The 56,471-nt window shown below is 38.3% G+C and carries 67 protein-coding genes and 1 tRNA gene (1 of these 68 running past the window's edge); 65 read left to right on the top strand and 3 right to left on the bottom strand.

The features are described from left to right. Positions 1–3,988: the 5' portion of a two-component regulator propeller domain-containing protein gene (locus tag GVN22_RS20285; protein WP_166552841.1), read on the bottom strand. The gene continues 170 nt to the left of window position 1, outside the view; 3,988 of the gene's 4,158 nt are visible here — the first part of the coding sequence; the start codon lies at positions 3,986–3,988; the stop codon falls past the left edge of the window. A gap of 332 nt (positions 3,989–4,320) precedes the next feature. On the opposite strand from GVN22_RS20285, the gene GVN22_RS20280 reads away from it, so the two are divergent. The 12 genes from GVN22_RS20280 to GVN22_RS20225 all read left to right on the top strand — a co-directional run bounded on the left by GVN22_RS20280 (position 4,321) and on the right by GVN22_RS20225 (position 20,617). Continuing rightward, positions 4,321–7,353 (top strand): SusC/RagA family TonB-linked outer membrane protein, encoded by a 3,033-nt coding sequence (locus GVN22_RS20280; protein ID WP_166552840.1) that lies wholly within the window; start codon positions 4,321–4,323, stop codon positions 7,351–7,353. A gap of 36 nt (positions 7,354–7,389) precedes the next feature. Further along, positions 7,390–9,084, top strand: a complete 1,695-nt coding sequence (locus GVN22_RS20275; RefSeq protein ID WP_166552839.1) for a RagB/SusD family nutrient uptake outer membrane protein — start codon at positions 7,390–7,392, stop codon at positions 9,082–9,084. Between the two features lie 158 nt (positions 9,085–9,242). Further along, on the top strand, positions 9,243–12,365 hold the full coding sequence (locus GVN22_RS20270) for a TonB-dependent receptor (protein ID WP_166552838.1): 3,123 nt from the start codon (positions 9,243–9,245) through the stop codon (positions 12,363–12,365). Positions 12,366–12,391: 26 nt separating this feature from the next. Further along, complete coding sequence (locus tag GVN22_RS20265; RefSeq protein ID WP_166552837.1) at positions 12,392–14,110, top strand: RagB/SusD family nutrient uptake outer membrane protein; 1,719 nt, start codon at positions 12,392–12,394, stop codon at positions 14,108–14,110. A gap of 399 nt (positions 14,111–14,509) precedes the next feature. Beyond that, positions 14,510–15,691: a glycoside hydrolase family 88 protein gene (locus tag GVN22_RS20260; RefSeq protein ID WP_166552836.1), complete on the top strand. Its 1,182-nt coding sequence runs from the start codon at positions 14,510–14,512 to the stop codon at positions 15,689–15,691. Positions 15,692–15,765: 74 nt separating this feature from the next. Next, complete coding sequence (locus GVN22_RS20255; protein WP_166552835.1) at positions 15,766–16,587, top strand: family 16 glycosylhydrolase; 822 nt, start codon at positions 15,766–15,768, stop codon at positions 16,585–16,587. 112 nt (positions 16,588–16,699) lie between these two features. Then, positions 16,700–17,440: a DUF6090 family protein gene (locus tag GVN22_RS20250; protein ID WP_166552834.1), complete on the top strand. Its 741-nt coding sequence runs from the start codon at positions 16,700–16,702 to the stop codon at positions 17,438–17,440. Positions 17,441–17,467: 27 nt separating this feature from the next. Next, entirely contained in the window at positions 17,468–18,337 is an 870-nt protein-coding gene (locus GVN22_RS20245) for a leucine-rich repeat domain-containing protein (RefSeq protein WP_166552833.1), read from the top strand. Between the two features lie 113 nt (positions 18,338–18,450). Beyond that, a complete protein-coding gene (locus GVN22_RS20240) occupies positions 18,451–18,828 on the top strand; it encodes a nuclear transport factor 2 family protein (RefSeq protein WP_166552832.1) in 378 nt (125 codons plus the stop codon). 254 nt (positions 18,829–19,082) lie between these two features. Then, complete coding sequence (locus GVN22_RS20235; protein WP_166552831.1) at positions 19,083–19,283, top strand: YqaE/Pmp3 family membrane protein; 201 nt, start codon at positions 19,083–19,085, stop codon at positions 19,281–19,283. 283 nt (positions 19,284–19,566) lie between these two features. Then, positions 19,567–19,923 (top strand): hypothetical protein, encoded by a 357-nt coding sequence (locus tag GVN22_RS20230; protein WP_166552830.1) that lies wholly within the window; start codon positions 19,567–19,569, stop codon positions 19,921–19,923. Positions 19,924–20,149: 226 nt separating this feature from the next. After that, positions 20,150–20,617, top strand: coding sequence for a macro domain-containing protein (locus GVN22_RS20225; protein ID WP_166552829.1), 468 nt, complete (start codon positions 20,150–20,152; stop codon positions 20,615–20,617). A gap of 193 nt (positions 20,618–20,810) precedes the next feature. Here the strand turns inward: GVN22_RS20225 and GVN22_RS20220 are convergent, their stop codons facing one another. Then, entirely contained in the window at positions 20,811–21,323 is a 513-nt protein-coding gene (locus GVN22_RS20220; protein ID WP_166552828.1) for a helix-turn-helix domain-containing protein, read from the bottom strand. Between the two features lie 162 nt (positions 21,324–21,485). Between GVN22_RS20220 and GVN22_RS20215 the strand changes: the two genes are divergently transcribed. The 52 genes from GVN22_RS20215 to GVN22_RS19960 all read left to right on the top strand — a co-directional run bounded on the left by GVN22_RS20215 (position 21,486) and on the right by GVN22_RS19960 (position 55,129). Further along, complete coding sequence (locus GVN22_RS20215; protein WP_166552827.1) at positions 21,486–21,752, top strand: hypothetical protein; 267 nt, start codon at positions 21,486–21,488, stop codon at positions 21,750–21,752. Between the two features lie 299 nt (positions 21,753–22,051). Then, positions 22,052–22,124 (top strand) — tRNA-Met (locus tag GVN22_RS20210). A gap of 154 nt (positions 22,125–22,278) precedes the next feature. Next, positions 22,279–22,443, top strand: a complete 165-nt coding sequence (locus GVN22_RS20205) for a hypothetical protein (protein WP_166552826.1) — start codon at positions 22,279–22,281, stop codon at positions 22,441–22,443. A gap of 552 nt (positions 22,444–22,995) precedes the next feature. Beyond that, on the top strand, positions 22,996–24,318 hold the full coding sequence (locus tag GVN22_RS20200) for a hypothetical protein (RefSeq protein WP_166552825.1): 1,323 nt from the start codon (positions 22,996–22,998) through the stop codon (positions 24,316–24,318). Continuing rightward, positions 24,306–24,581, top strand: coding sequence for a hypothetical protein (locus tag GVN22_RS20195; protein ID WP_166552824.1), 276 nt, complete (start codon positions 24,306–24,308; stop codon positions 24,579–24,581). Before GVN22_RS20200 ends, GVN22_RS20195 begins: the two co-directional genes overlap by 13 nt. A 33-nt stretch (positions 24,582–24,614) precedes the next feature. Next, positions 24,615–24,950, top strand: a complete 336-nt coding sequence (locus tag GVN22_RS20190; protein ID WP_166552823.1) for a hypothetical protein — start codon at positions 24,615–24,617, stop codon at positions 24,948–24,950. Continuing rightward, positions 24,922–25,164: a hypothetical protein gene (locus GVN22_RS20185; protein ID WP_166552822.1), complete on the top strand. Its 243-nt coding sequence runs from the start codon at positions 24,922–24,924 to the stop codon at positions 25,162–25,164. Before GVN22_RS20190 ends, GVN22_RS20185 begins: the two co-directional genes overlap by 29 nt. Further along, positions 25,143–25,523, top strand: a complete 381-nt coding sequence (locus tag GVN22_RS20180; RefSeq protein ID WP_166552821.1) for a hypothetical protein — start codon at positions 25,143–25,145, stop codon at positions 25,521–25,523. Before GVN22_RS20185 ends, GVN22_RS20180 begins: the two co-directional genes overlap by 22 nt. A gap of 130 nt (positions 25,524–25,653) precedes the next feature. Next, on the top strand, positions 25,654–25,962 hold the full coding sequence (locus tag GVN22_RS20175; protein WP_166552820.1) for a hypothetical protein: 309 nt from the start codon (positions 25,654–25,656) through the stop codon (positions 25,960–25,962). Positions 25,963–25,993: 31 nt separating this feature from the next. Then, entirely contained in the window at positions 25,994–26,179 is a 186-nt protein-coding gene (locus GVN22_RS20170) for a hypothetical protein (RefSeq protein ID WP_166552819.1), read from the top strand. A gap of 14 nt (positions 26,180–26,193) precedes the next feature. Then, on the top strand, positions 26,194–26,643 hold the full coding sequence (locus GVN22_RS20165; RefSeq protein WP_166552818.1) for a hypothetical protein: 450 nt from the start codon (positions 26,194–26,196) through the stop codon (positions 26,641–26,643). Between the two features lie 74 nt (positions 26,644–26,717). After that, positions 26,718–27,197, top strand: a complete 480-nt coding sequence (locus GVN22_RS20160) for a hypothetical protein (RefSeq protein ID WP_166552817.1) — start codon at positions 26,718–26,720, stop codon at positions 27,195–27,197. A 461-nt stretch (positions 27,198–27,658) separates the two neighbouring features. Next, positions 27,659–27,859, top strand: coding sequence for a hypothetical protein (locus GVN22_RS20155; RefSeq protein WP_166552816.1), 201 nt, complete (start codon positions 27,659–27,661; stop codon positions 27,857–27,859). A 25-nt stretch (positions 27,860–27,884) separates the two neighbouring features. After that, complete coding sequence (locus GVN22_RS20150) at positions 27,885–29,084, top strand: hypothetical protein (RefSeq protein WP_166552815.1); 1,200 nt, start codon at positions 27,885–27,887, stop codon at positions 29,082–29,084. A 474-nt stretch (positions 29,085–29,558) separates the two neighbouring features. Continuing rightward, positions 29,559–29,783, top strand: coding sequence for a hypothetical protein (locus GVN22_RS20145; protein ID WP_166552814.1), 225 nt, complete (start codon positions 29,559–29,561; stop codon positions 29,781–29,783). A gap of 2 nt (positions 29,784–29,785) precedes the next feature. Next, positions 29,786–30,580, top strand: a complete 795-nt coding sequence (locus GVN22_RS20140; RefSeq protein ID WP_166552813.1) for a hypothetical protein — start codon at positions 29,786–29,788, stop codon at positions 30,578–30,580. Continuing rightward, on the top strand, positions 30,558–31,034 hold the full coding sequence (locus GVN22_RS20135) for a hypothetical protein (protein ID WP_166552812.1): 477 nt from the start codon (positions 30,558–30,560) through the stop codon (positions 31,032–31,034). Before GVN22_RS20140 ends, GVN22_RS20135 begins: the two co-directional genes overlap by 23 nt. A 7-nt stretch (positions 31,035–31,041) precedes the next feature. Next, positions 31,042–31,785, top strand: a complete 744-nt coding sequence (locus GVN22_RS20130; RefSeq protein ID WP_166552811.1) for a hypothetical protein — start codon at positions 31,042–31,044, stop codon at positions 31,783–31,785. Between the two features lie 60 nt (positions 31,786–31,845). Then, a complete protein-coding gene (locus GVN22_RS20125) occupies positions 31,846–32,154 on the top strand; it encodes a hypothetical protein (RefSeq protein WP_166552810.1) in 309 nt (102 codons plus the stop codon). Positions 32,155–32,161: 7 nt separating this feature from the next. Then, positions 32,162–32,989 (top strand): hypothetical protein, encoded by an 828-nt coding sequence (locus GVN22_RS20120; RefSeq protein WP_166552809.1) that lies wholly within the window; start codon positions 32,162–32,164, stop codon positions 32,987–32,989. Beyond that, positions 32,986–33,450, top strand: coding sequence for a hypothetical protein (locus tag GVN22_RS20115; protein WP_166552808.1), 465 nt, complete (start codon positions 32,986–32,988; stop codon positions 33,448–33,450). The genes GVN22_RS20120 and GVN22_RS20115 overlap by 4 nt, the downstream gene beginning before the upstream one ends. Positions 33,451–33,452: 2 nt before the next feature. Then, the gene (locus tag GVN22_RS20110; protein WP_166552807.1) at positions 33,453–33,737 is read left to right on the top strand and encodes a hypothetical protein; all 285 of its coding nucleotides are present in this window, start codon (positions 33,453–33,455) and stop codon (positions 33,735–33,737) included. 150 nt (positions 33,738–33,887) lie between these two features. Then, positions 33,888–34,505, top strand: a complete 618-nt coding sequence (locus GVN22_RS20105) for a hypothetical protein (RefSeq protein ID WP_166552806.1) — start codon at positions 33,888–33,890, stop codon at positions 34,503–34,505. A gap of 95 nt (positions 34,506–34,600) precedes the next feature. Then, a complete protein-coding gene (locus GVN22_RS20100) occupies positions 34,601–34,783 on the top strand; it encodes a hypothetical protein (protein ID WP_095160463.1) in 183 nt (60 codons plus the stop codon). A gap of 1 nt (position 34,784) precedes the next feature. Continuing rightward, a complete protein-coding gene (locus GVN22_RS20095) occupies positions 34,785–35,579 on the top strand; it encodes a hypothetical protein (protein ID WP_166552805.1) in 795 nt (264 codons plus the stop codon). Further along, positions 35,554–36,027: a hypothetical protein gene (locus GVN22_RS20090; RefSeq protein ID WP_166552804.1), complete on the top strand. Its 474-nt coding sequence runs from the start codon at positions 35,554–35,556 to the stop codon at positions 36,025–36,027. Before GVN22_RS20095 ends, GVN22_RS20090 begins: the two co-directional genes overlap by 26 nt. Further along, on the top strand, positions 36,027–36,260 hold the full coding sequence (locus GVN22_RS20085) for a hypothetical protein (protein ID WP_166552803.1): 234 nt from the start codon (positions 36,027–36,029) through the stop codon (positions 36,258–36,260). Before GVN22_RS20090 ends, GVN22_RS20085 begins: the two co-directional genes overlap by 1 nt. Positions 36,261–36,275: 15 nt before the next feature. Continuing rightward, positions 36,276–37,004, top strand: coding sequence for a hypothetical protein (locus GVN22_RS20080; RefSeq protein WP_166552802.1), 729 nt, complete (start codon positions 36,276–36,278; stop codon positions 37,002–37,004). Positions 37,005–37,027: 23 nt separating this feature from the next. After that, entirely contained in the window at positions 37,028–37,528 is a 501-nt protein-coding gene (locus GVN22_RS20075) for a hypothetical protein (protein ID WP_166552801.1), read from the top strand. A 34-nt stretch (positions 37,529–37,562) separates the two neighbouring features. Then, positions 37,563–37,874 carry a hypothetical protein gene (locus GVN22_RS20070; protein ID WP_166552800.1) on the top strand — a complete coding sequence of 104 codons (312 nt, stop codon included), beginning with the start codon at positions 37,563–37,565 and terminating at the stop codon, positions 37,872–37,874. 1 nt (position 37,875) lies between these two features. Continuing rightward, positions 37,876–38,199: a hypothetical protein gene (locus tag GVN22_RS20065; RefSeq protein WP_166552799.1), complete on the top strand. Its 324-nt coding sequence runs from the start codon at positions 37,876–37,878 to the stop codon at positions 38,197–38,199. Next, a complete protein-coding gene (locus GVN22_RS20060; protein ID WP_166552798.1) occupies positions 38,199–38,501 on the top strand; it encodes a hypothetical protein in 303 nt (100 codons plus the stop codon). Before GVN22_RS20065 ends, GVN22_RS20060 begins: the two co-directional genes overlap by 1 nt. A gap of 2 nt (positions 38,502–38,503) precedes the next feature. After that, positions 38,504–38,653: a hypothetical protein gene (locus GVN22_RS20055; RefSeq protein WP_166552797.1), complete on the top strand. Its 150-nt coding sequence runs from the start codon at positions 38,504–38,506 to the stop codon at positions 38,651–38,653. 77 nt (positions 38,654–38,730) lie between these two features. Further along, positions 38,731–39,435, top strand: a complete 705-nt coding sequence (locus tag GVN22_RS20050; protein ID WP_166552796.1) for a transglycosylase SLT domain-containing protein — start codon at positions 38,731–38,733, stop codon at positions 39,433–39,435. Next, the gene (locus GVN22_RS20045) at positions 39,398–39,757 is read left to right on the top strand and encodes a hypothetical protein (RefSeq protein WP_166552795.1); all 360 of its coding nucleotides are present in this window, start codon (positions 39,398–39,400) and stop codon (positions 39,755–39,757) included. The genes GVN22_RS20050 and GVN22_RS20045 overlap by 38 nt, the downstream gene beginning before the upstream one ends. A 170-nt stretch (positions 39,758–39,927) precedes the next feature. After that, the gene (locus GVN22_RS20040; RefSeq protein WP_166552794.1) at positions 39,928–40,854 is read left to right on the top strand and encodes a transglycosylase SLT domain-containing protein; all 927 of its coding nucleotides are present in this window, start codon (positions 39,928–39,930) and stop codon (positions 40,852–40,854) included. Beyond that, entirely contained in the window at positions 40,854–41,327 is a 474-nt protein-coding gene (locus GVN22_RS20035) for a hypothetical protein (RefSeq protein WP_166552793.1), read from the top strand. Before GVN22_RS20040 ends, GVN22_RS20035 begins: the two co-directional genes overlap by 1 nt. A gap of 116 nt (positions 41,328–41,443) precedes the next feature. Further along, a complete protein-coding gene (locus GVN22_RS20030) occupies positions 41,444–42,037 on the top strand; it encodes a hypothetical protein (RefSeq protein ID WP_166552792.1) in 594 nt (197 codons plus the stop codon). After that, positions 42,027–42,836 (top strand): hypothetical protein, encoded by an 810-nt coding sequence (locus tag GVN22_RS20025; RefSeq protein ID WP_166552791.1) that lies wholly within the window; start codon positions 42,027–42,029, stop codon positions 42,834–42,836. Before GVN22_RS20030 ends, GVN22_RS20025 begins: the two co-directional genes overlap by 11 nt. A gap of 81 nt (positions 42,837–42,917) precedes the next feature. Beyond that, entirely contained in the window at positions 42,918–43,553 is a 636-nt protein-coding gene (locus GVN22_RS20020; protein ID WP_166552790.1) for a hypothetical protein, read from the top strand. Then, positions 43,546–44,142 carry a hypothetical protein gene (locus tag GVN22_RS20015; protein WP_166552789.1) on the top strand — a complete coding sequence of 199 codons (597 nt, stop codon included), beginning with the start codon at positions 43,546–43,548 and terminating at the stop codon, positions 44,140–44,142. The genes GVN22_RS20020 and GVN22_RS20015 overlap by 8 nt, the downstream gene beginning before the upstream one ends. Before the next feature lies 1 nt (position 44,143). After that, positions 44,144–45,724, top strand: coding sequence for a tail fiber protein (locus GVN22_RS20010; protein ID WP_166552788.1), 1,581 nt, complete (start codon positions 44,144–44,146; stop codon positions 45,722–45,724). Positions 45,725–45,755: 31 nt separating this feature from the next. Next, entirely contained in the window at positions 45,756–46,103 is a 348-nt protein-coding gene (locus GVN22_RS20005) for a hypothetical protein (protein ID WP_166552787.1), read from the top strand. Between the two features lie 46 nt (positions 46,104–46,149). Further along, positions 46,150–46,431 carry a hypothetical protein gene (locus tag GVN22_RS20000; protein WP_166552786.1) on the top strand — a complete coding sequence of 94 codons (282 nt, stop codon included), beginning with the start codon at positions 46,150–46,152 and terminating at the stop codon, positions 46,429–46,431. 49 nt (positions 46,432–46,480) lie between these two features. Next, positions 46,481–47,125: a hypothetical protein gene (locus GVN22_RS19995; RefSeq protein WP_166552785.1), complete on the top strand. Its 645-nt coding sequence runs from the start codon at positions 46,481–46,483 to the stop codon at positions 47,123–47,125. Then, positions 47,085–47,624, top strand: coding sequence for a hypothetical protein (locus GVN22_RS19990; RefSeq protein ID WP_166552784.1), 540 nt, complete (start codon positions 47,085–47,087; stop codon positions 47,622–47,624). Before GVN22_RS19995 ends, GVN22_RS19990 begins: the two co-directional genes overlap by 41 nt. Continuing rightward, the gene (locus GVN22_RS19985; protein ID WP_166552783.1) at positions 47,599–47,820 is read left to right on the top strand and encodes a hypothetical protein; all 222 of its coding nucleotides are present in this window, start codon (positions 47,599–47,601) and stop codon (positions 47,818–47,820) included. The genes GVN22_RS19990 and GVN22_RS19985 overlap by 26 nt, the downstream gene beginning before the upstream one ends. Next, on the top strand, positions 47,820–48,044 hold the full coding sequence (locus tag GVN22_RS19980; RefSeq protein WP_166552782.1) for a hypothetical protein: 225 nt from the start codon (positions 47,820–47,822) through the stop codon (positions 48,042–48,044). The genes GVN22_RS19985 and GVN22_RS19980 overlap by 1 nt, the downstream gene beginning before the upstream one ends. Beyond that, entirely contained in the window at positions 48,004–49,569 is a 1,566-nt protein-coding gene (locus GVN22_RS19975; RefSeq protein ID WP_166552781.1) for a hypothetical protein, read from the top strand. Before GVN22_RS19980 ends, GVN22_RS19975 begins: the two co-directional genes overlap by 41 nt. After that, positions 49,556–53,356: a strawberry notch-like NTP hydrolase domain-containing protein gene (locus GVN22_RS19970; RefSeq protein ID WP_166552780.1), complete on the top strand. Its 3,801-nt coding sequence runs from the start codon at positions 49,556–49,558 to the stop codon at positions 53,354–53,356. Before GVN22_RS19975 ends, GVN22_RS19970 begins: the two co-directional genes overlap by 14 nt. Further along, complete coding sequence (locus GVN22_RS19965) at positions 53,349–54,401, top strand: hypothetical protein (protein WP_166552779.1); 1,053 nt, start codon at positions 53,349–53,351, stop codon at positions 54,399–54,401. The genes GVN22_RS19970 and GVN22_RS19965 overlap by 8 nt, the downstream gene beginning before the upstream one ends. 26 nt (positions 54,402–54,427) lie before the next feature. Further along, a complete protein-coding gene (locus GVN22_RS19960; protein WP_166552778.1) occupies positions 54,428–55,129 on the top strand; it encodes a hypothetical protein in 702 nt (233 codons plus the stop codon). Positions 55,130–55,276: 147 nt separating this feature from the next. Here the strand turns inward: GVN22_RS19960 and GVN22_RS19955 are convergent, their stop codons facing one another. Next, entirely contained in the window at positions 55,277–55,705 is a 429-nt protein-coding gene (locus GVN22_RS19955; protein WP_166552777.1) for a hypothetical protein, read from the bottom strand. Between the two features lie 548 nt (positions 55,706–56,253). Here GVN22_RS19955 and GVN22_RS19950 point away from each other — a divergent pair. Further along, the coding region (locus tag GVN22_RS19950; protein ID WP_166552776.1) for a hypothetical protein at positions 56,254–56,471 on the top strand (218 nt) is incomplete at its 3' end.

Here is a 56,471-nt window from a genome sequence, read left to right as displayed (position 1 = left end):
TGTCTCTAATAAATTCTACCAATGATTGCCCTGTAATAGACTTGATTTGACGATAAATCGCCGACTGGCTCATTCCCATATCTCTCACAAGAGTTTGCACCGTAAAGTCTTGGTTAGTCAGATTCGCCTCCACAATAGTCATTGCTTTTTCAAGCAGTGCTTTTGTTTCGTCTGGTATATCTGGCAAACTTGGTTCTAGCAAAATCTGTTTCTGGTAATAGCTACGCAATTGTGAGCGGTTTTGAATAATAGAAGCTATCTTGGCATTCAGTACCAAGGGATTAAACGGCTTTGCCATATATTCATCTGCTCCCATTTCTAAACCTTCCACTTCATGCGTGACTGCTGCACGCGCCGTAAGCAAAAACACAGGAATATGAGAGGTTTTGGGATTTTGTTTGATTTTTTTACACAGCTCCAACCCATCGCTATTCGGCATCATGATGTCACTAATAATCAAATCGGGTTGCCATTCTAAGGCTTTCTCCCAACCATCTAGTCCATCTACTGCGGTATCGACCTCATAATTTACCTCACAAATCTGTTTTAAATATGCCCTCAAATCATCTTGATCTTCTACAATTAAAATTTTGGCGGAGAATTTTTCTGTAACAACTACGGCTGGTATCTCCACTGTTTCTGATGATTCGGCTAGTTCGGAGGTATCTTCTAGTGTTTTGACTTTAGCATTTTCAGGAAGATGTTTTTTGCCAAATGGAAGTTTTACTGTAAATATCGTTCCTTTCCCAATAGTACTTTCTACCTCTATACTTCCCTTATGGGCTTCAACCAACTGTTTAACCAGTGACAAACCAATACCAGTTCCTCTAATTTTGAGCGTTTCGGTATGTGACGCTTGATAATAAGGGTCAAAAATTTTATCCAATTCATCGGCTGACATTCCTACCCCAAAATCTTGAATAGAGATTTGGAGAAAGTTCTTGCTTGGTCTGCCTGCTTCAAACACTGCCTCCTCGGAAGAACTACCGACAATTTCTGTTTTCAATGATATTTTACCTCCCGATGGCGTGTATTTAAAAGCATTGGATAGCAAATTGGTCAAAATAATTTCCAATTTACTACTATCAAAAAACAGTTCTACGGTAGTTTGTGGCAAACTCATGGTATAATCTATTACAGACTCTTGAGCTTTGAGTTTGAAAATCAAAAACACCTCTTCTATCATCGGAATGATATTTCCGAAGGTTGCTAGTATTTTCATATTGCCCGTTTCGGCTTTTCGAAAATCGAGCAATTGATTAACCAAGTCCAGTAATTTTCTGGTTTGTTGTAAAATCAGCATGATTTTGTCCTTCTTCTCATGTTCGGAAGACGCCAGCTCTTCGATTGGCCCCAAAATCAAGGTGAGAGGCGTTCGCAGTTCATGCGAAACATTGGTGAAAAAACGAAGTTTGAGATCGGTCAAAGTCTTTTCTTGGTCAGCTTTGTACTTTTCCATCAAAACATCATTTTTCAATGCCTGCTTGGCTAGAGTAGCTTTTTGGTATTCTTTGAAAGCAAAAAATAAAACCAAAGCATATATCAAAAATGCCCACCAAGTTTTGTACCAAGGCGGTAGCACCCGAATTTTGATTTCGGCAGGTTTGGCCGACCACGCCCCTTCCCCATCACTTGCTTTGACCAAGAAGGTATATTCACCAGAATCTAAGTTTGAAAAGTTAGCAATGCGTTGGTTGTAGTTTGTATAAATCCAATCGTCATTTGAACCTACTAACTTATAGGCATACTGATTCTTTTTGGGGTTTTTGTAATTAATGCCGACAAACTCAATCGAAAAATAGTTTTCATTTGGCTCAATGGTTAACTCCTCCGTTTCGTCTAAAGGTTTGGACAGAATCAATCTTCCTTCGAAGGCTTCTCCAATACGAACCTCTTTGTTGTAGATTCTAAGTGTAGTCAGATGAATTTCGGGCTTTTGGTCGCTTGGTCTAATCTGTTCTGGTTTGAAATAGGTTACACCTTTTATTCCTCCAAAATAAAAATAACCCGATGGGTCCTTACACACTGCTCCTATTTTGAATGAATTACTTTGCAAACCATCCCCAACATCATAATGAATTATGCTTTTATGTTGAGTGTTGAGTCTTACCAGCCCATCGCCTCCCAGCCAAAGAAAACCCTGTTGGTCAAAAATTAAAGACTCAATATTTGAATAACCAATATTCCATCGTTCGACCTTACCTTGTGGAGATATTTTATTTAACCCCGCACCGATGGTGCCAACCCATAAATTACCGCTGTTATCTTTGACCAAAGGCCAAGCATAATTGCCACTCAAACTATTGGGGCTATTTTTTTCATATTGATAATTTTTAATTACCCTTATACCTGTGGCTGACACTTGAAGTTGTAACACGCCTTTATCTCTCGAACTCACCCAAAGTTGATCAGTTGTTGGTTCATATAGCAGATAGGTACATTGTCTTGCTGGAAAATTATTAGTTTCAAGCGAATATTGCTGTAGTAATTTCCCCTCTCGATCAAACCTCAACAGTCCTTTTTCAAAAGTTGCCATCCAGATTGTACCAAATCTATCTTCTTGAATTTTTTCGATACTGGTGCCAAATAATGAAAGGTTTGGATTTACGTCAGTAATCGCTTTTCGGGTATTTCCTTTAATTAGCAGAATACCATTATATCGAGTACCAACCCATAGCGTACCATCTTGTTGTTGATAAAAAGCCGAAACATCTACGCCTGAGCCATCGCCATTGATAGGGACATAGGCAAAGTTTTGAAAAGTGTGATTTTGAAGATGATATTTAGAAAACCCGTTTCGAGTACCAATCCACAAGTGCTGCTTGTCATTATCGGGCAAAAGACAATTGATATAATTACTTGGTAAAGTTGTGGCAGAGCCAAACTGGCGTTGAATTACATAAAAAGGTTTTCTTTTGAGGTCAACCTTATTGAGTCCTCCCGAAGAAGCAGCCAACCATAAATTATGATATTTGTCTTCTAAGATCTGATGTACTCTTCCTGAATTGATACTATATGAGTCGCCATCTGTAGGGAAAAACCGTTGCATAGAATTTCTCCATGTATTCAAATAACTAGGCTCAGTGCTTGCGGGAATATTTGACCAATAGTACAAACCATGATTTGTTCCAATCCATAGATGATGGAAAGAATCAACATACACACTTCCTATTTCTGAAAAACCATTAATTAGGACAGAAGTCTTTACACGATTGCTCTTGGATAATTTATCAACCAAAAACAACTCAAATTGAGTACCAATCCACAGATTATCGAAAGTATCTACCCAAAGTGCCGAAATCTTATGATTGGTAAAAAAGGTCGGAATGGGCATTGATTGATTAGCTCCCAAATGCCATAAGCCATGTGTAATTGTACCAAACCAAATAGAGCCATCCTTTTCACGAACCATTGAAGATACGCCGTATTGCGTAGTCCCATGCATAACGATTTGGCGAATGGAAACCAATAATTCATTTTTGAATTCTAGTACAAACAAGCCCATCGAACGCGTACCTACCCAAACTCTTCCATGAGAATCACTCGAGATAGATAAAACATTACTTACTCGAAGCTTTTCAAGTGCTTTTTCATCGACTCCGTTACCTACCCGTTCGGTAATATTGAGGAAGTTATCATGAAATTTATCAAAAAAACTCAAGCCTGCACTACCAGATGCCACCCAGAGACGTTTGCTGGCATCGAGGTGCATTGCCACTACTCTATTGCTTGGCAAACCATTGTGAGGATTTACAGGAAGGTCGTAGTTTTTGAGTGTATAGCCATCATATTTGGATACCCCATTGTTGGTGCCAATCCAAATATAACCCGTACTATCCGACACAATACAATTGGCATCACTATGTGGTAGTCCATCGTTAACGGTGATATGTTCGAAGCGGTATTTATCCGTATTCTCTTGTGATTTACTTGGAAATACCTCACAAAACAACAGTAACGTAAATAACAATTGTATAATTTTCTTCATGGTTTAAAGCAATCATTAAGGTCATAAGGATGATTAAAACCTTTGTTGGCATTTTTGCCAGCTAAGGCTCAATTCATATTGTCAAAAGAATGAAATAAGTAAATACTACTCCTTCACTTATATTACCACTCAAAAATACCAAAAACCTATTCAAATTATTGTAAAGGCTTAAAGTGCCCCTGTTTTTAAACGAATTTCACCCTACTTTAGACCATTTTTTCTCCCCATTTTTGCATTATTCAAATATATAATTGTAACAACAGAGAACCCTTGTCTGTTTAGCCAACCTATTTTATACCAAACCTTTTTCCGTTTTATCAAACCCTATAATTATGATCAAACTTTTACGAAAACCTCAATTCTTCAGGTTTCCACCCTCCTCATTTTGGTTGATGGTGCTCTTGAGTGGTTATCCTCTAAGCCATGCCATTCATGCCCAAAACACCACCGAAAATGCACAAACCTCTAATCCTACTCTACGTACCATTTTGGTAACCGACGACAACGACGAAGTGCTAGCGAATGTCAGCATTAAAAACGTTAGAACAGGAATGTTTGCGACCACTTCCAGTAATGGTATTGCCACGATTGATGCGCAACTTGGCGACAAAATTGGCATTTACTGTGTGGGCACTTTCTTAAAGGAGATTTCAATAAAAGATATTTCTGAAAGAGTAGTTTTGAGTAGTCAAAACCCAGCCGTGGCTCGCATTAAGCCTATCCGTGGACTTTTTAACCAGTCGTTACAAACAGAACTTACCGCTGGTTCGTCGCAGGCGATTTACAACAAAGATATTCAAAAAATGCCTGCTACGTCGATACTCAATACCTTGGTGGGTAGACTTGCTGGTACGAGTACGTTTCAGTTTTCAGGACAACCAGGAAGCGATGGCATTTCATTTGGACTTCGTGGGCAGGGTCCGTTGGTTATAATAGATGGTATTCCTAGACAACTTACCATTTTTGATTTGGAAGAAATCGAATCAATCACAGTACACAAGGATGCCTTATCAAATGCCATGCTTGGCGTACGTGGTAATGGCGGCGCTTTGGTAATCAATACTCGTAAAGGCTCGGCATCAAACGCAAAAATGTCGTTTACTGCACAAACAGCGATTCAACAACCCTTGAAATTCCCGAAAGGATTGGACGCCTACAATTATGCCAAATTGTATAACGAAGCTCGTGTAAACGACGGACTGACTCCTGTTTATACTGATGCAGCATTGCAGGCTTATGCAACCAATTCGGATCCATATAATTACCCAAATGTCAATTGGCGTGATGCTACGCTCGAGCCATCTTCACGTATGGATCGCTATACTTTTAGTGCTACTGGAGGAAATAATTTTTCGAAATACTTTATTTCGTTTGACCATATCAACCAAACGGGGCTTTTGAAAAAAAATACTACTACCCCGTACAATACCAATAACAATTTTAAATCATATACCATACGTTCGAACGTTGATTTACAGCTAAACTCCAAACTCTCGGGCGGTATCTATCTCTTGGGGCGTATTCTGAATGGTAATGATGCAGGTGCTGGGACAGGCAATATTTTGAACAGTATTCTCAACACGCCCAACAATGCTTACCCTGTTTATAATCCCAATGGTTCGTATGGCGGCAATCAGCAGTTTCAAAACAATATTTTGGCACAAACGATTGGCTCGGGTTATCAACAAAACTTCAAAAGAGATATGTTGGCTGACTTTTACTTGAAAAGAACGCTCGACGAAATCGCTTCAGGCATGTGGATAAAAGCCGTGGGCTCCTATTATGCTACACTTTCTGAAAACGTAGTTCGTAATAAAACTTTTGCCGTTTTCCAGAGAAATGTATCTGCTACAGGACAAGAAACTTATCAACAGTTTGGGGTAAATGGCGACCAAAGTAATTACAACTACATGGACTATCAAGGCCGTTCTGACTATTTGGAAGTGTCTTTGGGATATGACAAAAACAAAGGAAATCACGGCGTAAACGCCGTATTATTGGCTAATCGTCAAAACTCCGTTTCAGGCTCTGATTTACCTTATACGATTACAGGTTTAGCAGGACGCATGGGCTATAATTACAAGCAAAAATATATCCTCGACCTTGCTTTCGGTTTGAACGGCTCAAACAGATACCCAACAGGAGGCACAACCAAATATGGATTTTTCCCAGCGGTAGGCTTAGCGTGGAACATTTCGAAAGAAGATTTCCTTCAATCTCAAGCATGGATTTCTTATTTGAAATTATATGCTAGTTATGGTAAAAACGGTAACGACAACCCTGGTTATTTTAGCTATATCCAACGTTATTTTGACAATACTGGTGCTGTTTTCGGTACAGGTGCAGGTGGTAATACGGGGGTTACAGAAGAGCCTTTGGCGAATCCAAATATCACTTTCGAAAAATCTAATAAACTCAATATTGGGCTTACAGGAGGCTTGTTTGATAATTCATTAGGCTTTACGGTGGAGTATTACAATATGCAATATTATGACTTGTTGATCCAACGTGGTCGCAATTCTAGCATATTGGGAAATATTTATCCGAATGAAAATATTGGCAAGAATCAATATACTGGAATAGACTTACAGTTGAATTGGCAAAAAAGCACTTCGATAGGCGATTTTTATGCGACCGCAAATGCAGGCATTCAAAACTCGAAAGTGATTTATATCGATGAAGTGACTCAGCCATATTCTTGGATGTATCGCACTGGAGAAAGAGTTGGACAGCTTTTCGGATATATTTCAGACGGTTTTTATCAAACTACAGCCGAATTACAATCACGTGCTACAACTGTTGGTTATCAACCACAATTGGGTGACCTCAAATACAAAGATTTGAACAATGATGGCGTAATCAACCAACTTGATGTGGCTCCAATCGGACCACAAGGACCTTACATTACTTTTGGGTCAACGTTAGGATATTCGACCAAAGGCTTTGACTTCTCTATGTTAGTGCAGGGCGTGACTAACCGAGTAATTGTAGCTAATGCCAATTCGATGCTGGCTTTCCAGAATGGTGGTTTCGGACAGGCATTCGAGCAACATCTTGACCGCTGGACACCTACTAATCCAAACGCTTCGTATCCACGTGTATGGTTAGGCACCAATACCAACAATCAATTAGTCTCTACTTTTTGGGCACGCTCAGGAGATTATGTCCGCTTGAAAAATATCGAATTGGGATATACGCTTCCTAGTAAGCTATGTAAAAATATCAAAGTTCAGGGAATTCGTGTTTTTGCAAATGCTACCAACCTTGTGACGTTTAATGCCGATAAATACCTCGATCCAGAAGGCTTTTCGAGCAACTATCCTATACAGCGAGTATTCAATTTTGGTGTTAATCTCAAATTGTAAAATTGGCTTTTATCAAGCATAAAATTTTCAGAAGAAATGATTTCTAAAAAATATATATCATCCTTTATTTTGGCTACAGCACTAACTTTTGCGGCTTGCGAAAGAGTAGAAACTGAGCCTCGTGATTGGATTCTTGACACATTGGTTTGGGACGATAAAGATAAAAATGCTACCGTAGCAGTCTTTTTCCTCAACAATATTTACAGTTATATCCCTGATGGTTTTAATAGAATCAATGGACTGGGTGGTGACTTTCTGGAAACAGGTACAGACGATGCCATTCCGTCTAGAACCAATCGTCAAGCAGAATATTATACCAATGGGTTAATTAGTACGGTGAACAACCCCGACCCTTATTGGGGTACTTCGTATGCGGGTATTCGTCGTGTCAATATCTTCTTGAGTAATATCGATAAAGTTCCAGCTGACCCCAACAGTATTACCATCTGGAAAGCCGAAGCTCGTTATATTCGTGCGCTATTGTACTTCGAACTAGTAAAACGCTACGGTGGTGTACCATTGATTGGTGACCAAGTATTTACAATAAATGACGATTTGTCGATTCCTCGCAATACGTACGAAGAGTGTATCAACTATATCGTTTCAGAATGTGATGCCGTAAAGGGAATACTTACACCAGAACCTGTTTCGGATAGTAACTGGGGAAAAATTCCAAGAGGAGCTGCCATTGCACTCAAAGGTCGTGCTTTGTTGTATGCTGCAAGTCCGTTGTTTAATGGTGGTGGCATTAGTACCAATACCAACCTGAAGGCCTTAATGGGCTATCCTACGTATGACGCCAACCGTTGGCAAAAAGCCTTGGACGCTGCCAACGAATTGATAGGACTCAACTACTATGCTTTACAGACTTCTTTTTCAGGTGTTTTTACGACTAAAAAGAATACAGAAATCATTCTTGCCAAACAGTCAGGTAATAATTTTCTCATTGAAAACTACAATGCACCAATAGGCTTTGGTTCGCCAGCAGCAAGTTTGGGATTGACGAGTCCTTCGCAAAACTTAGTTGATGCTTTTCCTACGATTACTGGACTAGATATTACCAATGCTCAATCAGGCTACGACCCACAAAATCCTTACGCCAACCGTGACCCTCGTTTGGCTTTGACGGTATTCTTTAATGGGCAAACTTGGTTGCGTAGAGCCGTTGAAACTTTCGAAGGCGGTTTGGATAAGCCAGGAGGTATTGCCGTTCAAACACGTACAGGCTATTATCTGCGTAAGTTTATGGCAGATTTTTCTAACAATACTACCTATACAAACCAGAGCCATAACTTCCCATTATTCAGATACTCGGAAATACTGTTAAACGCAGCCGAAGCACTAAATGAGCTAGGAAGAACCACAGAAGCCGTCACAAGAATCATTGATATTCGTAAAAGGGCTGGTATTAGAGCAGGAACAGACAATCGCTACGGCATCAAAGCGGGTATTTCACAAACAGAAATGCGTACGCTTATCCAAAATGAGAGACGTATTGAGTTAGCGTTTGAAGAACATCGCTTTTGGGATATTCGTCGCTGGAAAATAGCAGAAACTGCTACAAATGGTTCGCTTAAGGGGATGAAAATCGTGAAAAACACCAATGCGAGCTTGACTTTTACGCCATTTGTGGTGTCGACGATGAAGTTTTCGAACAAATTATACAGTATGCCTTTACCGTATGACGAAACCCTAAAAAACAATAAGCTTATTCAAAACGAAGGCTGGTAAGTATGAATGCTGAATGATGAGCTATGAATCTTGAATGTAAATTTTAATTATCAACACTTTACAGTCAAAATTAACTAGGTCTCATTTTGCACGATTACTTCATAGTTATGAAGAACAAATTCATGGCTTAAATCCCATCTGAAAATCCTCATGTTTTTATGAAAAAAATACTCTATATATGGATTTCTATTGTTACACTTTTTGCACAAAATACCCTTGCTCAAGGTCAAGTGGTGTCGGGAGTAGTAACAGGAGGTAAAGAAGTATTGCCTGGCGTGGCAGTCTTCGAAAAAGGGCGAAGTACCAATGGTACGCTTACCGATGTTAAAGGTTTTTTTAAAATTACGTTAAAAGGGCAAAGCAATACACTCGTATTTCGTTCACTTGGTTTCAAACAACAAGAAGTTAATGTAGCTGGTCGCTCCACCGTCAATATCACCCTTGAAGACGAAGACAAATCACTCGATGAAGTTGTTGTCATTGGGTACGGACAGCAGAAAAAAATCACCTTGACGGGTTCTGTAAGTTCTGTATCAGGTCGTGAAATTCGTGAAAACCCTTCTGCTAGTTTGCAAAATGCTTTGGCAGGTAAACTCCCAGGCTTTTTCTCTCAACAACCCTCTGGTCGTCCTGGTGCCGATGGCGCAAACTTTTATATTCGTGGGGTGAGTTCCTACAATGGCAACAACCGTCCTTTGATTATTGTAGATGATGTGGAATACTCGTATGACCAATTTGCTCGTATCGACCCCAACGAAATCGAAAATCTCTCGATTTTGAAAGATGCTTCAACAACCGCTATTTATGGGGTTCGTGGTGCCAATGGTGTTATTGTAGTTTCGACAAGAAGAGGGAAAGAAGGTCCTCCGCAAATCTCGATGCGTGCCGAAATGGCGCTTTCACAGCCTACGATTATTCCTACGTATTTGGATGCTTACGAAAGTGCAAAAATGTACAATCAGGCTCAAATTAATGACAATAGCGTAAACCCAAGCCCATCGTTTAAACCACGTTGGAGTGACCAAGATTTGGAGTTATTCAAAAATGGTAAAGACCCTTATGGTCACCCAAATGTCAATTGGAAGGATGTTTTGTTCAAACAATTTTCAAAACAATACCGTGGTAATTTGGATTTGTCGGGCGGTACACAAAAGGTAAAATACTTTGTTTCGGTAGGTTATTTGTACCAAGATGGCATGCTCAAAGATTTTGGTCAAGACCAAGGGGTAAATAGTAATTATTTTCACCAACGTTATAACTATCGTTCAAACTTGGATATGTCGGTTACAAAATCACTTGATTTAAGATTGGATTTGTACGGAAACTTTGGTCAAGTAAATACGCCACAAGTAGGAAGTCCATTTGGCTACAACGACTTGTTTTATGATTATAGTAGTTTCTTGACTTTGGCGCCATTTGCTTATCCTGTGTATAACCCAGATGGTTCGTTGGGTTACAGTACTTGGATTAGAAACGAAAACCCAAGCTACAACGTCAACAACGTAGTGGGACGTTTGAAGTACTATGGGTATAACCAAACCAATGAAAGTAATATCAACTTCATTGGCTCAGCAAAGCAAAAATTAGATTTTCTTACCAAAGGCTTGTTTGTTCAAGGTCGTATATCATTTACCAGTAACTATGGCTACGGTCGTAGCATGACCCGCGACCAGTTTCCATCGTTTATCTACAATTCTACAACAGACGCCTATGAAGCACGTGATCCAAATGTATATCGTGTGCGTCGTTTCTTCTTAGGATATGATGCCAGAAGTACATCACGAGTATTGAATATGCAATTGATGGTCAACTACGACCATACTTTTGATTCAAAACACCATGTGTACGCACTAGGACTTTTTAACCGTAACTCTACAGAAGCGTCCAGTAGCAATGCTGTATATAATTTTATTCCTAACAACTTTCAAGGCTATTCTGGTCGTGTGGGATATGATTACAAAAATCGCTATTTGGTACAATTCAATGTGGCTTACAATGGCTCTGACCGTTTTGTAAGAGATAAAAGATTTGGACTTTTACCAGCAGTATCGGCAGGTTGGAATATTTCTGAAGAACCTTTTTATAAAAATTCTTTTCCAAAATTCATGGATTTGTTGAAAATCAGAGGTTCGTATGGTATTGTAGGTAACGACGCTTTAGGAAACAGCTTCTCTTATTACTATCAACAAAATTACTCAAATGGTAACGGGGTAGTAGCGCCTAACTTTGGGTACTCAAGCAACTTATATACAGGCGTAGTCGAAGGTACGCTTGCCAACAACGAGGTAACTTGGGAAAAAGAGAAAAAACTAGATTTAGCGATCGAGTTTGGGTTGTTCAATAGCAATGTAACGGGTAGCTTCAACTATTTTGATAATAATCGATATGATATTTTGACCACTCGTGGTACAGTATCAGCCATTTTTGGTCAAGGACTTCCTCCTGTAAATATGGGAAAAGTAAACAACCGAGGTTATGAAATCGAATTGGGCTATCAAAGTCCTACCAAAGGAGGCTTCTCGTATTATATTAAGGGAAATTATTCGGTAGCTAAAAACAAAATTGTCTTCCAAGACGAACCAAGCTCTTTGTACCCATACCAAATGTACACAGGTAACAGCATTGGTCAAATGAGAGCTTATACGTTTATCGGATACTATAAAAATGCCGATGACATCGCTAGCAGTCCTAAAACAGCAGTACCAGTACAACCAGGTGATTTGAAATATGCCGACTTGAATGGCGATGGCAAAATAGACGGCTTTGATATGTCGGTGACAGGAAATCCTAACACGCCAAATACCGTATATGGCATCAATTTGGGCGTCCGTTATAAAGCAATCAGTATCAGTGCCAACTTCCAAGGAGCTCGTAATTTCAGTGTGAGAGGAACGGCAGAATCTATCCGTGCATTCTCTTCAAATCTTACCGAAGTGCATAAATACGCATGGACACCAGAGCTAGGCGACAACGCCAAATACCCGCGTTTGACCTTGCTTGGCGGTATTAGTGACCCAACAGCTTATCCATCAACATTCTGGTTGATTCCAGGGGATTATTTACGATTGAGAAATGCGCAAATCAACTTCGATTTACCAAGTAGTTTGACCAAAGGATTGGGTATTCAGCAAGCAAGAATTTATGTTAATGGCTCTAACTTACTGACATTCACAAGTCTTGACAAACTCTATCAGCTTGACCCAGAAATTTCATCGGGTACCGACCGTGTGAGTTATCCTCCACAAAGGTTAATCAACTTTGGTATCAGCGCAACTTTCTAAGGATTTCAACTCATTGATTCAATTTTATGAAAAAAATATTATTACTCGCCTGTGCTATAGGACTCACTTCCTGCTTTTCGTCGGATGATTTCCTTGACCCCAAAACTACAGCGCTAACAGAAGAAACTGTTTTTGCAGATAGTACCCGAAGTGTGGCGTTTTTGTACCGTATTTACAGTGATATAGGTTTTAGCTATACTAAAGGACGTTGGGATTCGCACGGTAATACAGAAGAAGCTACCGACGATGCTGAATATCGCTATTCGGGAACTGGACAAAAAGCCGTCGTGCTTTACAGTGGAACGGTGAGCCCGACGAACTTTCCATTTTTCGAATTTTGGTCAACACCTTACAACAATATTCGTAGGGTGAACTTATTACTCGAAAAACTACCCGTTATTCCTGTATCGGCACCACTCAAAGCTCAAATGGCTGCCGAGGCACGATTTCTTCGTGCTTGGTATTACCATTGGCTCTTGATTAGCTTTGGAGGTGTGCCAATCGTTGGTGATAAGGTGTATGATATTACCGACTTTATCAATTTACCTAGAAATTCTTATGCCGACTGTGTTAATTATCTGGTAAAAGAACTCGACGAAGCGGCAGCAGTTTTACCAAAAAGCACTGATTATTCTGAGCAAAATTATGGTAAAGCTACTCGTGGCGCTTGCTTAGCACTCAAATCTCGTATTTTGTTATATGCAGCAAGCCCATTGTTCAATGGTGGTGCTGAAACGCAAAATGCGGACCTTGCCAAAATCGTGAGCAATCCCACGTATGATGTAGCACATTGGCAAAAAGCTGCTGATGCAGCTATGGCAGTAATGAATTCGGGAGAATATTCTTTGTACAAAGACAATACAACTGCGCCTGGTTATGGTTTTTATCAGGTGTTTTTAAATCGTGTAAACCCTGAGTTTATTATTTTCCAAAACCGTTCTGCCAACCGTGACATGGAAGGGTTTTATAATATGCCTACCCGTGGCGGGGCATATAATGCGATGCCTACGCAAAACTTGGTAGATGCTTTTCCAATGAAAAACGGAAAAGCGATTTCGGATGCAACTTCGGGTTATGACCCTAATAACCCTTACAAAAACCGTGACCCACGTTTTGAATACTCGATTGTGTACAACGAATCGATGTATTATTTGGCAAGTGCTAATGCTCAAAGACAAGTTTTGACTTACGAAAATGCCCCTTCTGATGGCTTTACGCAGGCAGGACAAACAACGGGGTACTACAGCAGAAAAATGTGTGATGCCAATATCTCTTCAAACAGTAGTTTTACTACTAACCGTGGTTGGTCGTTGATGCGCTATGCCGAGGTATTGCTCAGTTATGCGGAGGCTATCAACGAAACTGGCAAAACAGATTTAGCTTATGCACCTCTCATTGCACTTCGTGACCGTGCTGGTATAACCGCTGGTGATGACAAATTGTATGGTTTGAAAGCGAATATGACCAAAGAGCAAATGCGTGAAGTCATCCGCAACGAGCGCCGTGTCGAATTGGCATTTGAAGACCATCGTTGGAATGATATTCGTCGTTGGAAAATTGCGATGGATGTTTCAAACGGTTATAACAAGCGTATGAGAATTATCAAAAACGCTAACAATACTTATACCTATCAAGTAACAGAGTCGATAAGAAGACACAACTTCAGACCCGAAATGTATTTATTACCAATCCCTGACTCGGAAGTACGCAAAGCACCAGCTATGCTCCAAAATCCGGGATGGTAAGAGAAGAAGTTTGAGTGTTGAGTGCGGAGTTCTTTTTCAAAAATATGAAGAACTTCCAACTATTTCAGATTTGGGATTTCTGATTTCGGAAATGAAGTAACATACTTTTATTTTTTACAAAATATCAATAAAAAGTTTGAGTATACTTCCGAAATCCAACATCCGATATCCGAAATGGACGCTCAGCACTCCTAACTCAAAATTACGAATAATTGACTGATTGGGACTGCACCTATTATAAGAGTCGTAAATTGATCTATCAGCTTACGACTCTTATTTCTTCTTGAACGTTTTAACCCCTTATTTTTCTTAAAATACGCCCTTCCTGAGCAAGCGATTCGAAGTAGTTTTACGACAGTTAAAAAACTTTTTTACTCATTTTAATTCATTACATTATTTATGAAAAACTTACGTCTAATTTTAATTTATACGCTAACCTTTTTAACGACTCAATCTTTTGCCCAATCTGCTCAAAACAAAAAGCTTTTTAAACAAGCTTTTGCAGAGGCAGCAGCTCAATATAAAGTTTTAGCCAAAAACCTTCCAGCAGATAAATTTCCTAAAACCTATTTCCCTAAAACAGACAAATACGAATGGAGTGGCTCAGGCTGGTGGTGCAGTGGTTTTTACCCTGGCTCTTTGTTGTACATTTATGAACAAACCAAAGACCAAGCTACATTGACCGAGGCAAACCGTATTTTGAAGGTATTAGAAAAAGAAAAATTCAATACTTCTACGCATGACTTGGGTTTTATGATGTTTTGTAGTTTTGGTAATGCCAAAGACATTGACCCTAAACCTGAATACAAAGAGATTTTGATTCAAAGTGCTAAATCTTTGGCTTCGAGATTCGACCCAAAAGTAGGCTGTATCAAGTCGTGGGATAGCAACAAAAACGAATACTTGGTGATTATCGACAACATGATGAACTTAGAGTTGCTTTTCTGGGCTACGAAAGTCACAGGCGACTCTAGCTATTACAAGATTGCGGTAACTCATGCCAATACAACCATGAAAAACCATTTTCGTCCAGACTACAGTTCTTACCATGTAATCAACTACAATGCGACGACTGGAGAGGTTCAACAAAAAAGAACCGCGCAGGGCTTCGCCGACGAATCGGCTTGGGCACGTGGACAAGCATGGGGGCTTTATGGATATACAGTCATGTTTCGTGAAACCAAAAATCCTATTTACTTGAAACAGGCGCAGAATATTGCCAAATTTATCATGAGCAATCCCAATATGCCAGCAGATAAAATACCGTACTGGGATTACAATGCGCCCAATATTCCTAATGCTTTAAGAGACGCATCGGCGGCATCAGTGACCGCCTCCGCACTTTTGGAACTAGCAAAATACAGTACGTCAAAGCTCAATAAGGCTTATTTCAAAAAAGCAGAAACGATTTTGGTAAATCTTTCCAAAGCGCCTTACCATGCAGCACAAGGCAAAAATGGGGGCTTTATCATCGAACATTGCGTTGGACATATTCCGCAAAATACGGAAATCGATGTTCCGTTGACCTATGCAGATTATTATTATTTAGAAGGAATGAAAAGATATTTGGCTTGGAAATAAACATTGAATCCTCGTGCTGGATTCCTATCCAGCACGGTTTTCTCTGAGGCTTCCTAGCCTAAAAATCCCTCACTATGAAAATACAAAACCTCATTTTTGCCACTTTGGTACTTACCAGTTGCACTGGAATAGCACAAGAAAAGCCTAAAGACCCTTATCAACTGGTCTGGGCAGATGAATTTAATCAAGATGGCGCACCCAATCCCAACAATTGGAATTACGAAAAAGGCTTTGTCCGCAACGAAGAACTACAATGGTATCAACCAGATAACGCTCGTTGTGAAAATGGTTTATTAATCATTGAGGCTAAAAAGGTGAATCTTCCCAACCCCAATTATAAGGCTGGCAGTAAATCTTGGCGAGAAAACCGTCCCAATATCGAATATACCTCCTCGTGTTTAATCACCCAAGGAAAACAACAATGGCAATATGGTCGCTTTGAAATACGAGCCAAAATTGACATTCGCTCAGGTTTGTGGCCAGCTTGGTGGACTTTGGGCGTCCAAAAACCTTGGCCAGCCAATGGCGAAATCGATATTATGGAATTTTACCGAGGCAAAATACTGGCCAATATTGCCTGTTTGGGTACCAGTAACAAAACCGAATGGCATAGTAAAACCCAAAGCGTAGATAGCGCTTGGGCAAGCCAGTTTCATACTTGGCGCATGGATTGGGACGAAGAACATATAGCCCTATACGTCGATGACCAATTGATGATAAGCACACCCCTCTCCCAACTTGAAAATAAAGATGGAAGTGGATTTAACCCCTTCAAACAACCGCACTACATGCTATTTGATTTGGCTATTGGCGGACAAAATGGTGGCGACCCAAGCAATACCACTTTCCCCAATCGCTTTGAAGTAGACTATGTACGAGTATATCAAAAAAAGTAAAATCGCCTAACCTGCTTGGAGGCGCAGATTATCGCGCCTCCTTGATTTTTGAATCATCATAGTTTTATGAAAAAATCGTATCTTGCCTACACCATTTCATCTCTTGAACTCTATGAAACTCATCAAACACATTACCTCTCTTCTAAAGAAAATACAAATTTCCCTCATCGAAAAGGGAGCCTATTTCCTTACTGAAGCTATTATCATTATTGTATCAATCACCATAAGTTTGTGGGTAAATAATTGGAGTGAGGATAATAAAAATGAGGAAATAGCACAAAACTTCCTCAAAAGTATTTCAAGAGACTTAACGCATGATTTGCTAGAAATGAAGGAAGACTCTGTTTCTATTAGCCGACAGCTACAATGCGCGACCTTTATCAGGACATTAAACTACCATCCCGAAATTACCCAAGATAGTATAAGTTCTTTTCTTACATCAAATGCTACTCTTTTTTATACAACTACCCTAATTAGCCCCAACAATGGCAACTATGAAGCAGCCAAAAGTGCTGGTTATTTTCGTCTTCTCAAAAACAAAGCTTTGTTAAACGACATTACCGATTTATATGAGGAACGTTTCACTTGGTTGACTCGTCTGGAATTAGAATATTTAAGCTACAAACGCAAAAACCTAGACGAATGGTCGCTCAGCCAGCCCAATGTAGACTTATCAGAAAATAGTATTGACCATAAAATTTCTCCTATCAACCCAACGATTTTAAAAATCCCCTATCTCCAAAAATATAGTTTCTATGCCTCGAGAAGTCTATATGAGTTAAGAAGCCAATACACAATTCTCATAGGACATACCAAGAAAATCCTGAAGGAGATTGAGGAGGAAAATAAATAGTGATAACCTTTTAAATTCAGGAAATCTATGCACAAAATCGTTTTACATCTTATTCTAATTTTATTGACAGAAACCGCAATAAGTCAATCCCTAAAGGTTGATAGTACTTTTTACGCTATTTCTGAAATACGTAAGACCCCCTTAAAAGTTAAAGTGCTCTATTTAAAACAACAAAATCTCAAAAGTATTCCCAAAGAGATTTTTAGCTGCCTGTATTTAGAAGAATTAAGTTTAGAGAACAACGATATTGGTGAAATACCCATGGAAATAAAGTATTTACAGCATCTAAAATCGCTTAATCTCAAAGGAAATCGTATTAGCAAAGTTTCAAACGCTATTGAAAAACTTCCTAAACTCAGCTATTTGAATCTAAGCCACAATAACCTTATAAAACTACCAGCTCCGATTTTAAAACTTCTCTATTTAGAAACATTAGATGTCCATCAAAATAAATTAACATCCTTTGGGATTCCATTCAACTCCACAAAACTCAAAGTATTAAACTACAGTCATAATCACTTATCGAACATAAAGACCTTCATAATTCCTCCAGATATAAAGCTTACGCATTTGTACTTAAGAGGTAATCAACTAAAGGAAGTCCCAGAAGATATAATTTTCACTCAAAGTCTACAAGAAATTGATTTTTCGAATAACCAACTCGAATTAGTGGATGAAGATATTTACCTAGTATCAAATTTAGAAAGCTTAAAACTTGGAAAAAACCGTATTAAAGTCTTACCTGAATTGCCCAAATCTTCGCATCTGAAATATTTGGATTTAAGTGAAAACCCTTTAATGAAGTTTCAAATAAGGAATTTTAATAAAATAGCACTAATCCCAACAATTCTATTTCATAGATATTTAGCTCATTGGGAATATGAAGACGAAGATTGAAAGAGTACTACCGAAAATTCTGGCAATGGTAGAATAAAGTATTAAAAATAAAAGACAATTTTGCCAGAAAGGACTAAACAAAATCTATTCACGACAAACCAACACCATCCATCATGACAAATCGAGAAGCAATTATACAAAACTATATCGATGGATATAATCAATTTGATATAGACCAAATGGTGAAAGATTTTGACAGTAATGTTGTATTTGAAAACGTACAAAATGGTGAAACAAATCTAGTGCTAAATGGCTTAAGCGAATTTAGACAACAAGCTGAAACTGCAAAAGCCTATTTTTCTGAAAGAACTCAAACCATTACTGCTATTACCCACTTCGAACATACCACAGAGGTTGATATACAGTATGTAGCAACCCTTGGCATGGATTTCCCTAATGGATTACAAAAAGGACAAGTGCTACAATTATCAGGAAAATCCATATTTGAGTTTAAAGGAAATACTATTACTAAATTGACGGATATTAGTTGATAAATCCTAACAGCACTATTCGGCTATAAACGTGCTTTTTATTCTTTACCCATCTACTAAATAATAAGTAGGCATCATCATTTATAAACAAATTCATCATAAGGCAATTTTATCGATAGTCAACAACTCACCACACTAAACTCGGTGTTTGTACCAATAAAAGTTCTTATATCACAAAAATCTTTGTTATTGCCTGAGAATCGTTCTATTTCGTTTCATAATTGTAGATAAATTTTTCACAAAAACAACCTATTATGATGACTCTGTTAGCGATTTTCTTCCCATTTTTATCTTTCCTATTTAGAGGAAAAATATTAACGGCTATTATTTGTTTGATTTTGCAAGTAACGCTCATTGGCTGGATTCCTGCTGCCATCTGGGCCGTAATTTCACTACAAAATGCCCGTGCCGACAAGCGTACCGAACGATTGATAAAAGCGATGAAATCCAACTAGATTAGTTCAATCATAAACACCATTTGAGGGCATAACTAATATAAAGTGCGAATAAAGCATTGGATTCTTTTCTGAAAACTCAAACAGTATTTCTGTTATATTTCATCTATCGACGTTAGGAAAGTTGATAGTTTTAGAAATATTACGGGTTAAAGCATCCATTCATTTACCTTATGGGTAGATAAGTTGACCTTAAGAGCGCATCAATAATAAATATTAGTACAGAAGGTGCTTGTAATATCACAAAAGTTAGTTTTAATACCACATTTAAACAAACATTCAGATGGGTTTGGGCTTTAAATTCAAGTTACTTCAAAAGGTCATATCAGTTATTCTAGCTGTATTACTCACGCTTTCTCTTGTACTTATAATATGGAAGTATATGGATATAAGTTTTGAAGAAACTCAAGCAGAAATACTATCAAATCCTATATATACAAAAGGAGTTATCACCACAAAAAGGTCATATAAGGGAAAGGGAGTTGATGTTGCTTATCTTATCGGCGGAAAAAAATATTTGTTAACAACAGGAGTTAAAACGGAATTTTACAAACAGTATGAAGTAGGTGATACGGTTGAAATAGTATATTCAAAGAAAAATCCCAATGTTGTATTGTTAAAGCATGACCTAAATGACTAATATTTACCCTAACATTCAAAACCTAAAAAACTATACTCATCAAGCTAATGAGCATAGTCATGACGACCTCCAACAATCAAACTAAAGTTGAATTTCACTGCAAAATGCTTACTTACAGCAAAACTAATTAAAGCTTTTAAAGCTAAATAGGCTTTGCTTATATCCTAAAGTGTGGAGAAATGGTAAGCCTTTTCAATTTTCCACTTTCATCAAACCATAGAAAACTATGTCTATTAACTATATCAAAGGAGACGCAACCGCACCTACACTTTCAGGGAACAAGATTATTGTACATATTTGTAACGACATCGGCGGTTGGGGAAAAGGATTTGTCATGGCTATATCAAAACGCTGGAAAGAACCAGAACTTCAGTATCGCGCTTGGTATAAATCCCAAGAAAATTTTGACCTCGGACAAGTACAATTTGTCCAAGTAGAAGAAAACCTTTGGGTTGCTAATCTTATCGGACAACACAAAATCAATAAGGATGAACATGGAAATCCACCGATTCGCTATGAAGCTGTGTTGGAAGGACTTCAAAAAGTAGGAGTATTTGCAAAAGCACAAAATGCTTCGGTACACATGCCAAGAATCGGTTGTGGGTTAGCAGGCGGAACCTGGGACCAGATAGAACCTCTGATTATCGCTTCGCTGGATGAAAAAGCCAACTCCGTATGGGTTTATGATTTTTAAAAAGGTTTTACTACAAAAAAGAGAAGCAATCGAAAAGAATGAGTGGAATAAAAACGAACTATATACAAACAAAAAAGCCTCTCCATTGGAGAGGCTTGGTAGTCCGTACGGGAATACGCAGGACTACACTTAAATATCTGATTTTCAACCATATAGCACTATCGTAAAATGCTATGGAGAATAGCCGCAGTTCTTAAGCTGTTACTACTAACGCTTCAAATAAGGGCGTAAACAAAATTATTTTGCCTACTTTTTCCTCATTATCCGAACTGATGGTATCGGCTATTCCCAAGTTAAAATTTGTTCGACCCAACTGAGCCATCACCAATGCATTGTTTGTATTCAACAATTGGCTTAATTGCTCATCTTTTCTTTTAATCTGTTCATCCTTATCAATCATTTGTTTTTCTATCCTAGCCAAAATATCTAAGAGATATTTATTATCCTCATTATTTACGCTTTGTTTACTTGCTGGATATAACTCTTCATCATTTTTAGAGCTACTTGATAGAAAGAAACTAACATCAACCTTTAAGTAATCTGCTATTTGCACCAGTGTTTCAAGCTTGAGTGTTCCCCTTTTTAGACTTGTACTCAAACCTTGCTCAGTCATTCCAATTCCTTCAGCTAACTCTTTGAAAGTTCTCCTGTCAGCTATCAATAATTTTTTTACTTTTTCAAGTACTTGAAAATCAGAAACTTTCATATTTATTTTAATTTATGATTAAAAAATATTTGCATCGTAGTGAAAAAAAATATACTTTCGTATCAAATACAACACTAAGTAAACGAAAAATGCACATTTTGAGTGCAAATAGTGTATATTTTTTTTCATTACTTAAGTAAATATTCTAACCAGCGCAAGTTTATGACAACTCTAGACTTTAGAAATTGGAAGGAAGTTTACGGTCTCTTCCAAGGGAATATTCCGAAAACATCTTTAAAACGTTATTGCTTACAGAATGAGTGGTTTCAGGGGATGAAAGAAAGAACTTGGGGTAATCATTGTGTGTATGATACTTTTACTCCAGTCCAAAAAGAGGTAATTTGGGAGTATTTAAAAAAGTATCATCCTGATGAAATGGAACAAGCCTTAGCTTTGCAAAATAACCAATCGTTACAAGAAGTTGCTTAAAATTAAAAACTTAAAGTGTATATGAACGACTTTCTTGTCCTTATATTTATTTCGGTTGTTTTAGCAATAGCCTCAATGACTTTTGATAAAAAACGCCCCCTTGATTAACAAGAGGGCACAAGCTCTACCCAATCTCGTAAACTATTTAGACAATGGGCACAAATAGAAATAGAAAAGCCGCAGAGGAATTCATCAGAAAAAATCACTTTGAGTCGCTAAGAAGAAAAAATCCACATTTGGACTACTTTAAAACAAAAATGGGATACCATCTTCTGCATTTGAACTAGTATAACTAACACCGCAAAGTAGAGCAGTAGGTAGCTCGTTAGGCTCATAACCTAAAGGTTGCAGGTTCGAGTCCTGCCTTTGCAACTAAACCTTAACAACTAACAGTATGATGCCATTACTTCTAGTTCCAGTGTTACTATTTTTCGGAATGATTGAGTTTGTGTTGTGTACTGTAGAGCGGCTTAAGGATCAATTTTCAAAATAGTTTTATCATTCTCACTTTTATCCTTTTACAACCATGAGTACTGTTGAAGTTGAAAACCTCGTAGATTTCTTTGTTAGCGCTATGGCTATGGGCTTTGCCTTTTTTTGTGCCAACTTTGCCTACAGCTTTATTGCTGGAACAAGTTTGGAGGACAAATTAAAAGACTTCGTAGGAGGCGACTTAGAGGATGATAATTAGCATTTTATCGCATTGGAGTGCAGTTTTTTTGAAAATATTCGTGCCATCATTTATCGTTTTCTTTGCGGTTAGGCACTTTATCGAGAAAAACAAAAGAGACGGGTTTAAATAAAGAAAGAGGCTTCATAAATCCATTTGTTTGGATTTATGAATTGAGTGATTAGCTAGACTCCCACAAAATGATGTGGGAGGTTCTTTCTCTAAAGACAATAGGTGTAGAAATAGATTTTAAAGACTACCACACCTTGTGTGGTAGCTTCTTTCCTGACTATGAAAATGATATTAATTCTTTCTATAGCGCTTGTGGTCATTCTCCCATTCAGGAGAAAAGACCGAAACGTATAGTTAAATAAGTTATGCCCTTTCACGGTGTCAGAATGACCTTTTAGGTACGTTCTGTAGGGTTCGAATCCCTCATTGGCAACAAAAGCAAATTGAAGTATCTGCTACAGCTAGTAGTGTGACGACCAAACCTGTGGCGATACTTTGCCCATTTCACAGAATATGAATCTATTTTGCCCTAAATCGACGATTAACACAGACTTCGTAAGGATGCCTAAGACGCTCGAGCAAACAAGCTCAAGCGTTTACAAGCGATACTATGCGCTTGCACAGGAGTTTAATGCCCTACAACATCTAGGTTTGTCAGCAAAGCTTCGCACTCCACATCAAAAAGTGATGGAGGCGATTCTATACAAGTATTTACCTATGTTTCGCAAGCTGGTCAATTCATCTACATGGGTTGACAGTCAGAGTATTCCATCTATTAACATTACCCGTAGAGAGCTAGCTAGACTCATTTCATGTGAGACTAGAAACATCTACAATATCCTTGCTAGACTGTCAAATGCCCGTTTTATTGACATTATAGACAACAATTCTACAGGGGGATACACAATCATCCCAAACCTTTATATCGCCCTTGGTGATGTCAATTTGAAGCCTCAGTTGAAGGCTTTAACAGTCCTACCCAAGGACATCCTAATTACTCAGACGTGGCAAAGTTTTCCGATATTAAAAGACAGGATAAATTTAAACAATACATATATAGCAGTAGATGTTGAATCTACCCAAGAAAATTACGGGGAAAGACACAGGGAAATTGACAGGGAAAAAAAGCAAATTGAGCCCTTTGAACTTTCTTTCCAAAAAAATACCCTTGAAAGTTCCACAAATGACAAGGAAAATGAAACAAGTTGCGCCGCCGACACCGATGATGTGGACAACTATGCAAGCGGTAGAGCTGAATACTTCCGCAACCGCCACCTTGGAGGACATAAGTCTCCCATGCCTAGCAGAACCACCAAACCAGTTCAAGAAAAGCCGATTCAACCACATGAAAAGGCACAATTAATCACCGAATTCTGGAATTACGCTAAGAAGAACCTCTATCCTAAACAGAAATTCAATGGAGAAACAGAGGTGAAAATCAAGAGGTTAATCGGTAGTGATGTATTTGGGCACTTTAATGGCACAGAGAGCTATATCCACTGGAAAACGTTCTGTATGACCAAGATAGCTGAGGTAGATTTGGTGAAAAAGCACAATGAAAAGTACGACCGTGAAGCATACTGGCCACTTAACTACTTCTCGAAGAAGTATCGTGATAGAGGTGGTTTCTTGATTGCCCATGTGTGGCTCAAACGTGAGCAGAAAAAATTCCTTGAGGTAAGATTTGAAGACGAACTGGAAAAAGCGAAGAATTCATTAGCATTTGGTATCATACCACGTGGGCAAAAAGGTAAAATACTTTCGATTAGCGAGTTATCTCTTTACTGGGCAAAAAGAATATCAAAAAGAACAAGTCCAGAAACACTAGAAAAATATTACTCATTCATATCCAACACAAACTTATCATCACAATGGACGAATTAATCAGAACTGCCGAATGGCATATCAAGTACAGAATGCCGTCGGGAACAAACATTGCGCTCACCAGCAAAGGAACGCCAATTCAAGTTTATCAAAACAAATACCTAAACAAGCGCATCGAAAGTGCTGAGAATATGATAAATAAGTTCAGAGGCTTCGACCTTGCGATTATCTACGCCAAGGAGCCTAAAACGGGTAAAGATTTGGGCGAAATTGCAAGATTCGACAACGAAACGAAAAGATTAGTCTTTTCAAAACCACTCTAAAAAAACGGGTCAAAACACTTAATATCGGGTCACATGAAGGCTTTTGAAAATCCTACAACAATTCCACTCCAGATTAAGCGAAAATACAGCGAAATGCCTCTTTCTGAACGAAAAAAGCTCTACAGCATCATCAGGGAGGAACTTGGATATGGAGAAAATACAGATAATTCGAATATCCGAAAAATGCTCAGAGGACAAAGAAATGTCACTCCGCAAATTGTCAAGAGGCTTTCGGATTTCTTGGGTCTTTCCAGACAACAGTTTCAAGGAAATATTCAGATGGACATCATGGATATTGTAGGAACGATTAAACCAAATGTATCCCTACCCCAATCTACACATGAACTACATCATCATCACAAAAGCTAAAGGAATCACTTTTATCAGGCTAAAAGACCGTTGGGAGCAACAAACCAATGTCGATTTCTCAAACCAGAGTAACATTATCAATTTTTCGACCCGACTGAGTGCACAATACTATTCAATTTATTTGAAAGACTCAGAACCCGATTGCAGAAACAAAATCATTCAGCCAGCAACCTTAACTCTTCAAAATGGACAATGGATAATTTCAGTCATTTGACGAATAGCCAAGTTATCAAACTACGTGAGGATATTATCTACACTTATGGTAAGTACCTTAGATGTATTAACAATACAGAAAAATCTAAATATTCTGTAAGACTACAATTTCTTTGTTTGGATTTAGGAGTTGATTTTTCCCACTTGATTGACAAAGGCATCGTAAAATATCAGGCAGAGGAAGAGCAAGAAGACATTGACGAAGAAAATACCTCACTTGACTTAGAATCAAATCTTACACCAATTGGACAATGTCACTTCTGCGGTGAAAACCTAAAAGACAAACGAAAAGGAAGCCTATTTTGCAATTCAAAACATCGTGCTTCTTATCATAATAACCAGAAAAAAAGCGTCCGCTAGTTGCTACCAATTTAAGCCAGGGAAACTACCATTTTTTCACTCTGCAGATACATTTTTGGTAGCAAAAAAATCAAAGCTCTCACAGGAGCATCACTCAACAGCAATTCATAAATCAAATATTGGTAGCAAAATGGAACTCAAAATCATTAACCTTCGAGACCTTGACAGTCAGGAAAATCAGGACATTGTTGAAATCATCAGTGAGGTCATGAACCAAAAGTATAATCACTCAGCATATAAAGCAGTTCAGCATATCATTCGAACCTACAAAAGACAAGAGTCTGAAATCAATAAGCTAAGGAATGAGCTGCAAAAACTCAAAAAGGAAAACGAACAAAGCCAAAAAGAGCAGTCAGATACAATCAATGAGCTTCTATCAGCAATTGAAGGATTCAACAAGTTTTTGATAGTTGCAAATAAAGTGACACCAAAGAAGTAGTAATAAACAATCACATTCAAATCAAAACATCATGGACGCAGTAAGATTTAGAGTACTTGCAATTGAAGGCAAAAGAAGTACAAATTCAGATATTAAGATTGGTGGAACTTATGTAGGAGAAACTAACGACCTCCGAAATAGAGTGTATTACACCGATGAGGCTGGTGACGATTGGATATTCTATGTAGATGACACTTGCGAAATCATTGACCTATGAACAGAGTCGGCATAATGATAAATTTTTATGAGTATAATGCCCTCAGGGCTTATACTCATCGTGAAAAAAGCATGATAGAGGCTTATTACAAAAGGCAGAATTCAACATCATTCTGGATTCTTGACCCTAGTCTAATTGTAGCCTCTCTCTTTCATTCACATTTCGAGTACGAATACAAAGAATCTGACTACGGCTCCAGTATCATGAAATTCCAAATCCATGAGGCGATGGCACTCTCAAATGCCCTGTCTACGCTAGGAGAACCAATATTCGAAAACTTGCACAGTCGACTTAGTGATGAGATAGCCAAATGGAAACCGTCGCTAAGTGCTTTGACATTTGAACAGTGGTATCACAAATCTGGCTATCAAAGGATATTTGGAGAATTTGAAGAACTGGATGAACTACTTGTCGAAATGCTACAACAAACCTTTAACGACGATAATATTAAGGAAGATTTCTAATCTAAATACCCTGTAGAGCTCAGCCACTTTACAGGGCTCACCTAATGGTTGACAATAATAAAATGGCAATACACATGAAAAATAATCAAGAAGCGGTTGAGAGATTTGACCAAGCTCACGGAGCTAAAATTAATAGACTTTTTTGGATTGCTGGCTCATTGGAAAGTAGAGATTTAAAGGATTTATTGAACGATGATATGGGAGAGTCCGATTTTGAGAAATGTTTTCCAGAAGTGTTCAATTCAGAGTATTTTAATGATTACAAGGATAATAATGAACTACTACAAGCCTTAGTAGATTTCAGAAAGTTCGGACTACTTGCAGAAATTTTAATCCCCGAAGCTGATTGCTTTCGATATGAAAATGACAGACCTGTCTCTTGGTCTATTCATCAAGGAATATGTAGAATCGAGTACGTGTATGAAGAATCCCTTGCTAAGCTAATGCTTAAAATTGAAAAATCAGCGGCAATTGTATTTAGAGAATATATTGATGCAGACAAGAAAAAAACACAGACTAAACAGAATGAAAAAAAAGCCACAGTACCAGAGTAGAGGTAAATTATTGCTTAGAGTAATACTATCTCCATTCATTTTTCTGTATGGTTGTATTTTACTAATTGTCTTTACGTTTTACCCATTACCCTTGCTAGTTCTTTATAGCATCATAGGAATAGCTTTTAATCCATTCATTTGGCTTTTACGAGTGTCTGGTGTTGAAATAGATAGTATATCCCCATTTTTTAACTATCCAAATAGAAGTAAAATGTTCGGGCACTTTATTGGACTAACTGTTTATATCTGGTCTCCATTCTTTATGGCATACTGGTATATAAAATATGCTGTTATCTACAATGCCAATATTCCACACAGTAAGAACTTTCGGTAGCAATAGTACTATCAAAGTATCTACTTTAGTCGATTTTATTTCATTATTGCTACCAATTTCAACCTGATCAGCTCTGTGGCCACAACAGGTAGCTCTGCAAATTGGTAGCAATTTAACTCACCTGCAGATGGCGAAACTCAACAAAGCTGAAAAGCAAATGTTTTTGGAAATCTTTGAAAAATGTACATTTAAAATTGAATATGGGCTTGAGGATACGATAGCTGGTTCAGATGATGTCCTAGAAGAACAGCCTTACATCAAAGCTGACATGGAACTACTATCACATATTAAAATGCTCAATAACTGGATTCTAACGTATTGTAAATAAATCAACCACTCTCAAATACAAACCAATGAAAATTATATCACCAAAAAACAAACAACCCTTTCAGCGTGACATCACTGATAATGCTACTATCGCCTTAAAAGGTATTATAGAAAATGGCAATAAAGCCTTACGGATAATCGCTACTCCTATTAATGGCGGGGTAGCTTTTGAGAAAAAGGTCACTTCCACAACAAATGACTTTTTGACATACATTAGGCTTGAGAAAGGTCTCTATGAAATTAAGATTAGCAATAACCAAGAAAATGCCTCCATTATCGTAGCAGTTGGTGACATTTACACCATTATTGGACATAGTTTTACAGGTGGATGGGGATCTAACTACTGCACCGATGAACGTGTTATTATTACTGCATCTTGCTTTAACAAGGATATGACCAATCCTGACTTTTATAAGAATACTGGATTCATTTCAATGAAGGATTTTTCTGAACACACAGCGACAGACTTTCAGAATGTAGATGATGAGATTGTATTCTGGCAAAAAAGGGGTATTTGGGGTAAACTAGGTGATATTCTTGCTAAAAATAATGATTGTCCAGTTGCATTTATTAATGCAGGATTCGGAGGCTCAACACTTCAGCAGTGGGAGTTGTCAGCAAAAAATCAACCATTCGCTGGTACATTTGTTGACTCTTCTCGCAGAATGCCTATTATAAAGTTTCTCAATGTGTTGAAGTATATTGTTCCTCAAACAGGAATTAAGGCGGTTCTTAGTATTCATGGAGACAATGACGTAGACCTCACGAATTCTGCTGATGTAATCGCACAACACTATCGTGTAATAATTGATACTGCTAGAAAGGAATCAGGTATCTCTAACTTACAATTCATAGTTGCACCATCTGTTACGAATTTTGAGAACCGTAAATTTATTATTGATGGAACTTTGTTAGCTATTGAGCAAAACCCCAATACCCTCAAGGGACCTGACATCTACAAATATGGAAATGAGTATAGGTTAGAAGATAAAATTCATCTTAATCTGGAAGGAGAGAAAAAGGCAGCAGAGGATTTTGCAGAATTGTTAGTGCACAGTGCTAATGAACCATTTACTCTATATAGAGATGTTAAAATGCCTATTGTAAGAGAAAAAAAGAGCTTATTGGAAATGATTTTCCTATTTATCCTAGCACCGATTATTTTTATTGCTCTTTTATCTACTTTCTTATCAACTTTTACCAAGAAAGTGGAAGCTAGTGATTAGTTATAGCTTGTAATAATTCATTTTCAAAAAGCCTCTTAAATTCGTTTAGAGGCTTTTTGAAAATTACAATTCCATCTCATAACTAATTTACACGTAACCTTACCTGAAATATCCTCTCCAAAAGCGTTATCTCCTCTCCATAAAACGTATTTCTTTCGTAAAAAAATGATGGAAGCTTTGTGCGGAGTCCCCCTCTGTTAATGTGGCGATTAAATGTAGCTCTACTTTCGCAATTAAGTATAGTCCTAATTTCCTTTTTTGTAATACCTCTCATCGGTCTAAAGTTAGAATTGTTTCAAAAGCGTTTCATTAATGTTTCAATAGTGTATCAGGGCTTGCGTACGAAGTGTAGCCATCACACCTTTACAAAAAAAGGCAGATGCTAACTAAAGAGAGGATGAGTGAGGTTTTTGTAGTATCTCTGGAAAAGACTATCAAAAATACACTTTTTCTCTCTTCTAAACAACTACGACCATGACTGAAATTGTAGGAAATGTTCAAGAAAACCTTGAACATGATGAAGCTATCAGAAATCAGAAGTCTGAACAATTAAGACAACACCTCTCTGCTATCAATACACTCTCCAAAGAATTGAATGATTTGGGTCTTGCTGTCAATATTTTTGACACTGAAGATGAAGACAATAATGTCATTTCAAATCCTGTAACACTCATTGCTGAAATTTCAAAACCATACTAATCATGGAAGATATTGCACGTGTCGGTATTGGGGCAAGAGTACCTGAACTGACCAAACGGAATCTTGAAATAGAGGCTAGTTTTTTTGGATTTGAAGGGCTATCAGCTTTACTCAATTACCTGATTTTAAACAGAACCTTCCTCTACATCAACAGGCTTGATTATGACTCCCACAAAGTGCATATCTGTCTGTCAGAAAGTGAACTTTCGGAGTTATACGAGGTAGCTCAAAACCGAGAAAAAGGACAAAATGAAAGCCAAAAACAGGATTTTCAGGACTTTTTAAAGGAGGTTTTTTTTACAGGTTTAGCCAAAATTGCGTTAACGCACCCACACCCTCTCACTCAAAGCACTGAAAATAGTGTAAACGCTGTTAACCAGCTGTTTACACGTGTTAACGCTAGCGTTAACGAAGTAAAATATGGCGTTAACGCCGTTAACGACTACCAATATGAAGGTGAGCATGAGGAAAAAACATCCCAAATTCAGACGCAAAGCACGTTCGCTACTAAGCTTCGTCTTGAAGAACTCGAAACACAGCTTCAGCAAGCACAACAGGAAGCAATTTATTATCGCAGTCAGTACGAAAAACTCACGCTTGTACAAGCTTCTCAACAGGAGAACACGACAAGCTATCAGGCTTTATCCTTGAAGTTTGACGAACTACTCAAGGGCTTGGAATATGTCTTTGAGGTAGCTGCCAATCTTGCGAATGAACCTCATTGGATATCGAGAGATTATACTCCAGAATACTTTGCTGAACTCTTAGAAAAACATGAAAGTACTAGCGGTCGTTGAAATAGATGATACCACTCATGCGCCCTTGGAGGTATGCAAAATCTACGATGAAGGAGACACAGCGTTTTGGGATTCATTCTTTCAGGAGGCTCTTAACAACCTGCAGTATCGTAATCAGATTTCTAAAACTGAGGAGTTCAATCAAGTCCATCTAAAGGCACTATTCGAGATGCTTATCAAGCAAGGAGTGCTCACGACTCAAGGGCTTCAGCTAGAACCTTTGATTATGCACACAGTCGAAAAGCATTATGCTCAGACAAAGTTTCGTTGGAGCTGGAGAAAGAAAAAAGCAAAACAACTGGAGGAAAAATATCTACAAGCTTCTTCAGCTTTTCAATCACGTGTGAGAGAGAATATCTGGACAGCGACTATGCTTTGGGGTAAGAAGTTTGTTAAGAGTACACGAATCGGCAAAGCGATTATAGAGGCTATCGAAAGACTAGACAAAAAATAAAATCATCATGTTTGATAATCTAAAAAAAACCTTCAATATGGGCAAAAGTGTGTTAGACTCTACACAACAATTCGCTCAAAATGTCAATAATATTACACAAGGTCCTGGGCTATTCGGTTTAGCGGGTACTCCACAACAAACGAGTGAAATTCCTCAGCAAAGTTATCCCTATCAAGAGCCAACAACTGTTAATTACCAACAAGCAACCATTGCTCCAGTTCAGGCTACCTTCGCTGCTCCTATCGAACAGGTGGAAAAGAACCTGCGACAAGAAGCAAAGATTAACGCTCGAAGAATCTGTTCCGTACTACGTCAAAAGGGTGTAACCATGCGTGTACTGTTTACGATGGTGGTAAAGGATTTGGATGAAGAGAAAAAGCTTGAAGACTACGAAAAGGAAAACGACCTTGACGAAATCGATGAAATCACGGATTTGCCTGACGAGATTAGAGTTGCTTTGCAAAACAAGATGAAACTTAAAGAGTTCACCAAGCTCACCACTAACATTGAAGAAGATTTACTTGAGCTTTTAGAGGATACTCTTTTTCAAAAGTACCGACTTGAGTATATGGCTGGTAAGCACCAGATGATCTCAGAAATGGATATCATTAGTATGTACACAACCATCATGACTACACCAATCTATGAATTGGGGGCAGATATGTTGGTGGATAAAGCGCTTAAATACAAAAAGCCCGCTTTGGAATATGGTAAGCAACTCTTAGAAAAATTCACCAACAAGAAAACCTAACATGGAGAAGCTTGGACAATTCATCGAAATCATTTTAACAAGACTTTTAAGCTAAAAACTATGTTTGGATTAGACCCATCAGCCCTGCAAGAAAAAACAAAAGCCATTCAGGAGCATTGTATCAATATGGAAGTGTATCATAAACACGAAAGTGGTGTTTGTGTGATAGTCACTGCCAATAAAATTAAACATTTGGAGTATGATGTTGAAAAGCACTCCCCTGAGCAAGTCAGAGAGGCAATCAATCAATGTTTCGAAAAATGGTCAAATGAAACCAAAGAATTCTTCGAAACTAATATTGATACTATTTTAGAGTCAGTACCAAGAGTATTCCGACAAGAACTCAAAAACCAGCTACTCGGTAGCTAATACAATTATGGATTATCATTTGTACAAGCGCATTCAAGAAGCTTTGTCCAATAGTCCTCCTAATGCTGAGCAACAAGCCCTTAACTGGCTTGTTGTGGGTGCTCAAAAAACTGCAAAGACCACAACAGTGCTTCAGCTTGCCTATATCATTCAAGCAATGGCAATGCAGAAGAAACTTATCAAAAAGGTACTGATTTTTGACCCCATGTGGCATGAGTCTTTTGAGCCAGCAGGTATCCGAAAAGCCATAGGTTTCATTAATCCCAACTTTGTACTACCAAATTACAAAGTCATTACAGTCGATGAAATTCAAAGCTATGGTGCTAGTAAGGAGGATTATTACTGCTGGGCAGTGGTAAGAGATAGAGGCAAAAGGGTTCAGGACTTTTGTCAGGAGGCACTCACCTTGAAGAATGCCATCACCATACTCGACGATGTGGGCTCTCGTATAACGGGGAACGTAAGAAACTTTCCTCAGTATATTGACCTCTTGGCGTACAATAGAATCAATTGTAACGATGTCTTTCTTATCTATCATCAATACAAGTACGTGCCACCCTCGTTTTGGCAGTATTTCCAACGAGCCATTGTCAAACAGTCTAATGAACAGAAGTTTTCGGATGATATTTACCCACGTGATTTGTACATACAAGCGCAAAAAGAAGTCACTTGGGAGAATAAAGAAAGGACATTTCCTAATAAAATGAACTTGGCTTATAGGATACTTCTACCGAACGAAAATCTAATTTTCAAAGAGGATCATGGATACTTTCTCGCCACGGATGAAAGTGGGCACGAATACCTTCTGTTACAAGACCAAATAATTGATTTATGAAAAACTTTGGATTCTACTTTTTTACCTTTTGTATTCTGGTAACTGCTATTAGTTTGGGTACGCTGTTAGGAATCTATGTCTTTTTGAAGCTTATCAGCAAGAATGTCACGAAAAAAGACCTTGAGGATAGAGAAAAACAAATCATTCAAGAAGCTCAAAAAAAAAAGAATCAACAGAGCTCGAATCAAGCCCTTGGAGATTGTTCCCCTACATCCACCACAACTAAGCTAGACGAGGTTTTGGAGGTTGCTCGAAAAATCAAAAACAAGGAATATGACCAAATTGGAGCGCAAAGGGCTATTCTTAGGGAATTCAGAACACCTTGTAATAGACGATTTAGAATTAACTATTTGGGCTATTTCTGGATTCCCCCTGAATACCATGACGACTGGCAAGATGTTGATATTATAGAACAATCCGATTTCAATATTCATCACTATATCAGAAACCTATACAAGTAATCGTGTCACGTAAAGACCTAGTTTATCTTTCAACATTAGCGAAGGAACATAACCTGCATTTAAGGTCCTACATGGATTTGATGGCGGTTTATGGGGATTATCTATTGCATGAATATCAACTAGACTTGAACGATTATAAAGGAAAATGTTTGCCTGCATGGGTCGTACATCTCTGTAGAGAACTCAATCCCTCAGACTTCGAAATCAACTCAATGAAGGAAGAAGGAAGATTTATCCAGTGGCTTGAATGGATTAGTAAAATTAAAAATCGAAAGTATAAGAGCTAATACCATCGCACTTTTGCCAACTACATCGTATTCGAGTGAATTCGAACGTATTTCAGTAAAAACTAGCGTCAAGATTTAAACGAGTCCAACAACCTTTGTAACCTAAAGCAAACACGAATTCACTCTCATTTTAAATTAATACATAGCAAAATGGCTTTAACATTCAACAAAAAGCACCCTTCGACAGACATTAAAGAAGGTGAGCTTATTTTCACTTCAACCGATGCAAATGATGCTGCGGTAAATTACCAAGTCGCTGCCTTGAAGGTAGCAAACATTACGGATCCTGTTGTTATTGTTTTTGACCCACGTCCTAACTTTAACCCTTCCAAAAAATGGTTTTTCCAATCGAAGGAATTCTTAACGATTTTGGGAGCAAGCGCTGAGATTGCAGGTAAATTTGCTGATAAATCAGAAATTGGCGCACTTGAAAATACAGTAGTAGCCAATATTTTTGGTTCATCTCAAGTCCTTTTCACTAGCACGAATGCAACAGCTTTAGGTGATACTACTATCACTTCAGTCACAAAAATTACAGACACTTCTGGAGGCTCATCTGATTCAGGTTCTGGCAATGGCTCTGGCAGTGGCTCTGGCTCAAGCAATAATCCTGGCACTGCTAACGCTTCTACGGACGCAACCACTAAAACTATTTTAGGAATGGCTTGGTATTGGGCAGCAGGCATTGGTGCTGTGATTATCGTTGGTGGTGTATATGTCGCTAAAAAACTCTTTGGCGGAAAGAAAAAGAAGCCCATTGACAAGTAAAAGATACTAGTAGAAAAATTTGAAATCAGGAGAGTCAGCAAAGTACTCTCCTGATTTTCTAAGACTTTGCTCTCTCACCCTTAAATCTTCTCACTATGACTAAAGATGAAGTAAGGGAAACACTAAAGGAAGAAGCTAAGGAAAAAGCTTACACGTTCATTGACTTCGTAATTGGCGCAATTTTCATGGCGCTCTTTGTAACCATCGTAGTTTTTGGTGTAAGAGGTTTTTCTAAGCTTTTTTCAAAACTTTTCCCCAAACTAAAAAAGGATGAATAGTATGAACTTTCTCGATTATCTCACCACCTTGACCACTGCTGACACTCGGCAGGCTCAAGGAAGGCTGGTGAAAGTCTCTGCTACAACCGCTTACGGTTTGACATTCATTTTTTCCGATGCCAAACCAAGCGTGATTACGTATCCCAAAGGCGCTTTGTTAGGAAGGATTAGACAAACTACTACGGTAGTAGATAAAACCTCGAAGAAAACGGTTGCCTACACTGCTATAGATTTGGACGAACCATTGTTGGTCGATGCGGTCAACCAAAAGTACCTAACCTATCTCTGGTTCAAACCTACTGAGATTGAATTTGCAGATAATGGTGAACAACCTAAAGCAGATGAAAAGACGGAGCTAGCCCCTTTGTATTGCAATACCACCTCAGGGGTAAAACTTCGACCAGAAGCTAATACGCTTAAAAAAGAGCTGAAAATTGTAAACTACGGTAACATTGTAGGATACACCGATAAAAGCACTAAGAAGTACCTGACCATTACCTTTTTAAAGGTATTTGATGCCAAAGGAAAGGCCATCGGCTGGGTCGCTAGTGATTATGTATCGTATAGCAAACCACAAGCCAAGGCTTTACCTAAAGTTGATTCCTCTGGTGAGTCAAGCTCTGTGATTGTTACTCAAGATGATGACCCTCAATCAGGGGTTTCGGATTCAACTGGAGCTGGGATTTTGAAAGTAGCGCTGTATGGCTTTTTCTTTTTGCTTTTTAGTCTGTTCTTCTATTCTATGTATCGTGCTTATAAAGACAAAAAAAATGAAAGAAAAGCTAAACTGGTATAAGACCTTGTTGGTCACAAAGCCCATTACAGCCATCCTTTTATTCCTTGTTCCCATTGGTCTTATTGGATACTTTATTTTCAATCTTGGTAAAGACAAAGGCTTAAACACTCCTCCAAGTGATGCCCCATCTCCTGAATACCAGCCTCCAACGGCTCAGGAGAAGTCAGTCTTCGAGGAATGGACAAAGACCACAGGAAAAGTAATTGTAGAACAGGCTCACAGCTATTTTACGGCATGGTATAGCAAGGTATGGTATGGCGAAATGCGTGATTTGTGTCATATTCTCAAGGAGTTGACCGATAAAGAGTTGATTTGGATAGCTAACGACTACAACCGAAAATACTTCAAAGACGGGACGTTCTTAACAGAGTTTATTGAGCACAAACTCTATTCCGCAGCAGCATACGACAGTGTACTTACTAGGCTCACAAAACTCAAGGCAAAGTAATGGCGAACATCTTAGATACTCTTGCCAACATCCTTTCTACAGACGAAATCAAGGATTTTATTACGGGCAAGAAAAAGCCTGAAATCACCGTGAATACCAACGTAGAGATGGAAACTGAAACAATCAAGAATATCGCATTCTATTTGTTTCTGGCACTCGGAGGTTTTGCTATCATTTTAGCATTCCTCATGTTTTGGGCAATGAAGTTTGCCCTATCATCATTCAAAAATTAACCCCTCAAAATGGCAATGGGAAAGAATTTGGATAAAAATATCAATATCAACGAACTCAAGGCACAAGCGGAGAAGAAAAGGCAAGATGCTGAGCTAGAGTTGCAACGAGTCGAACAACTGCAACAAGAACAAAAAGAAGCTGAGAAACAGCAAAAAATAGATGAAAGGCAGGCTCTTCTCGACAACGTTGCAACCTTCATGGCTCAGTCAAGGCAAGAAGCACTAGCAGGAAATCTCACAAAGGCAGAAACGCTCAAGGGATTTGCTGAGGATGCTAAAAAGCTGGCAAATGAAATCCAGATTGATGGTGAAGAATTAGAAGATGAAGTAGTTGAACTACCCACTGAGCCATTCTTTGGCAAAGGGTATTCGGTAGCAAGACGATGGATTCTTACAACATTATTCACTTTGGCACTCTTTGCTATTTCAAGCTATCTCAACCACCTTGTCAAGCTTGAGGGAACAGACATCTCAATGGCAGTGCGATCGGCTTGGATTGACTTTATTATCAAGCTTAATCACTGGTCGATTATGTGGCTCATTGTAGACGTCTCCTTGCTGATCAACTGGAGCGTTGTGTACCGATTCAGAAACAACCACGAAGCACCCGAACATAACTTAATATCGAAATGGTTTCTCAATTGCTCAGACGAATTCCAAGTAAAGCAAGCCTTGTATTTGGTATATGCCAAAGCTTTCTCATTTGCCATCATGTATTTAGCCAGTCCAATCACCAATTCCTGATTAGACAGGCTGTAGTAGACACGATGAAAAGCCTCTATAACAATCTGGAAAGACCCAACAATAGAGGCTTTCTCATTGACAAAATCAACAAAACGGCAGGTGCACCAAAAGGTTCAGCCTATTGCTCAAGTGGAATTATCTACATTGGTAAGTGTAACAGGCTTCCTGTAAAAGCCACCCCACGAGCGCTGTCATGGTTAAGACATTCAGCTATCAAACGACAACATGGCAAAGCTGTTAATAGTGAGCCTGTCGTAAAAGGTGATGTAGCTCTTTTCAATTGGTCAAAAAACCAATGGCACGTTGAGGTCGTAACCCAATGGAATATTGCAGGTGACAAAACAAGGTTTCGTACTGGAGGCTTTAATACGGGCTCTCCCTACGACCCCAAACGAAGGAAACAAGGTATTTTCCCACATCTAAGACGAAAACAAGATGCAATCATCCTCAACTACCAAGAGTTCTGGAAGCTCAACAGCAAAGAAGTCAAGGCTCTTAATCATTGGCTCATTCATCGGTATTAGTTTACTCTCCTGTTCTGATGCCCAATATCAAGTAGTGGACAATCTATTAGGCATTGAAACACCAAAGAAAAAAGACTCTATCGAAGCGAAACAACTAGTGCAGGAATTGACCAAAATTGATACAGTCCCTGAATTTGGAACGCTGGATTATTTTGATGCGACAGATACAGCATTCGCTAGGTTGGAAGAAAAAACACCTCAAAAACACAACCCATCTACGCCACCAAGAAAACCATACCGAAGACCCAGAGACCGATTGTCCATGCGCTTAGATAGCGAAATAGAAAAAGCCTTTGAAGAGGCAAAAAGAAAGATAGCTCAAATGTACGATTCGACTAACCACTAATATGTTACTACAAGTTAATTATGAGCAAATTTTCACACCTATTATTTTATCTGGAATAGTTGCTCTGGTGGTGTGGATTTTTAGAACTAAAACAGAAGAAACGAAAGAACGCATTGATGCAAGACAGGAAGAGATTAAGCACATTCAAGATAGACTCAATTCCTTAAGTGAGCGATTAGCAGTACTGGAGAAAGATTCTCAAAATCAGCAAAATGGTACAAATGAGTTAAAACAAGCACTTAAAGAACAAAGAGCCGAATTCAATTCTCAATTTAGTAACCTGTCCAGTCAAGTAAGTGAGATTCTTAAACAACTGAAAACATAATGAAAAAACTCATCTTTTGCTTACTATTCGGATTCATTCCGATGTTAGGTTTTTCACAAACCATCCGTCAAGATACCTTATCACCTCCTAGTGTGGTGGTTGTCATCGAGAATAATTACGTATGTGATTCAGCCGATTATCAACCACAAGCACCACGAAATTCCAAGAAGCCAAAGCCTCAAAAAGCTCCAGTAAAAAAGAAGAAATTCATGAAACGAGGTGATTTTTGGTCTAATGTACTCGACCTTACTAAGATTATTGTTCCTGCATTAGTAACCGTTTTAGCTGCTACAGCCAAATAATTATGGAAGAAAAGGAGCTTGTGTCACAAAAATTGCAATACGCTTCCATTATCGTTTCGATGGCTTCGGGTCTGATTTCGATTGTATGGGTTTCCTATCAAGCAGGTATCTTTTTCGGGCTGTGGGGAAAACCTAAACGTAAAACTTATTAAGCAAGTTTTCAGACTTTTACCACAAAAACATCGAAATAAGCGTATTAACGCAACATTTTAAAAATTACAATTGTAAAATGTCCCTAATCTGTCTAAACAAACTAGGTTGGAATGTCGATAAAGTCGCATTCGAAAAAGAGGTTAGGGATATTTGTTCCGATCCGCTAATTCGTATCAAAAACCCCAACTGGTTAACGCTTGTGTTCAATGCAGAATCCAGCATGAAGTATCCAAACGTGAATCGTATTGGTGCGGTAGGGTACATTCAAATTACAAAGTCCACAGCAAAGGATTTGCAAACTACAGTGGATCACTTGAAAACGCTAAGTCCGATTGAGTATCTGTACTATGTTCGCAAATACTTACGAATGCGAGTTAAACAATATGGAGCACCTGATTCAGCCTATGAGCTTTATGCACTGGTGCATTATCCAGTCGCATTCAAAAAGGCTGAGAACTATGTGCTTTATCGAAAGGGCTCAGATGCTTATTCAGGGAATAGCGATTTAGATTACAACGATGATGGTGCAGTTACTGTCAAAGAAATGAATCTGTTCTTTGATAAACGTCTACCACTGCTATATGACAAAGAGTTGCTATTCACTCCTGAAGATACAACGAGAGTTTACGTTGCCGATATAGAACTCAAGTATGTCCTTGCAGGTCTGTTTTTCGGGTTAGCAATGCTGGTTGGGATAGTATATTATTTTAAGAAAAATCAAATCACTAAATACCTGAAAAACCATGTTCTCTTTAGGAAAAAAGAAAGGATTCAGATTTGACGTCGATGAACAAGTAGAGTACATCGGTGAGCTAAAATCAAAAAAAGGTACATACACGATCGTCTCACGTAAACACCAAGATGATAAAGAAGTGTATAAGTGTCAAAAAGGTGCTAAAACAGAACTATTCACGCTCTCGGTCTTGAGAAAAGCCAAAGGGCTAGGCTCTGTAGATAAGCCTCTATCCATTTCAGACGTAGATAAACGAGCCAAGGAGCTTCAACGTCGCTCTGGAGTAAAAGAGGTCAAAAAAGTAACTACGTATAACCTATCTCGTAAGGAGGCAAAAAAGATTGCTTTCCAAGAAGCTAGAAACAAGTAGTTCACCCAATACCTAACCATTCTAAAAATATCATTGGTAGCAAAACCAACATTCCCTAGTTTAAAATTGTCCGTCAATTTTGGCTTTTTGCTACCAATTCATTCCTGGCATTTAGCATTTAAGCACGCCCGGTTATTCTTTTTTGGTAGCAAAACCAAATTTTAAATAAAATGAATAAACTAGCAAAAATTCTCTTAGTCGTTTTAACAGTTCTATTACTTGCTGTTGGAGGATACTATTTCTTAAATCGAAATAAAACGGAGGCAGAAACATTAGCCAAAACGGATGATTCATTCTACCTGCAGTATGCAGACAATGCTGATACCGTACATACTTTCAACATCAATCGTGCGGTAGAAAATAGTTTGGCAATCGGTTTTTCTGGCTTTGCCAATCCAACTGTTGCAGGTACATTTCCGCTTGTTGATGATTCAGATGCATCTAAGTTTAATGCTGCATCACGTCAGAAATGGGCTAATTTCATCAAAGATGTGTTGATGCCAAAGTTTGGCTCTTACGTGGCGCACGCCTCTGAGCTTACGAAAGTTCCCACATGGATGATTTGGGGTATCATGGTAACAGAAATCGACCCAGACAAGCTAGAATTCTCAAAATCTGCTTCAGGCGCAAGAGGTCCTATGCAATTAATGCCAATTACAGCAACAGATACCATCGTAGTAGCTAAGAAGTATAAGAACTATGTCCCTGATGCTCACGAGGCTATTTTGAAGAAAAATTTGGGTGAAACTCGTGCGGAAAAAATCATTGATGCAGTCGATAAGTTTGATAGAAGTCTAGTCGAAATCTCTAAGAAATCAAGCCTAAATGACCTCTACAATGCAGAGTTGAACATCCATATTGGTGCGTTGAAGCTTGCTAACTTACTTGACATTTACGGCGCCGATGATTTAGCTTCTGTGGTCGTTTCTTACAACAAGGGCGATGCAACGGCAAAAACGAAGTATGGTATTGCTGGTAAAAGTTTGAAATATGCACTAGCAAATACGAGTGGTGAGGCGCACGATTACATTCTTCGTACACTAGGCAAACATGGCGGTTTCGATATTGTCACTAACGATTTAGGAATTTTAGTCTAATGTATCTACTGTTCGAAAGCTTCCGCAATCAAGAGTCGTATATCTGGCAAAGGATGATGGCAGTGGGAGGCAAAGGAGAATGGGTTCATTGCGAAATCCTGTTTGACGAAAAAGCTTGGAGAAGAGGTTCTGCATGGCTTACTCAAGGGGTTGGGTTTCGAGAGTTTGAATCCATTGACCCGAAAAGATATGAAGTATATCAAATCGGGTCACAGCATTGGGAAAAAGCCTATCAGTATTTTGTAGAAAACGAAGGGAAAAAGTATGATGCCATCGGTGTGGTTGGTATGGTGTACAAGACTGTACTTCTCGACAACCCTGAGCATAAATTTTGCTCTGAGGTTTGTTATGAAGCACTTACTCAAGCACAATTTCCTTTACCCAAAGTCGATGCTCGATTGATTAGCCCCTTACAGTTAAGAAGGTTAATTAGAGGTCTAGGGTACAAACCACTTGTCTATCAAAATTCATAGGGCTACAACTTTTTTTGATGAAATTCGAAAAGAAAATCACTGTTTTACAGCCACTTAACTAACAACATTTGTAGGGCTACCAATAAAAGTTGTAGCCCTGTTTAACCACTATAAAAATGGCAAAATACTTATATGTAAAGGAGGATGTCGCTTATGCAGAATACTTCATCGCTCCCGATATTTCATCCCTTGCGTATGCAGCCTATTATGGTGCGTATCTTGGTGAACTTACTGGTCGAACTGTTCAAGGAATTTCGGGAGACAAGAATACTTTCTTAGAATTCAAAGCGAAGGATGGTGAAACCTACTATGTCGTAAGTACTCTTCCATACTGGGAAAGCTTAGATAATTTAAAAGACGACAAACCTGTATCTGGAGGAACAAATACCAATACAAATACCAACTCTTCAGGGAACTCTTTTGGAAAAATCCTTGATGTTGCCAAAGGGCTGTTTGGAATCCTTAGCGGTGGAAATAACAAAACGGTTGCTACTGATAACAAAACTGAGACTGGCTCAAGTGAAGAAGATAACGAAGATACGCCTCCTGTTGAAGAGGAAAACAAGTATTTGGTTTTTCTTAAGAAGAATATTGTTTGGTTTCTTCCAACGGTTATCCTAGTTCCCATTTTGCTATTCTGGTTAATTAGATGGGCGATTCGAAAGATGAAGAAACCTCCAATAACACCCCCAATACCTAATGGAGTATAGAAAGATAGCGCTACTGGATAGAACGGGAAAAGTCGATTTCGAATTACTCGAGCAAATTGCTAAGGCTATCCAAATTCAACTCCAACGAGATGTAGCACCCAAATGGGACGTATCGGGTGAGATAAAAGCTTTTCGAAAATTTGCAGAAATACCAGCAGGGTTTTGGACAGTGTCAATCCTTGAAGAAACAGAAAACAAGTTCAACGGAACACATTGGTATGACTCTACCACCTATATTCCTTATGCTCAAGCAAGACTGACCGACTGGGTTACACAAGAATACTCACAAAACCATCTAACAAAGGTTCTTTCTGAGGAAATTATCGAAATGTGTATCGACCCTTATGGGCAAAGAATTGTGAGAGGAAAGGATTTTGAGGATAACACCCAAGAGGTTGAATTCTTAGTTGAACTAGCTGACCCAATAGCAAATCCATCAATTGGCTATTTCATCAATGACATCTTTGTTACCAACTTTATTTATCCGTCCTATTTCAATGTGACGCATATCCAAGGCACAAAATACGACCATTTGGGACTGCTCAAAAAGCCCTTAGACCTCTTTGATAGAAGCTATCAAATCTTTCGTAGAGCTGGGCAATGGTTCAAAGCTTTTATGGTACAGGGGAAAATAGTTGTACGGAAAAGTTCGGAGGGTGTACCCTTAGAAAACGAAGAAAGCAAAAAGGTACTGCAGATAATTATAGGGGTTTTGATTATTGGTTTTCTACTAGTTTTTGCGAGAAGAATATGGAAACGTTTTGGTAGCAAAAACATCAAGCGACAGCTCTTCAAATGATTCCCGGGCTTTACGAATTGGTAGCAAAACCTTAGCGATTATCAACCTTACTCAGGACAAACAAAAAGTATTGGTAGCAACATGAAAAAAAGTAACAAAATCATCAGCATTATAGCCTTTGCCTTGTTCGGAGTGGTAATACTTGCCTTGGTTTTCAAAAAGAAGCTCGTGGAATACATTACCAAGACCTCGCCACAGAAAACCATTAGTGAGCTTACAACGAGTCTTTCTCAGGGAAATCAAGACCTTAAAAAAGAGCTTTTGGAGCTTGTTCAGCAAAAGATTGAAACCTCTACGAAACAGATTGTCAATCAGAATGGCAATAACATCATTTTGAAAGGGATTGGTTGGAAAAGAACAATCGCTATGCAAAATATCGCTAGAGGTCATGTTGTCAGAATTACTGAAAATGCTGGTATCGACCAATGCTATACGTATGACCCACTCGACATTGAAAACTATGGACTTGCCACTGGCATATCATTGCACTCAGCTACAGCTGGTCAAGAATGTTTCGTACAAGTTGAAGGAACGGCTGAGATTCCCGATTGGGGACTTACTCCTAATCAACTCATGTTCATCGGATCCAACGGACAGTTAACTGCTATAGCGCCTACACAAGGGCTTTCGCAATCAGCGGGTAATTCCATTTCAACGGATGAGCTTAATATTAATTTTTCAAATCCAATAATCTTAAACGACGAAGACAATGCCTAAAGACATTCTCTCAAGAGACACCTCATCTGGTAGACAGAAAGTTGTCAAATCAGTGACTACCTCAGCAGGTGCTGGGGATGCTGGTAAATTACCTGAATTAGATGCCTCAGGTAAAGTGGACAAAACCCTTTTACCCACAGTGGTAACAGGTGGTACAGCCTCACAAGCAGCAAAAGTACCCGAATTGAACGGTAGTGGAAAGCTAGACGTATCCTTAATGCCTAATGGTGTTGCCGTGAATAGTGTGATAGTTGTTGCAGCAGAAGCTTTAGCGGCCAACGACATCGTTTCACTTGACAACACAGGTAAAGCCGTTAAAGCTGTTTCAACTTCAACAGCCAAAACAGCGATGGGCTTCGTAAAAGCAGCCGTTGCTGCTTCTGCCAATGCTGAAGTTTTCTTCGGTGGTATCAATGGAGGCTACACGGGACTTACGCCTGGAGCGGATGTATTCTTATCCAACACAGCTGGTTTACCCAAATCAACGACTCCTGTGGCAGGGACTGATACCTATTCACAGGTGATTGGTACGGCTCTAACAGCCAATACCATTCTTTTTGAGATAGGTACACTCGTTACAGAATTGTAAGATGCCCACTGACAAAATTGTAACATGGAATGCAACTGCGGGTAGAGGTAAGGTGAAAACCCTTGCCTTTCTACCTAATGCAGGAACTCTTGACCAAGTTTTGGTCAAGAGTTCATCAGCCGATGGTGATGCTTCGTGGAAAACGCTTTCACAAGCAATGGTCATCTCTGCTCTTTCAGATGGTAGTCTAAGTCCAACTTTAATCGCTCAAAACACCAATAACAAATTCGTTACAGATGCTCAAATATCTACTTGGAATGCCAAAGTTAATACCACTGATTTAGCTAATTATCTTCCACTAGCTGGAGGTTACATGACTGGTTTACTTAGGTTTAATACCTACGGTCAAAACTCCATTGGTAAAGGTACTGGTGATGGTGCTACCACAACCACCTACAATGTAGAAATAGCCTCTTGGTATGGAATTGCTTTCAAGGATACTTGTTACAATACGGTCAGTATCGTATTTGATACCAGAGCGGGAAAAATTCAAGCTAAGAAAATTCAGGTCTCTGATTTCTTCACTGGAGTTGCAGATGTGCCTGTTGTTTCGCTTGCCGATGGAACACTAGCTAAAAAAGCTATTAGCGCAGCTTTTGTGACAGAGGCAACCGATAAGAGATTTGTGACAGATTCTCAAATTTCAAGTTGGAATGCCAAAATATCAGGAATTACCTTAGAAGAAGATGGCACATCAAAATCAACAGGCAATACTGCCATTAACTTTAGTCATGGAGCGTATGCCATCGTCTCAGTAGTAGGTAAAGTTATAAGATATAATGTGGACGTAGTCACAGATAATTCTCGTTGGTTAGACACTGTCACCAATCCTGTAGCAACAAACCTTGTGAAAAGTAAGCTAGATGGCAAAGCAGATTGGGGACATGGACATAGTTGGGACAGTATTTCTGGAAAACCTACTGAGTTCAACCCGACAGGGCACAGTCACCATTGGGATAGCATTTATGGAAAGCCTGGTGCTTTCAATGTACTCATTAAAGAAAATGGAGGAGACAGAAGTGTTGACTCTGCTATTAACTTTTCTAATGGAGCATATAACATCGTTCAGGTGGATGGAAATATCATTCGCTATCACTGTGACGTAGTGACTGATAACTCTCGTTGGGCTGATTGGTGTACCAATCCTATAGCAACCAACCTTATCAAAAGCAAACTTGATGGGAAAGCCGATTGGGGGCATGGACACAGTTGGGATAGCATTTCAGGGAAACCCACAGAGTTTAATCCTACAGGACACAGCCATTATTGGGATAGCATTTTAGGAAAACCAGCAACTTTTAACCCTAGTCCACATGGACACCATTGGAATGAAATTTCAGGCGCTCCACTTTGGGTATCGAACGGATCTGCTTTGATTTCGAACTATATTCTCTACAGCCCACAGGGATGCATTTTTGGAGATATGAGTTCATTTAATAGCATTTTAAGTAATAGCATTACCCTCACTGGTAGTTCCATCAACATCAAAGATATTCCACAAGTATCAAAAAGTAGTGCCCCTAATGGATATTTAACAAAGGATTCTTGGGGCAATGTCATTTTCGTCAACTCATTCAATTAATTATTTTTTTAACACTAAATACTAAACAACAATGTACAAAGCACAATTAGCCCCAAACCCAAAAGGTATCTCTGAAGTAGAAATGAACTACGATGTAATTTCAGAAACAAGACAAACTGCCAACGTCAACTATGTCGAAAAAATTGACATCTCGAAAATCGCAGATACACGCAAATTCCCTCAAGCTGAAGGGATGTCGTCTGTGCCAAAAAGTTGGGATGCTACTACAGACGAGTTCCAAGCATGGTATAATAACCAAGATGTTTTGTTAATCGAAACGATGTTACAATCACTTGGCTTCCAATTCACAGAGATTCAAAAGCTTGATATTACGACTGGACAATATCACATTGTCAAGTCAAATCCTTCAGCTCAGTAATCTCAATCAATTCCATGTTTCAGTTTCATTAAAACAGTAATCTAAAATGTCTAAAATCGCAATCAATTTTGATGTTCCATTCAAAGGGTTTGATGGTCAACCAGTACAAGAGAACGGAAACGTAATCAATTTAGGATACATTCTCTCACAACGCATTGCCTACTCGAATTCACCCAACTCTCAAAAACTCATGTATATCGGATTTCAATTGTACGAGGGTAAAGAAATTTCTCTTGACCCTGTAGATAAAGAAATCCTCAAAAAATTCATCGAGTCAGACGAGGTAATGACCAACATGATTAAGTTCAGACTTTTAGAACTGTTTTAATTCTGTAGCCTTGCGAATGCATTTTCGCAAGGCTTTAAACCTTACAAAAATGGCAGCACAAGCAGGAACAGAATTATTTAGCATACAGCTTAACGGAGCAATATGTTATGAAAACAGGTCTGGCTTCCCCAGTGAGCTTGTTACCGTTAAAACATTTTACGGTCAGGCAGGTGGAGCGGCAGAACCTCCCAAAACAAAACTATATCTCTCTGGAGAGAGAATAGGTGTAACTCTTGGTGAAACGAAAGCTGTTGGAAATAAACTCTATTATAAACTTAAAATCACTACCCAAAGGCGGGAAAAAGGTGGTTGGTTTGATTTAGGGGCGGGAGTTTATAATAACGAAGAAAGTGAGGCTTGGGTACTCTCTACTGACGTGACAGACGATAAACAAGAAGCTGACAAGTTATTAAACGAGAGAGTAAATGCCAAACAGGTTGCTAAAGATAAAGCAACCCAGAAAGTCTTAGATACAATCGATGACAATGAAAACTCCTTCGCAGGTACAGAAGGAAATAGCGATAATACACAATCTCTCAATGTCACAAAGCTACTAGCGATTGTTTTAGGTTTCATTGCTATTATCATCATGGGAGTCCTTCTATTCAAGTCAAAAAACAGGGAGCAAATTCAATTAGCAGGTAAAAAACACTATGGGGTTCTCAAAACAAAGTGGAAACAGCTCTTCAACTAACCAGAAGACAACCACATCAAATAGCTCAAGCAATTCGAGCACCAATAATCAAACGGCATTAAGTAGCTTACTTGGAAGTGGCTTTGACACCTCAAGCAATATCAGTGTAGGAATGAGCGCTGACCCAGTATCTGCAATTGTAGGCTCAGTCTCAGGTGTAGTTCAAGCCTTTGTCAATGCCGATTCTAAAAAAGAGGTTGCTAGACTCCAAGTAGAAGCAGAACAACTTCAAGTAGAGGCTGAAGATGCCAAAGCCGACCAAGAGTTATACAAGGTTTTACAAGAAAAAGTCAAGACCAAACAACAGCAATTGCAAACTGCAGCGGATAAAGCCAAACAAACAGCCACCAACAATATGCTGATTTTCTTGGGTGTTCTTGTCTTTGCCTTGGGAATCATCTTTGTCGTATTCAAGTACTTATTCGGTTCTAAACCTAAGCAAGCCACTATCACACCAAAACCAACCACGACCAATGTTCAAGCTATTCAAACTAGTTGAGATTTACAATAAGCTTAAAAGCCAGACCTATTTCTTTCATTCAAGAAACCAAAAAGTATCCTTAGTTATTCAGGATGCCAGAGTTACACAGGTTTTATTCAACAGACCAAACCCAAGTCCAGACGATATCAAGGACGCCATCAACCAAGGTGCAGAGCAGATTGAATCAGAAGTCAAAAAAACCTTTGGGCTGTAATGGACACACAACGGGCGTTCATCAATTTGTTTGCAAGCTTCTATCGTCTTGGATTTTCAGAAGCACAATCCTGCTCAGAAATGGGTGAGCAGGATTTTAGTGCTCAGTCGATTCTCAGGGCGCAGGAGTTCTACCAAAATAACCAACCACTCATTGATAATTTAGGTATTTATGCCTTTCTATATGAATCAGAGCTTACTTTTACAACAGCCAAAAAAGAATGATTATATCGAATTAATAAATTATTCGGGGGATGCTACTTTCAACCTAATCACACAAAATCTCATTCCAAAATCAGTTGAACAAACCACCGCTGTAGCTAATCAATTTAAACCTTACAGAAGTGTTGTTCTTTGTCAAAAAATTTACGAGTTTTGTAGAGCGTATATCAATTACCGTTTCGATAAAGAAGGTACTGAACAAATCAGATTACCAAGACGTACTTGGGCAGATAGACAAAAGGGCGTAGACTGCGAAGATTTTACCATTTTCATCTCTTCTATTTTACACAATCTCAAAGTTAATCATACCATCAAAATGGTTGATTTTGGGCAAGGATGGCAACATATTTATGTGGTTGTTGGAGACATAGTACTCGACCCTGTTCAAGATAAATTCAATTATGAGGACTCTTACGAAATAGCTCGTGAATATGACTTTAAGGTCTCCCAACTTGGCTCAATTGGTAGAAGCTTGAGCATATCTTCGGGTGAAAAAGAATTTGTTCAGCAGGTTCAGCTTGAGCTTGAGCGAAATGAAAAACATAACAAACGAAGTATTGAAAAACTTGCTAGTAAATTTGGCATCACTGACAAAACGGACATTAAAGAACTCACCGAATTAGCCATTGTCAATGTTTGTAGAAAGATTGCTAATGATAAGAATACAAGTGACTATGAAAAGTACCTTAGTATTCTTGAAACCTACAGAAATCAGGTCATTCTTTCACATAGAACCAGTATTTCGATTTTACTACAACAGTATTCTACAGCCTCCCCTATTGCATTTTTGGCTGGATTGTATGTAAAAAATGGAGCACAACATTATCAAGGTCAGATATTTGAACCAACAGCAGGTAACGGCATGATGACCATCGCTTTTCGACCAGAGCAATGCACTGTCAACGAAATTGATGATACCCGATATAAGAATTTATTAACTCAAGGTTTTAGAAAAGCAACACAAATCAATGCTATCTATAATACCCCAAACGAGAAGTTTGATGGAGTCATTACAAACCCTCCATTTGGGGCAGTTGACCCAAGGGATTATTTAAAGATTGACAATAAATACATTCTTAAAGACCTTGACCATATTCTTAGCTATTATGCGCTTAACAATTTGAAATCTGATGGTCGATGTGCCATTATCATCGGTGGCCACACACATTACGATAGTGAAGGAAGGGTTCAGGCAGGGAAAAATAGAGTTTTCCTAAGTTATCTATACCGCTATTTTAAGGTAGATGACGTAATTAACATTAATGGCGACCTTTACTCAAGACAAGGAACGAGCTTTGATATACGGCTTATTCTTATTTCGGGTGTAAAACAAATACCTGAGGGCTTTGCACCTCTCAAGGAGCAAGCCAGAAGTGAAGTAATCAATACTTTCGAAGAGCTTTACGAAAGAGTTACATCCAACTTTAGCCAAGAAACAACTAGCACTCTCAAAATTAAATATAAATATAGACTAAGGCTTCAATTACAGGCAAAGTCACTTTCATCAGTACTACATGAAAAAAACTAAAAAATCATTGATGGGTATTGCCCTTGGCATGAAGTACCCTGTACTTTCTCAGGGACAATCTCTCGATGTGGACACACCCGACTCGATGGGTTTTGAAATCAATCAAGCACTACAAAATCTCAAACAAGCCATAGGCGGTGACGTAGATGCCTTCGTCCAAGGTCGTTTGAAATACCTCACCAAGGCTGCTCTTTACAAAGCTTTGTCTGCTGAGCAAATTGATGCTGTAGCACTTGCCATCTACAACATTGAAGCAAAAAACCAAGGCATTATTATCGCTGACCAGACAGGTATCGGAAAGGGGCGTATCGCTGCTGCAATGATTAGATATGCTACAAAACAAGGATATAGACCCGTCTTTATTACGGAGAAACCAAACCTGTTTTCTGATTTGTATCGAGACATGGACGACATTGGAAGCAAATCGCTAAATCCTTTTATTGTAAATGCTCGTGATTCAAAGACGCAAATCAAAGACCGAAACGGGGACTTGCTGTATGCTCCACCCATGAAACCTGAACAAGATAGAATCATCAAGTCAGGAATTCTTCCAAGAGAATATGACCTTGTAATGCTGACCTACTCTCAGGTATCAGACTCAAAAGGCTCTCCCAAGATTGAATTCTTGGACAATGTAGCAAAGGGTTCAATTTTGATTCTTGATGAAGCTCATAACGCTTCAGGGGTATCCAATACTGGTCAAATTCTAATGAGTGTATGTGCGCAAGCCAAAGGGGTTACGTTTCTTTCAGCCACCTTTGCGAAAAGACCTGATAACATGCCTTTGTATGCCATGAAAACTTGTATTTCAGAAGCTGCCATTGATACAGAATCTCTCGTAAGTGCCTTCAAGCAAGGTGGTGTGGCACTTCAAGAAGTTGTAGCATCTCAATTGGCTAGTCAGGGGCAACTTATTCGTCGTGAGCGCTTGTATGAAGGTATAGAGGTTAACTATATCAACCTTGAGAAAAACGCTTTAAGAGATAGAAAAATAGCAGACGAGTTTACAGAAATTGTTAGAGACATCATTATTTTCCAGAAGGAGTACATTATTCCTGAAGTACAACAACTTGACAAGGAAGTTCGTGATATTCAAGCTCAAGCAATTATTGAGAATGGTACTAAACGTGCTGGTGTTGATGCCTCTCCCGCCTTTTCAAAGGTGTTTATGTTAGTCAATCAAATGCTATTTGCACTCAAAGCCGATGATGTGGCAAACCGTGCTATTTTGAGATTGAAAGAGGGTAAAAAGCCTGTCATTGCTTTTTCATCGACTATGGGGTCTTTCTTAGAAAATATGGAGGATGAAGAAGGTACAATGGTTTCAGATGGCTCTACCATTTCAGCTTCATTTAGTAATGTTCTACTCAAGTCCCTTAATGCGGTTCTAACGTATTCTATCAAGGATGAGGTGGGGAAACACCATAAAAATGCTTTCGATATTGAAGCCATGTCCATGGATGCCCGTGATGAGTATTTTCGTATTTTCAATAAAATACAAAATGCTTCACGCTCGCTTTGTATTTCGCCAATTGACTACATCAAGCAAAAAATCGAAGCTTATGGCTATAAGGTGGCTGAGGTTACTGGACGTAAATTGGAAGTAAATCTCGCCATCAATTTCAACAATATATCTCTTAATGGTCTTGGTGAAAGATTGTCTGAAAAAACTACTCAAAATTTTGTCGGTGTTGTTTCCAGAAGAAAAGCGGAAAATGTAAATGATGCCTTTCGCAAATTCAATGACAATGACATAGATGTCTTGATGATTAACCAGAGTGGTTCTACTGGTGCTTCAGCCCATGCTATCATTACTGCTAAAGTACCTGCGGACAAGGTTAAACAAAGAGTAATGATTGTTCTACAAGCTGAATTGGACATTAATACAGAGGTACAAAAAAGAGGTAGAATTAACAGAACAGGTCAGATTAAGAAGCCTATTTACGATTACCTAATTTCAAGTATTCCTGCTGAAAAAAGACTCATGATGATGCTTCAAAAGAAGCTAAAATCATTGGATGCCAATACCACCGCCAATCAGAAAAACTCTGAATCTTTGATGAAATCAGAAGATTTTTTGAATAAGTATGGCGATGAGATTGTGTTTAAATACATGCAAGAGAATACAGAGCTTTGCTTGCAACTTGATGACCCTCTGAACCTATTCGAAGAAGGTAAAGACCCCATCCAAGTTGGAGCAGCAAGTAAGGTTTCTGGTCGAGTGGCAGTATTACCAGTACTTGAACAGGAAAAGTTTTATGCTGAAATTTTAGAACGCTACCAAGAACATATCAAACAGTTAATCGAAGATGACAAGTTTGACCTTGAGGTTGAAACTCAGGACTTGCGTGCTAAAACATTGGAAAGAACTATCGTCCAAGTAGGTACAGGAGGTAGAAGCCCATTTTCTGACAATACTTTTATCGAACGTTGTGAGGTAAATGTATTAAGAAAACCCATGAGTGTCTCTGAGTTACACGACGAGTTGAAAGCATCATTAGATGGTAAAAGACCTGAGCAAATTACTCAAGAGATGATTCAACAGGCTGAAAATTCTTTTGCTCTCATTCTTAAAAGAGACATTGAGAAAATAGAGAAAAGTTATGCTTTGAAAAGAGAAAGGATTACTTCAGAGAAAGCATACCAAGAAAAAGCAGAAAAAGGACTTCCTGCTGCTTTAGATTCTTATGTTCAGGGCAGGTTAATTGAGCTAGAAGAATCTGAGGAGTCATCCATCAATGACTGTAAAAGAAAATCGGCAAATGAGTTATCTTACGTTAAAGAAATTGTAAGTTTCTTCCAAGTTGGAATGCCTCTACTATTTCCAGAAAATAATTACGAAAATGGAAGCGTAACTAGAGTATTAGCCACCTGCTTAGGATTCAGAATTAATCCAACAAAAGATAAACCTTTTTCGCCATCCAATATTGGGCTTCGTATTGCAATAGCTTCCTCGAGAAGATTACTCTCATTCCCGTCCATCTCAGGAAGTAATTCGGAAAGGATTTTTTCTATCAAAGGGACTTCGCAAAAAATGCCTCAAAATTACTCTTTCGTAAGGGAACTTTTACCTAAATGGGAGACTGCTATATCGAATAACTCAAAAAATAGAAGCATTCGTTATATCGTAACAGGTAATTTGATACAAGCATACCGTAATGATAATTTTTCAGGGCGATTAGTTCAGTTTACCACTCTTGAAAATAAAGTGAGAAAAGGAATTCTCCTTCCTGAAAACTACATTCAAAAAGTAAGTAAAACCTCGTCACAGAAAGTAAGTGTACCTATCAATAAGTGCTTGAAGGTTGTTTCAAGTATTTCGACCAACCAATCGTTACAATGTTCTAACACATTGTCTATTTTCAAAAAGGATCCTTATCACTTTAAACTGGTTGTTTCAGCTAGTAAGCAGGTGGCTGGAAATGTGTACTTAGATGAGGACATTCTTGCTTCTGTTGTTGGAAACACTTTCGAAAAGGTTTCTGCTACCATGACAGCATTAGTCCATGTCAGCAACCTAAGTAGAGTCCTCAATACTTTAGGGAGCAAACTGAAAGTAAGTGCTGAGCTAAGCCCTGAGCAATTTAAAATAATTGCTAATGAAGTAACCCTAGAAAACCAGTTTAGTGATGAGCTTCAGGAACTACCAGTATTTAACAGTCCAACTTTAGTACAGGAGCAACCGAAGAATGATGATGCGAAAAGAGTTCTAACCCTCAAGTATAAATATCGTTTGAGATTGCAGTTACAAATCCTTGAAAGAAACAAGCTTTTACAAAATGGTTAACGATAGCACAATAGGTAAACTCCCCCTTTCTCTATACAGTCAAAGAGAAAGGTTTTTGGTAGCGCTTTGGAAATACTTTAAAAGTACTGGAATCACTGGTGATAAAATCGTTGGAAATGCGATTCCCTTCTTGAGTGTCCAAGAACTAGCTGACTATATCAGAAAAAACTTTGAGGTCAACTCTGTTGAGTCTGTTTTTGATGCTAGTATTCTTAAACTGAAAGTTACGCTAAGTGACAACTCATCGGTTACCTTCAATCCGTATCGACTCTCAAACTTGATTTATAGAATCGAAGGAGAAGAAGCTCTTAAGCCAGAACCTAATGAATTGATTAGTACAACTAATCCTAAGTTTATGAAATTCATGGCAAAGTTTCTCGACCAGAGTTCCATATCACAAGACTACGGAATATGCTTTTCAGATGATGGGGTATTTAGTGCGAATCTTTTTTCCATGATTTGGATACACAACAAGGGTTCACAAAGAGGGCATTATACTGAGTATGGTCTCAAGCTCGATGCGAAGTGGCCACCCAACTACTTAAGAGGTGTACCAGACATTGAAAAACATACTTTTGGAATCAATGTCGCTGAGTTGCTCAGTATCGTCGAAAAGCTCAACAGAATCGATGTTGCTGAAGAAGTTGAACACCCAAGAATCACTATTTCAGGAACTAGATTTAGCGTTCGAGTCAACTCCAGCACCAATCTGAAATGGGCAGAAGGAATACAGACCAGTGGGCATTTTGTCCCACCTTCTGAAACCAATAGCGTCACTTTAATCAATACGACTATTCTACCGATTTTAAAGTTGCTTAAATCACAACAGGTAAAATATATCTACCTCAAGGTGAATCGTCAAAAAATTGTGAGGATTGATGTCAATCTCAAAGATTTTGGAGATGCTACCATTATTTTTTCTCAAAAAGCGGAATTGGATAAAGTAGAGAAAAAGGACGAGAAAGACCCTAAAATTATCTCGAAGAAATACACCTACCGATTAAGATTACAACTCCAGCAAATGGAATTACAAAAACTTAAATAATAACATTCACTCTCAAAATAAATAACATGAATACTTCAAAAAATATCACATTAGTAAAAAGTATTACCCCTTCTCAATTAGCTCAACTAGACAAAGTCTCACAAGAGAACTATCAACTACTAAAGGAAGATACTGAGGGCTTTTCGGATTTTGATACTTTGTTTTCAATTTCAACGGAAGCAGAAGAAACCCTTGACGCACTAATTCAAACCGCAGAAGCAGTAGGTATTTTCCAAAAACAGGAAAAGCCAAAATCTACAACTTCAAAAACTCCAAGTAAGAAAAAAGCCACCAACACAGTGGACAAAAGAGCTCAACAGAAGGTCGAGAAACAAACCTTGGAAAGAGATAATCTTGAGAAGGAAGTGGAAGAGCTCAAGGCAACTGTCATTTCAAACTCTCAATTCAAAGAGAAGATAGCAGCAGAATTAAGAAGATTTTTGAAAGTGAGCCAAACGGGATTATCAGGAGTATTGACCAAGAATCAAAAAGAGTTAACCTTGGAAGAGCAAATTCAAATTCTGAAAGGCAAAAGAAAATTCTATAAGAATCTCATCAAAGGAGATACCTCAGATTTCAAAGCCATTGCCTTACGTGTGGGATTAGATTTCAAAAAGTCACAACCAAAACCTAAGAAGCAAAATCTGTCAGGTGTTCCTCAAACCATTTCAGGTACAAAGAAAAACGCCTCATTAATTGATAGATTCAAGCATTGGTGGGATAATTAATCTTGCTACCAAAAATGAAAAACCGGGCATGAATTAAAAGTGAATACCAGGAACGAATTGGTAGCAAAAAACAACATCATACGGACAATATATAGCTTGAGGATTTGTGTTTTGCTACCAGTTTGAATGTTATTATGCTTTTGACATTTATCGTTGTACTCTATAATAAAACTTAGTGGTTTGACCTTTTTTATAATTGTTGTTTATAAATCTGGAATTATTAAAGTAAGAAACAAAGTTGAGGGAGTCCAGACTTAAAAATACATCATCTCTGTGATTGTATAAAGAGTCTCCCATAACTATAATATCAACATCTATCGTTTCTTTAGGGATAATGACAGACATGGTACAATTACCGTTAGTATCAGTTTGAGCATGAATAGAAAAAGAATCTAGAAAACTGAATAAACCTATTCGCTTGGTACCCAAAAAGGCAAATCTAAAATCTTTTATAGGTCTACCTTTGGTATCTGTAACATTCAGTTTAACGGTTGTTGGAGTTGTAATTTCTTCTTCACAAGAGGATAGTGATAACAAAAGAAGAATAGCGAGTGATTTAAGAATTGTAGATTTCATGAGAAATATTTAGGATAAGGTTAAAACCAATGTATAGAAATTTCTGAAACGTGAAATTTTCATAGAAGTTTATAATTTGTCTAGGAGCTTATGCACTCTCACAATTTAATGTATTTAACTCTGAAACAACAATTCTCACAGGCAATATTTAACCAAAGAGTTTGTGTTTTGAAGCTTGAATTAATTGTGCACAAAATCAACAAAACAAGTAAAATGAAACTTTGGTAATTGGTACAAGTTTTATTTCGATTTTATAAGGATTAAATAAGACTAATATAATGCAAAGTTCATGTACCAATTAAGGGTCGATTAAAGTACAAAGTATTACAAATAAAAAAGCCCTCCAGTAAAACCGAAGGACTTTCTAATTAATAGTTCTACACCTATTATATATAAAAACGAATTAACTCAAACATCGTCACACTAATGACAAATTTTTATTTTTTGGTAGCAAAAATATAATGGCCAGTCAGTCTGCTGATAACAGAATAAGTCGTTTTTACTACCAAAAATTTCTCAAGCTTTGTCTGAGCAGAGCGATATCAGGAATGATAAAACTAACTATTGCTACCAAAACCACTAAAATGAAAAAGACGCTACTCATTATCGCAATTATTGTATTAGCAGTAATTACCTACTTCATTGGAAAATCGAAGGGATGGTGGAATTTATTTTCTAGCTCCACAAATCCTTCAACAAACAAATCAAGTAAATCGAATGCTTTGACCAAAATATCCAATAAAATCAGAGCCATTGACACAACAGT

This window comes from Cellulophaga sp. BC115SP, from assembly GCF_009905545.1.
Taxonomy (GTDB): Bacteria; Bacteroidota; Bacteroidia; order Cytophagales; family Spirosomataceae; genus Flectobacillus; species Flectobacillus rivi.
Note: the sequence above shows the minus strand (reverse complement) of the source record. Positions and strands in the feature narration are given on the sequence as shown.

What these genes read in the sequence shown, in the direction of transcription:
- GVN22_RS20280 (WP_166552840.1), top strand. Translation starts at nt 4,321, where the DNA reads ATGATCAAACTTTTACGAAAACCTCAATTCTTCAGGTTTCCACCCTCC.
- GVN22_RS20275 (WP_166552839.1), top strand. Translation starts at nt 7,390, where the DNA reads ATGATTTCTAAAAAATATATATCATCCTTTATTTTGGCTACAGCACTA.
- GVN22_RS20270 (WP_166552838.1), top strand. Translation starts at nt 9,243, where the DNA reads ATGAAAAAAATACTCTATATATGGATTTCTATTGTTACACTTTTTGCA.
- GVN22_RS20265 (WP_166552837.1), top strand. Translation starts at nt 12,392, where the DNA reads ATGAAAAAAATATTATTACTCGCCTGTGCTATAGGACTCACTTCCTGC.
- GVN22_RS20260 (WP_166552836.1), top strand. Translation starts at nt 14,510, where the DNA reads ATGAAAAACTTACGTCTAATTTTAATTTATACGCTAACCTTTTTAACG.
- GVN22_RS20255 (WP_166552835.1), top strand. Translation starts at nt 15,766, where the DNA reads ATGAAAATACAAAACCTCATTTTTGCCACTTTGGTACTTACCAGTTGC.
- GVN22_RS20250 (WP_166552834.1), top strand. Translation starts at nt 16,700, where the DNA reads ATGAAACTCATCAAACACATTACCTCTCTTCTAAAGAAAATACAAATT.
- GVN22_RS20245 (WP_166552833.1), top strand. Translation starts at nt 17,468, where the DNA reads ATGCACAAAATCGTTTTACATCTTATTCTAATTTTATTGACAGAAACC.
- GVN22_RS20240 (WP_166552832.1), top strand. Translation starts at nt 18,451, where the DNA reads ATGACAAATCGAGAAGCAATTATACAAAACTATATCGATGGATATAAT.
- GVN22_RS20235 (WP_166552831.1), top strand. Translation starts at nt 19,083, where the DNA reads ATGATGACTCTGTTAGCGATTTTCTTCCCATTTTTATCTTTCCTATTT.
- GVN22_RS20230 (WP_166552830.1), top strand. Translation starts at nt 19,567, where the DNA reads ATGGGTTTGGGCTTTAAATTCAAGTTACTTCAAAAGGTCATATCAGTT.
- GVN22_RS20225 (WP_166552829.1), top strand. Translation starts at nt 20,150, where the DNA reads ATGTCTATTAACTATATCAAAGGAGACGCAACCGCACCTACACTTTCA.
- GVN22_RS20220 (WP_166552828.1), bottom strand. Translation starts at nt 21,323, where the DNA reads ATGAAAGTTTCTGATTTTCAAGTACTTGAAAAAGTAAAAAAATTATTG.
- GVN22_RS20215 (WP_166552827.1), top strand. Translation starts at nt 21,486, where the DNA reads ATGACAACTCTAGACTTTAGAAATTGGAAGGAAGTTTACGGTCTCTTC.
- GVN22_RS20205 (WP_166552826.1), top strand. Translation starts at nt 22,279, where the DNA reads ATGAGTACTGTTGAAGTTGAAAACCTCGTAGATTTCTTTGTTAGCGCT.
- GVN22_RS20200 (WP_166552825.1), top strand. Translation starts at nt 22,996, where the DNA reads ATGCCTAAGACGCTCGAGCAAACAAGCTCAAGCGTTTACAAGCGATAC.
- GVN22_RS20195 (WP_166552824.1), top strand. Translation starts at nt 24,306, where the DNA reads ATGGACGAATTAATCAGAACTGCCGAATGGCATATCAAGTACAGAATG.
- GVN22_RS20190 (WP_166552823.1), top strand. Translation starts at nt 24,615, where the DNA reads ATGAAGGCTTTTGAAAATCCTACAACAATTCCACTCCAGATTAAGCGA.
- GVN22_RS20185 (WP_166552822.1), top strand. Translation starts at nt 24,922, where the DNA reads ATGAACTACATCATCATCACAAAAGCTAAAGGAATCACTTTTATCAGG.
- GVN22_RS20180 (WP_166552821.1), top strand. Translation starts at nt 25,143, where the DNA reads ATGGATAATTTCAGTCATTTGACGAATAGCCAAGTTATCAAACTACGT.
- GVN22_RS20175 (WP_166552820.1), top strand. Translation starts at nt 25,654, where the DNA reads ATGGAACTCAAAATCATTAACCTTCGAGACCTTGACAGTCAGGAAAAT.
- GVN22_RS20170 (WP_166552819.1), top strand. Translation starts at nt 25,994, where the DNA reads ATGGACGCAGTAAGATTTAGAGTACTTGCAATTGAAGGCAAAAGAAGT.
- GVN22_RS20165 (WP_166552818.1), top strand. Translation starts at nt 26,194, where the DNA reads ATGATAAATTTTTATGAGTATAATGCCCTCAGGGCTTATACTCATCGT.
- GVN22_RS20160 (WP_166552817.1), top strand. Translation starts at nt 26,718, where the DNA reads ATGAAAAATAATCAAGAAGCGGTTGAGAGATTTGACCAAGCTCACGGA.
- GVN22_RS20155 (WP_166552816.1), top strand. Translation starts at nt 27,659, where the DNA reads ATGGCGAAACTCAACAAAGCTGAAAAGCAAATGTTTTTGGAAATCTTT.
- GVN22_RS20150 (WP_166552815.1), top strand. Translation starts at nt 27,885, where the DNA reads ATGAAAATTATATCACCAAAAAACAAACAACCCTTTCAGCGTGACATC.
- GVN22_RS20145 (WP_166552814.1), top strand. Translation starts at nt 29,559, where the DNA reads ATGACTGAAATTGTAGGAAATGTTCAAGAAAACCTTGAACATGATGAA.
- GVN22_RS20140 (WP_166552813.1), top strand. Translation starts at nt 29,786, where the DNA reads ATGGAAGATATTGCACGTGTCGGTATTGGGGCAAGAGTACCTGAACTG.
- GVN22_RS20135 (WP_166552812.1), top strand. Translation starts at nt 30,558, where the DNA reads ATGAAAGTACTAGCGGTCGTTGAAATAGATGATACCACTCATGCGCCC.
- GVN22_RS20130 (WP_166552811.1), top strand. Translation starts at nt 31,042, where the DNA reads ATGTTTGATAATCTAAAAAAAACCTTCAATATGGGCAAAAGTGTGTTA.
- GVN22_RS20125 (WP_166552810.1), top strand. Translation starts at nt 31,846, where the DNA reads ATGTTTGGATTAGACCCATCAGCCCTGCAAGAAAAAACAAAAGCCATT.
- GVN22_RS20120 (WP_166552809.1), top strand. Translation starts at nt 32,162, where the DNA reads ATGGATTATCATTTGTACAAGCGCATTCAAGAAGCTTTGTCCAATAGT.
- GVN22_RS20115 (WP_166552808.1), top strand. Translation starts at nt 32,986, where the DNA reads ATGAAAAACTTTGGATTCTACTTTTTTACCTTTTGTATTCTGGTAACT.
- GVN22_RS20105 (WP_166552806.1), top strand. Translation starts at nt 33,888, where the DNA reads ATGGCTTTAACATTCAACAAAAAGCACCCTTCGACAGACATTAAAGAA.
- GVN22_RS20100 (WP_095160463.1), top strand. Translation starts at nt 34,601, where the DNA reads ATGACTAAAGATGAAGTAAGGGAAACACTAAAGGAAGAAGCTAAGGAA.
- GVN22_RS20095 (WP_166552805.1), top strand. Translation starts at nt 34,785, where the DNA reads ATGAACTTTCTCGATTATCTCACCACCTTGACCACTGCTGACACTCGG.
- GVN22_RS20090 (WP_166552804.1), top strand. Translation starts at nt 35,554, where the DNA reads ATGAAAGAAAAGCTAAACTGGTATAAGACCTTGTTGGTCACAAAGCCC.
- GVN22_RS20085 (WP_166552803.1), top strand. Translation starts at nt 36,027, where the DNA reads ATGGCGAACATCTTAGATACTCTTGCCAACATCCTTTCTACAGACGAA.
- GVN22_RS20080 (WP_166552802.1), top strand. Translation starts at nt 36,276, where the DNA reads ATGGGAAAGAATTTGGATAAAAATATCAATATCAACGAACTCAAGGCA.
- GVN22_RS20075 (WP_166552801.1), top strand. Translation starts at nt 37,028, where the DNA reads ATGAAAAGCCTCTATAACAATCTGGAAAGACCCAACAATAGAGGCTTT.
- GVN22_RS20065 (WP_166552799.1), top strand. Translation starts at nt 37,876, where the DNA reads ATGTTACTACAAGTTAATTATGAGCAAATTTTCACACCTATTATTTTA.
- GVN22_RS20060 (WP_166552798.1), top strand. Translation starts at nt 38,199, where the DNA reads ATGAAAAAACTCATCTTTTGCTTACTATTCGGATTCATTCCGATGTTA.
- GVN22_RS20055 (WP_166552797.1), top strand. Translation starts at nt 38,504, where the DNA reads ATGGAAGAAAAGGAGCTTGTGTCACAAAAATTGCAATACGCTTCCATT.
- GVN22_RS20050 (WP_166552796.1), top strand. Translation starts at nt 38,731, where the DNA reads ATGTCCCTAATCTGTCTAAACAAACTAGGTTGGAATGTCGATAAAGTC.
- GVN22_RS20045 (WP_166552795.1), top strand. Translation starts at nt 39,398, where the DNA reads ATGTTCTCTTTAGGAAAAAAGAAAGGATTCAGATTTGACGTCGATGAA.
- GVN22_RS20040 (WP_166552794.1), top strand. Translation starts at nt 39,928, where the DNA reads ATGAATAAACTAGCAAAAATTCTCTTAGTCGTTTTAACAGTTCTATTA.
- GVN22_RS20035 (WP_166552793.1), top strand. Translation starts at nt 40,854, where the DNA reads ATGTATCTACTGTTCGAAAGCTTCCGCAATCAAGAGTCGTATATCTGG.
- GVN22_RS20030 (WP_166552792.1), top strand. Translation starts at nt 41,444, where the DNA reads ATGGCAAAATACTTATATGTAAAGGAGGATGTCGCTTATGCAGAATAC.
- GVN22_RS20025 (WP_166552791.1), top strand. Translation starts at nt 42,027, where the DNA reads ATGGAGTATAGAAAGATAGCGCTACTGGATAGAACGGGAAAAGTCGAT.
- GVN22_RS20020 (WP_166552790.1), top strand. Translation starts at nt 42,918, where the DNA reads ATGAAAAAAAGTAACAAAATCATCAGCATTATAGCCTTTGCCTTGTTC.
- GVN22_RS20015 (WP_166552789.1), top strand. Translation starts at nt 43,546, where the DNA reads ATGCCTAAAGACATTCTCTCAAGAGACACCTCATCTGGTAGACAGAAA.
- GVN22_RS20010 (WP_166552788.1), top strand. Translation starts at nt 44,144, where the DNA reads ATGCCCACTGACAAAATTGTAACATGGAATGCAACTGCGGGTAGAGGT.
- GVN22_RS20005 (WP_166552787.1), top strand. Translation starts at nt 45,756, where the DNA reads ATGTACAAAGCACAATTAGCCCCAAACCCAAAAGGTATCTCTGAAGTA.
- GVN22_RS20000 (WP_166552786.1), top strand. Translation starts at nt 46,150, where the DNA reads ATGTCTAAAATCGCAATCAATTTTGATGTTCCATTCAAAGGGTTTGAT.
- GVN22_RS19995 (WP_166552785.1), top strand. Translation starts at nt 46,481, where the DNA reads ATGGCAGCACAAGCAGGAACAGAATTATTTAGCATACAGCTTAACGGA.
- GVN22_RS19990 (WP_166552784.1), top strand. Translation starts at nt 47,085, where the DNA reads ATGGGGTTCTCAAAACAAAGTGGAAACAGCTCTTCAACTAACCAGAAG.
- GVN22_RS19985 (WP_166552783.1), top strand. Translation starts at nt 47,599, where the DNA reads ATGTTCAAGCTATTCAAACTAGTTGAGATTTACAATAAGCTTAAAAGC.
- GVN22_RS19980 (WP_166552782.1), top strand. Translation starts at nt 47,820, where the DNA reads ATGGACACACAACGGGCGTTCATCAATTTGTTTGCAAGCTTCTATCGT.
- GVN22_RS19975 (WP_166552781.1), top strand. Translation starts at nt 48,004, where the DNA reads ATGAATCAGAGCTTACTTTTACAACAGCCAAAAAAGAATGATTATATC.
- GVN22_RS19970 (WP_166552780.1), top strand. Translation starts at nt 49,556, where the DNA reads ATGAAAAAAACTAAAAAATCATTGATGGGTATTGCCCTTGGCATGAAG.
- GVN22_RS19965 (WP_166552779.1), top strand. Translation starts at nt 53,349, where the DNA reads ATGGTTAACGATAGCACAATAGGTAAACTCCCCCTTTCTCTATACAGT.
- GVN22_RS19960 (WP_166552778.1), top strand. Translation starts at nt 54,428, where the DNA reads ATGAATACTTCAAAAAATATCACATTAGTAAAAAGTATTACCCCTTCT.
- GVN22_RS19955 (WP_166552777.1), bottom strand. Translation starts at nt 55,705, where the DNA reads ATGAAATCTACAATTCTTAAATCACTCGCTATTCTTCTTTTGTTATCA.